The organism is Streptomyces cavernicola (genome assembly GCF_029968035.1).
Classification (GTDB): domain Bacteria; phylum Actinomycetota; class Actinomycetes; order Streptomycetales; family Streptomycetaceae; genus Streptomyces; species Streptomyces cavernicola.
On record NZ_JASCIQ010000029.1, the window covers coordinates 57,017 to 113,502 of the forward strand.

General features: G+C 72.1%; 53 protein-coding genes and 1 pseudogene (2 of these 54 running past the window's edge). 37 read left to right on the forward strand and 17 right to left on the reverse strand.

Going from position 1 to position 56,486, the window contains the following annotated elements; all coding sequences use genetic code 11:
• The 10 genes from infC to QIS96_RS25290 form a co-directional block, all read left to right on the forward strand.
• Positions 1–61 carry the end of a translation initiation factor IF-3 gene (gene infC / locus QIS96_RS25245; RefSeq protein ID WP_282545082.1) on the forward strand. Its footprint begins 599 nt before the window's first position, so the window shows 61 of its 660 coding nt (coding positions 600–660); its start codon lies beyond the left edge, outside the window; the stop codon is at positions 59–61.
• Between the two features lie 117 nt (positions 62–178).
• Positions 179–373, forward strand: coding sequence for a 50S ribosomal protein L35 (gene rpmI, locus QIS96_RS25250; protein ID WP_004933563.1), 195 nt, complete (start codon positions 179–181; stop codon positions 371–373).
• Between the two features lie 109 nt (positions 374–482).
• The gene (rplT, locus tag QIS96_RS25255) at positions 483–866 is read left to right on the forward strand and encodes a 50S ribosomal protein L20 (protein ID WP_282545030.1); all 384 of its coding nucleotides are present in this window, start codon (positions 483–485) and stop codon (positions 864–866) included.
• Positions 867–1,043: 177 nt separating this feature from the next.
• Entirely contained in the window at positions 1,044–1,883 is an 840-nt protein-coding gene (locus QIS96_RS25260; RefSeq protein WP_282545031.1) for a TrmH family RNA methyltransferase, read from the forward strand.
• Between the two features lie 112 nt (positions 1,884–1,995).
• Entirely contained in the window at positions 1,996–3,135 is a 1,140-nt protein-coding gene (locus QIS96_RS25265) for a sensor histidine kinase (protein ID WP_282545032.1), read from the forward strand.
• Positions 3,136–3,284: 149 nt separating this feature from the next.
• On the forward strand, positions 3,285–4,412 hold the full coding sequence (gene pheS / locus QIS96_RS25270) for a phenylalanine--tRNA ligase subunit alpha (protein WP_282545033.1): 1,128 nt from the start codon (positions 3,285–3,287) through the stop codon (positions 4,410–4,412).
• Entirely contained in the window at positions 4,412–6,961 is a 2,550-nt protein-coding gene (gene pheT, locus QIS96_RS25275; protein ID WP_282545034.1) for a phenylalanine--tRNA ligase subunit beta, read from the forward strand. The genes pheS and pheT overlap by 1 nt, the downstream gene beginning before the upstream one ends.
• 236 nt (positions 6,962–7,197) lie before the next feature.
• Complete coding sequence (locus QIS96_RS25280; protein ID WP_282545035.1) at positions 7,198–8,220, forward strand: PP2C family protein-serine/threonine phosphatase; 1,023 nt, start codon at positions 7,198–7,200, stop codon at positions 8,218–8,220.
• A gap of 316 nt (positions 8,221–8,536) precedes the next feature.
• On the forward strand, positions 8,537–9,883 hold the full coding sequence (locus QIS96_RS25285) for a transcriptional regulator (RefSeq protein ID WP_282545036.1): 1,347 nt from the start codon (positions 8,537–8,539) through the stop codon (positions 9,881–9,883).
• Positions 9,884–9,944: 61 nt separating this feature from the next.
• A complete protein-coding gene (locus QIS96_RS25290) occupies positions 9,945–10,475 on the forward strand; it encodes an NUDIX hydrolase (RefSeq protein WP_282545037.1) in 531 nt (176 codons plus the stop codon).
• A gap of 518 nt (positions 10,476–10,993) precedes the next feature.
• Here the strand turns inward: QIS96_RS25290 and QIS96_RS25295 are convergent.
• The gene (locus QIS96_RS25295) at positions 10,994–11,251 is read right to left on the reverse strand and encodes a hypothetical protein (protein WP_282545038.1); all 258 of its coding nucleotides are present in this window, start codon (positions 11,249–11,251) and stop codon (positions 10,994–10,996) included.
• A gap of 293 nt (positions 11,252–11,544) precedes the next feature.
• On the reverse strand, positions 11,545–12,402 hold the full coding sequence (locus QIS96_RS25300; protein WP_282545039.1) for a 3-hydroxybutyryl-CoA dehydrogenase: 858 nt from the start codon (positions 12,400–12,402) through the stop codon (positions 11,545–11,547).
• 137 nt (positions 12,403–12,539) lie between these two features.
• Here QIS96_RS25300 and QIS96_RS25305 point away from each other — a divergent pair, with 137 nt between their 5' ends.
• The gene (locus tag QIS96_RS25305; protein WP_282545040.1) at positions 12,540–13,826 is read left to right on the forward strand and encodes a glycoside hydrolase family 10 protein; all 1,287 of its coding nucleotides are present in this window, start codon (positions 12,540–12,542) and stop codon (positions 13,824–13,826) included.
• Positions 13,827–13,906: 80 nt separating this feature from the next.
• Here the strand turns inward: QIS96_RS25305 and QIS96_RS25310 are convergent, their stop codons facing one another.
• Positions 13,907–14,098 (reverse strand): DUF1918 domain-containing protein, encoded by a 192-nt coding sequence (locus QIS96_RS25310; RefSeq protein WP_282545041.1) that lies wholly within the window; start codon positions 14,096–14,098, stop codon positions 13,907–13,909.
• A 153-nt stretch (positions 14,099–14,251) separates the two neighbouring features.
• Positions 14,252–15,247, reverse strand: a complete 996-nt coding sequence (locus QIS96_RS25315) for a DMT family transporter (protein WP_282545042.1) — start codon at positions 15,245–15,247, stop codon at positions 14,252–14,254.
• Between QIS96_RS25315 and QIS96_RS25320 the strand changes: the two genes are divergently transcribed.
• The 3 genes from QIS96_RS25320 to QIS96_RS25330 all read left to right on the forward strand — a co-directional run bounded on the left by QIS96_RS25320 (position 15,246) and on the right by QIS96_RS25330 (position 17,924).
• Positions 15,246–16,682 carry an aminotransferase-like domain-containing protein gene (locus QIS96_RS25320; protein WP_282545043.1) on the forward strand — a complete coding sequence of 479 codons (1,437 nt, stop codon included), beginning with the start codon at positions 15,246–15,248 and terminating at the stop codon, positions 16,680–16,682. The genes QIS96_RS25315 and QIS96_RS25320 overlap by 2 nt on opposite strands.
• A 96-nt stretch (positions 16,683–16,778) precedes the next feature.
• Positions 16,779–17,246 carry a GNAT family N-acetyltransferase gene (locus tag QIS96_RS25325; RefSeq protein ID WP_282545083.1) on the forward strand — a complete coding sequence of 156 codons (468 nt, stop codon included), beginning with the start codon at positions 16,779–16,781 and terminating at the stop codon, positions 17,244–17,246.
• A gap of 105 nt (positions 17,247–17,351) precedes the next feature.
• Positions 17,352–17,924 carry a histidine phosphatase family protein gene (locus QIS96_RS25330; protein ID WP_282545044.1) on the forward strand — a complete coding sequence of 191 codons (573 nt, stop codon included), beginning with the start codon at positions 17,352–17,354 and terminating at the stop codon, positions 17,922–17,924.
• Between the two features lie 22 nt (positions 17,925–17,946).
• On the opposite strand, the gene QIS96_RS25335 is transcribed toward QIS96_RS25330, so the two are convergent.
• Both QIS96_RS25335 and QIS96_RS25340 read right to left on the reverse strand, forming a co-directional pair.
• Positions 17,947–19,362: an RNA polymerase sigma factor gene (locus QIS96_RS25335; RefSeq protein WP_282545045.1), complete on the reverse strand. Its 1,416-nt coding sequence runs from the start codon at positions 19,360–19,362 to the stop codon at positions 17,947–17,949.
• Entirely contained in the window at positions 19,359–19,712 is a 354-nt protein-coding gene (locus QIS96_RS25340) for a YciI family protein (RefSeq protein ID WP_282545046.1), read from the reverse strand. The genes QIS96_RS25335 and QIS96_RS25340 overlap by 4 nt, the downstream gene beginning before the upstream one ends.
• Positions 19,713–19,943: 231 nt before the next feature.
• Between QIS96_RS25340 and QIS96_RS25345 the strand changes: the two genes are divergently transcribed.
• Positions 19,944–22,163, forward strand: coding sequence for an NADP-dependent isocitrate dehydrogenase (locus tag QIS96_RS25345; RefSeq protein WP_282545047.1), 2,220 nt, complete (start codon positions 19,944–19,946; stop codon positions 22,161–22,163).
• A 106-nt stretch (positions 22,164–22,269) separates the two neighbouring features.
• Here the strand turns inward: QIS96_RS25345 and QIS96_RS25350 are convergent, their stop codons facing one another.
• From QIS96_RS25350 to QIS96_RS25365, 4 genes are all read right to left on the reverse strand, one after another.
• The gene (locus QIS96_RS25350) at positions 22,270–22,455 is read right to left on the reverse strand and encodes a hypothetical protein (protein WP_282545048.1); all 186 of its coding nucleotides are present in this window, start codon (positions 22,453–22,455) and stop codon (positions 22,270–22,272) included.
• Positions 22,456–22,578: 123 nt separating this feature from the next.
• Positions 22,579–23,178, reverse strand: a complete 600-nt coding sequence (locus QIS96_RS25355) for a tellurite resistance TerB family protein (RefSeq protein ID WP_282545084.1) — start codon at positions 23,176–23,178, stop codon at positions 22,579–22,581.
• A gap of 116 nt (positions 23,179–23,294) precedes the next feature.
• Positions 23,295–24,701 carry an SMI1/KNR4 family protein gene (locus tag QIS96_RS25360; protein ID WP_282545049.1) on the reverse strand — a complete coding sequence of 469 codons (1,407 nt, stop codon included), beginning with the start codon at positions 24,699–24,701 and terminating at the stop codon, positions 23,295–23,297.
• Between the two features lie 92 nt (positions 24,702–24,793).
• Positions 24,794–26,299 carry an FAD-dependent monooxygenase gene (locus QIS96_RS25365; protein WP_282545050.1) on the reverse strand — a complete coding sequence of 502 codons (1,506 nt, stop codon included), beginning with the start codon at positions 26,297–26,299 and terminating at the stop codon, positions 24,794–24,796.
• A gap of 612 nt (positions 26,300–26,911) precedes the next feature.
• Between QIS96_RS25365 and argC the strand changes: the two genes are divergently transcribed.
• The 5 genes from argC (at position 26,912) to QIS96_RS25390 (ending at position 31,836) form a co-directional block, all read left to right on the forward strand.
• Positions 26,912–27,940, forward strand: a complete 1,029-nt coding sequence (argC, locus tag QIS96_RS25370; RefSeq protein ID WP_282545051.1) for an N-acetyl-gamma-glutamyl-phosphate reductase — start codon at positions 26,912–26,914, stop codon at positions 27,938–27,940.
• On the forward strand, positions 27,937–29,094 hold the full coding sequence (argJ, locus tag QIS96_RS25375) for a bifunctional glutamate N-acetyltransferase/amino-acid acetyltransferase ArgJ (RefSeq protein WP_282545052.1): 1,158 nt from the start codon (positions 27,937–27,939) through the stop codon (positions 29,092–29,094). Before argC ends, argJ begins: the two co-directional genes overlap by 4 nt.
• Before the next feature lie 69 nt (positions 29,095–29,163).
• Positions 29,164–30,069: an acetylglutamate kinase gene (gene argB / locus QIS96_RS25380; protein ID WP_282545053.1), complete on the forward strand. Its 906-nt coding sequence runs from the start codon at positions 29,164–29,166 to the stop codon at positions 30,067–30,069.
• The gene (locus tag QIS96_RS25385) at positions 30,066–31,283 is read left to right on the forward strand and encodes an acetylornithine transaminase (protein WP_282545054.1); all 1,218 of its coding nucleotides are present in this window, start codon (positions 30,066–30,068) and stop codon (positions 31,281–31,283) included. Before argB ends, QIS96_RS25385 begins: the two co-directional genes overlap by 4 nt.
• A gap of 7 nt (positions 31,284–31,290) precedes the next feature.
• Complete coding sequence (locus QIS96_RS25390; RefSeq protein ID WP_282513080.1) at positions 31,291–31,836, forward strand: arginine repressor; 546 nt, start codon at positions 31,291–31,293, stop codon at positions 31,834–31,836.
• Between the two features lie 73 nt (positions 31,837–31,909).
• Here QIS96_RS25390 and QIS96_RS25395 read toward each other — a convergent pair whose 3' ends face one another.
• Together QIS96_RS25395 and QIS96_RS25400 are read right to left on the reverse strand one after the other, a co-directional pair.
• Entirely contained in the window at positions 31,910–32,872 is a 963-nt protein-coding gene (locus QIS96_RS25395) for a bile acid:sodium symporter family protein (protein ID WP_282545055.1), read from the reverse strand.
• Positions 32,873–32,970: 98 nt separating this feature from the next.
• Positions 32,971–33,552, reverse strand: a complete 582-nt coding sequence (locus QIS96_RS25400; RefSeq protein WP_282545056.1) for a pyridoxamine 5'-phosphate oxidase family protein — start codon at positions 33,550–33,552, stop codon at positions 32,971–32,973.
• Between the two features lie 185 nt (positions 33,553–33,737).
• Between QIS96_RS25400 and argH the strand changes: the two genes are divergently transcribed.
• Entirely contained in the window at positions 33,738–35,165 is a 1,428-nt protein-coding gene (gene argH, locus QIS96_RS25405) for an argininosuccinate lyase (protein WP_282545057.1), read from the forward strand.
• A 42-nt stretch (positions 35,166–35,207) separates the two neighbouring features.
• On the opposite strand, the gene QIS96_RS25410 is transcribed toward argH, so the two are convergent.
• Positions 35,208–35,615: a hypothetical protein gene (locus QIS96_RS25410; protein ID WP_282545058.1), complete on the reverse strand. Its 408-nt coding sequence runs from the start codon at positions 35,613–35,615 to the stop codon at positions 35,208–35,210.
• A gap of 85 nt (positions 35,616–35,700) precedes the next feature.
• Between QIS96_RS25410 and QIS96_RS25415 the strand changes: the two genes are divergently transcribed.
• On the forward strand, positions 35,701–36,252 hold the full coding sequence (locus tag QIS96_RS25415; RefSeq protein WP_282545059.1) for a TetR/AcrR family transcriptional regulator: 552 nt from the start codon (positions 35,701–35,703) through the stop codon (positions 36,250–36,252).
• Positions 36,249–37,778 carry an MFS transporter gene (locus QIS96_RS25420; RefSeq protein WP_282545060.1) on the forward strand — a complete coding sequence of 510 codons (1,530 nt, stop codon included), beginning with the start codon at positions 36,249–36,251 and terminating at the stop codon, positions 37,776–37,778. Before QIS96_RS25415 ends, QIS96_RS25420 begins: the two co-directional genes overlap by 4 nt.
• 21 nt (positions 37,779–37,799) lie before the next feature.
• Here QIS96_RS25420 and QIS96_RS25425 read toward each other — a convergent pair whose 3' ends face one another.
• A complete protein-coding gene (locus QIS96_RS25425; RefSeq protein ID WP_282545085.1) occupies positions 37,800–38,429 on the reverse strand; it encodes a lysophospholipid acyltransferase family protein in 630 nt (209 codons plus the stop codon).
• Positions 38,430–38,749: 320 nt separating this feature from the next.
• On the opposite strand from QIS96_RS25425, the gene QIS96_RS25430 reads away from it, so the two are divergent.
• The 4 genes and pseudogenes from QIS96_RS25430 (at position 38,750) to QIS96_RS25445 (ending at position 41,498) form a co-directional block, all read left to right on the forward strand.
• Positions 38,750–39,985, forward strand: coding sequence for a glycerophosphodiester phosphodiesterase (locus QIS96_RS25430; protein ID WP_282545061.1), 1,236 nt, complete (start codon positions 38,750–38,752; stop codon positions 39,983–39,985).
• 75 nt (positions 39,986–40,060) lie between these two features.
• On the forward strand, positions 40,061–40,576 hold the full coding sequence (locus tag QIS96_RS25435; protein WP_282545062.1) for a sigma-70 family RNA polymerase sigma factor: 516 nt from the start codon (positions 40,061–40,063) through the stop codon (positions 40,574–40,576).
• A gap of 230 nt (positions 40,577–40,806) precedes the next feature.
• Positions 40,807–40,974: pseudogene (locus QIS96_RS25440) on the forward strand (sigma-70 family RNA polymerase sigma factor); the annotation flags it as partial.
• A gap of 17 nt (positions 40,975–40,991) precedes the next feature.
• Positions 40,992–41,498 (forward strand): GNAT family N-acetyltransferase, encoded by a 507-nt coding sequence (locus QIS96_RS25445; protein WP_282545063.1) that lies wholly within the window; start codon positions 40,992–40,994, stop codon positions 41,496–41,498.
• Between the two features lie 46 nt (positions 41,499–41,544).
• On the opposite strand, the gene QIS96_RS25450 is transcribed toward QIS96_RS25445, so the two are convergent.
• Both QIS96_RS25450 and QIS96_RS25455 read right to left on the reverse strand, forming a co-directional pair.
• Positions 41,545–41,961, reverse strand: a complete 417-nt coding sequence (locus tag QIS96_RS25450; protein ID WP_282545086.1) for a hypothetical protein — start codon at positions 41,959–41,961, stop codon at positions 41,545–41,547.
• A 1-nt stretch (position 41,962) separates the two neighbouring features.
• The gene (locus tag QIS96_RS25455) at positions 41,963–42,322 is read right to left on the reverse strand and encodes a hypothetical protein (RefSeq protein WP_282545064.1); all 360 of its coding nucleotides are present in this window, start codon (positions 42,320–42,322) and stop codon (positions 41,963–41,965) included.
• A 198-nt stretch (positions 42,323–42,520) separates the two neighbouring features.
• Between QIS96_RS25455 and QIS96_RS25460 the strand changes: the two genes are divergently transcribed.
• The 10 genes from QIS96_RS25460 to QIS96_RS25505 all read left to right on the forward strand — a co-directional run bounded on the left by QIS96_RS25460 (position 42,521) and on the right by QIS96_RS25505 (position 55,954).
• A complete protein-coding gene (locus QIS96_RS25460; RefSeq protein ID WP_282545065.1) occupies positions 42,521–43,168 on the forward strand; it encodes an HAD-IA family hydrolase in 648 nt (215 codons plus the stop codon).
• 389 nt (positions 43,169–43,557) lie between these two features.
• Complete coding sequence (locus QIS96_RS25465; protein ID WP_282545066.1) at positions 43,558–44,613, forward strand: methionine ABC transporter ATP-binding protein; 1,056 nt, start codon at positions 43,558–43,560, stop codon at positions 44,611–44,613.
• Positions 44,610–45,365: a methionine ABC transporter permease gene (locus QIS96_RS25470; RefSeq protein ID WP_282545067.1), complete on the forward strand. Its 756-nt coding sequence runs from the start codon at positions 44,610–44,612 to the stop codon at positions 45,363–45,365. The genes QIS96_RS25465 and QIS96_RS25470 overlap by 4 nt, the downstream gene beginning before the upstream one ends.
• A 65-nt stretch (positions 45,366–45,430) precedes the next feature.
• Positions 45,431–46,258: a MetQ/NlpA family ABC transporter substrate-binding protein gene (locus tag QIS96_RS25475; RefSeq protein WP_282545068.1), complete on the forward strand. Its 828-nt coding sequence runs from the start codon at positions 45,431–45,433 to the stop codon at positions 46,256–46,258.
• 21 nt (positions 46,259–46,279) lie between these two features.
• Positions 46,280–47,146 carry a MetQ/NlpA family ABC transporter substrate-binding protein gene (locus QIS96_RS25480; protein WP_282545069.1) on the forward strand — a complete coding sequence of 289 codons (867 nt, stop codon included), beginning with the start codon at positions 46,280–46,282 and terminating at the stop codon, positions 47,144–47,146.
• A gap of 177 nt (positions 47,147–47,323) precedes the next feature.
• Positions 47,324–47,971 (forward strand): GNAT family N-acetyltransferase, encoded by a 648-nt coding sequence (locus tag QIS96_RS25485; protein ID WP_282545070.1) that lies wholly within the window; start codon positions 47,324–47,326, stop codon positions 47,969–47,971.
• A gap of 178 nt (positions 47,972–48,149) precedes the next feature.
• The gene (gene cbiE, locus QIS96_RS25490; RefSeq protein ID WP_282545071.1) at positions 48,150–49,367 is read left to right on the forward strand and encodes a precorrin-6y C5,15-methyltransferase (decarboxylating) subunit CbiE; all 1,218 of its coding nucleotides are present in this window, start codon (positions 48,150–48,152) and stop codon (positions 49,365–49,367) included.
• A 377-nt stretch (positions 49,368–49,744) separates the two neighbouring features.
• The gene (gene cobT, locus QIS96_RS25495) at positions 49,745–53,590 is read left to right on the forward strand and encodes a nicotinate-nucleotide--dimethylbenzimidazole phosphoribosyltransferase (protein ID WP_282545072.1); all 3,846 of its coding nucleotides are present in this window, start codon (positions 49,745–49,747) and stop codon (positions 53,588–53,590) included.
• A gap of 220 nt (positions 53,591–53,810) precedes the next feature.
• A complete protein-coding gene (cobA, locus tag QIS96_RS25500; protein ID WP_282545073.1) occupies positions 53,811–55,049 on the forward strand; it encodes a uroporphyrinogen-III C-methyltransferase in 1,239 nt (412 codons plus the stop codon).
• A gap of 86 nt (positions 55,050–55,135) precedes the next feature.
• Complete coding sequence (locus QIS96_RS25505; protein WP_282545074.1) at positions 55,136–55,954, forward strand: TrmH family RNA methyltransferase; 819 nt, start codon at positions 55,136–55,138, stop codon at positions 55,952–55,954.
• Positions 55,955–55,997: 43 nt separating this feature from the next.
• Here QIS96_RS25505 and QIS96_RS25510 read toward each other — a convergent pair whose 3' ends face one another.
• On the reverse strand, positions 55,998–56,486 hold the end of the coding sequence (locus QIS96_RS25510; protein ID WP_282545087.1) for a serine/threonine-protein kinase. It continues 834 nt past the right edge of the window; 489 of the gene's 1,323 nt are visible here — the last part of the coding sequence; the start codon falls outside the window, past its right edge — the gene reads right to left on this strand; its stop codon occupies positions 55,998–56,000.

Here is a 56,486-nt window from a genome sequence, read left to right on the forward strand (position 1 = left end):
GGACGAGCAGGCGGGCGAGCAGCCCGTCGAGGACTCCGCCGAGGAACCCGCCGAGGCCTGATCCGAGACCTTGGGGCGCACGCCCCAGGACCGTCCCGGATGCAACCGATACAACTGACGCTCCCGCCGGCCTGACCGGGTTCGGTGGGAGCGCCACTGACGAGGAGAGAACGGCGCTATGCCGAAGAACAAGTCGCACAGCGGTGCCAGCAAGCGCTTCAAGGTCACCGGCTCCGGCAAGGTGCTCCGTGAGCGCGCCGGCAAGCGCCACCTGCTCGAGCACAAGTCGTCCCGTGTGACGCGTCGCCTCACCGGCAACGCCGAGATGGCCCCGGGCGACGCCGCGAAGATCAAGAAGCTTCTCGGCAAGTGACGTCGCGGCCCCCGGCACCGGGGGCCGGACGCCAGGACCGGGACCCATTCGACACCGGGCTGGGTGGACAACTCCCATGAACACCAGCCCCGCTACAAGGAGTTAACAAGTGGCACGCGTCAAGCGCGCAGTCAACGCGCACAAGAAGCGTCGGGCGATCCTCGAGCAGGCCAGCGGCTACCGCGGCCAGCGGTCGCGTCTGTACCGCAAGGCCAAGGAGCAGGTCACCCACTCCCTGGTCTACAACTACAACGACCGCAAGAAGCGCAAGGGCGACTTCCGTCAGCTGTGGATCCAGCGCATCAACGCCGCTGCCCGCGCCAACGGCATCACCTACAACCGCTTCATCCAGGGTCTGAAGGCCGCCAACATCGAGGTGGACCGCAAGATGCTGGCCGAGCTCGCGGTCAACGACATCAACGCGTTCGCCGCGCTGGTCGAGGTTGCGCAGAAGGCTCTGCCGAGCGACGTCAACGCGCCGAAGGCTGCGTGAACGCTGCGCTAGCAAGCGTGTGATTCGGACCCGTAGGCCTTCTGGCCTGCGGGTCCGAGTGCGTCCGGAGTCTCGTCTGCCATCGACTGTCGTCTGCCGTCCGCGGGCCGTCGTGGGTTGCTCGCGCAGTTCCCCGCGCCCCTGACGGGGCCCGACCCCCATCCCCAAGGTGAATGCATGGGTGCCGTACCCGAGTTGATCTCTCCCCGTTCTCCGCGCGTGAGTGCCACGCGGCGGCTTGCCAAGCGGAACTTTCGTGGCAAGGAGCGGCTGTTCCTCGCCGAAGGGCCACAGGCCGTGCGGGAGGCCGCCGGGCACCGCACCGACTCCGGGGCGACGCTCGTCGAGTTGTTCACCACCGTCGAGGCCGCCGAGCGGTACGCCGACATCGTCGGGGCCGCGCGCGAGAGCGGCGCCCGGGTGCACCTCGCCGACGAGGCCGTGATCGCCGACATCTCCACCACCGTCACGCCCCAGGGCCTGGTCGGCGTCTGCCGGTTCCTCGACAAGCCGTTCGCCGAGATCCTCGCCGCCCGGCCGCGGCTCGTCGCCGTACTCGCCCACGTACGCGACCCCGGGAACGCCGGCACCGTGCTGCGCTGCGCGGACGCCGCGGGCGCCGACGCCGTGGTGTTCACCGACGCCTCCGTCGACCTCTACAACCCCAAGGCCGTACGCGCCTCCGTCGGGTCGCACTTCCATCTGCCCGTCGCCGTCGGCGTACCGGTCGAAGAGGCCGTAACCGGCTTGCGGGAAGCGGGAGTTCGGGTGCTCGCCGCCGACGGGGCCGGGGACCGGGACCTGGACGACGAGCTCGACCACGGCCGTATGGGCACCCCCACCGCCTGGGTCTTCGGCAACGAGGCCTGGGGGCTGCCGGAGGAGACCCGCGCACTCGCCGACGAGGTGGTGCGCGTGCCCATCCACGGGCGCGCCGAGAGCCTCAACCTCGCCACGGCCGCCGCCGTGTGCCTCTACGCCTCCGCCCGCGCCCAGCGCTCCGGGAACACCCGTTGAAGGGGTCCGCTCATTTACCCCGAACTAGTAGGGTGACGGGCTCCGGGGCCCCACGTGTCAGGCATCGCCCGCACCGGGGGACCCCAGCCCAATCGAGAGGTGGGGTACGGGGATGAGCGTCGGGACCAGCAGGCCCAGGGGAGCGCGTGGCTCCGCCGTGCGTCCCCCCGTGTCCCGCGCCGGCCACAGCGGCTCCGGCGAACCGCACGACCTCGGCCTCGACCCCGACGAGCTGCCGGACGGCCTGGTCGTCGCCGACGAGGCGGGCCGCGTCGTCTGCTTCAACGCCGCCGCCGTACGCATCACCGCGGTCAGCGCCGCCGACGCCATCGGGGCGCCCATCGAGCGCGCCCTGCCCCTGGAGGACCTCGAAGGCCGGCGCTGGTGGCAGCTGACCGATCCGTACGGCGGACTCGCCACCCGCACCGGGCAGCCCGAGCGGAACCTGCTGCTGCCCGGCGGCCGCGAAGTGCTCGTCACCGCGCGGTACGTACGGACCAGGCCCACCGGACCCGTGCGTCGCCTGGTCGTCTCGCTGCGCGACACCGAGGCGCGGCGGCGCACCGAGCGCAGTCACGCCGAGCTGATCGCGACCGTCGCGCACGAGCTGCGCTCGCCGCTGACCTCGGTGAAGGGCTTCACGGCGACGCTGCTCGCCAAGTGGGAGCGGTTCACCGACGACCAGAAGAAGCTGATGCTGGAGACCGTCGACGCCGACGCGAACCGGGTCACCCGGCTCATCGCCGAGCTGCTCGACATCTCCCGGATCGACTCGGGTCGGCTCGAAGTGCGCCGCCAGCCCGTCGACATAGGCGCGGCCGTCGGACGCCATGTGCAGGCGCACGTCGCCGCCGGCCGGCCCGCCGAGCGCTTCCTCGTCCGGGTCCGGCATCCGCTGCCCGACCTGTGGGCCGACCCCGACAAGATCGACCAGGTGCTCAGCAACCTCCTGGAAAACGCGGTGCGCCACGGCGAGGGAACCGTCACCATTGACGTAGAGCCCGCCGACCCGGCCGGCACGACCGTCACGGTCGGCGACGAGGGCCCAGGCATCCCGGAGGAGTCCATGAACCGCGTCTTCACCCGCTTCTGGCGGGGCAGCAAGCGCGGTGGCACGGGCCTCGGGCTCTACATCGTGAAGGGCATCGTCGAGGCGCACGGCGGCTCGATCACCGTCGGACGCGGGCCCTCGGGCGGCGCCGAGTTCCGATTTACGTTGCCCGTGGCGGCGCCCGCTTATCTCACCAGCTGAGCCAGGGCCCCCACGGGCGTCTTCGCACACCTCACCCCCGTTAGACTCGAGCTTTGGCACATTGCGTCTTCACGTCCGAGCCGGTTCGTCGGTCAGCGATCGAGTCGTGGACGGGGCCATCCGCCAGCCAATCGGAAGCACGGGAAGAGATGTCGGCACCGAACAAGTCGTACGACCCTGTCGAGGTCGAGGCACTGAAACCGGAAGAGATCGAGCGCATCCGGGACGAGGCGCTCGCCGCCTTCGCCGCCGCGGACTCGCTCGAAGCGCTTCAGGCGGCCAAGGTCGCGCACGCCGGCGGCACCTCGCCGCTGTCGCTCGCCAACCGCGAGATCGGCGCGCTGCCGCCGCAGGCCAAGGCCGCGGCCGGAAAGCTCGTCGGCCAGGCGCGCGCCGCCGTCGGCCGGGGCCTCGCCGCCCGCCAGACCGAGCTGGAGGCCGAGCGGGACGCGCGGGTCCTGGTCGAGGAGGCCGTGGACGTCACGCTGCCTTACGACCGCACGCCCGCGGGCGCCCGGCACCCGCTGACCACGATCATGGAGCGCGTCGCGGACGTCTTCGTGTCCATGGGATACGAGGTCGCGGAGGGCCCCGAGGCCGAGGCCGAGTGGTTCAACTTCGACGCCCTCAACTTCGTGCCGGACCACCCGGCGCGGCAGATGCAGGACACCTTCTTCGTCCAGGGCCCCGAGGGCACCAAGGGCGACGAGTCCGGTGTGGTGCTGCGTACGCACACCTCGCCGGTGCAGGCCCGCGCGCTGCTCGACCGCGAGCCGCCCGTCTACATCGTCTGCCCCGGCCGCGTGTACCGCACGGACGAGCTCGACGCCACGCACACCCCGGTCTTCCACCAGATCGAGCTGCTCGCCGTCGACGAGGGCCTCACCATGGCCGACCTCAAGGGCACCCTCGACCACATGGTCAAGGCGCTCTTCGGGCCGGACATGAAGACTCGGCTCCGCCCCAACTACTTCCCGTTCACCGAGCCGTCCGCCGAGATGGACATGGTGTGCTACGTGTGCCGGGGCGAGTCCGTGGGCAACCCGGACCGGCCCTGCCGCACCTGCGGCAGCGAGGGCTGGATCGAGCTGGGTGGCTGCGGCATGGTCAACCCGCGCGTGCTGACCGCGTGCGGCGTCGACCCCGAGAAGTACAGCGGATTCGCCTTCGGGTTCGGCATCGAGCGGATGCTGATGTTCCGCCACAACGTCGAAGACATGCGAGACATGGTCGAGGGTGACGTCCGGTTCACCCGGCCGTTCGGGATGGAGATCTGATGCGGGTCCCGCTTTCTTGGCTGCGGGAGTACGTCGACCTGCCGGCCGGCGAGTCCGGTCGCGACGTACAGGAGAAGCTCGTCGGAGTCGGCCTGGAGGTCGAGACCGTCGAGCAGTTGGGCGCCGACCTCAAGGGTCCGCTCGTCGTCGGCCAGGTCCTCACCATCGAGGAGCTGACGGAGTTCAAGAAGCCCATCCGCTTCTGCACCGTCGACGTCGGCCAGGCCAACGGCACCGGTGAGCCGCAGGAGATCGTCTGCGGCGCCCGGAACTTCGCCGTCGGCGACAAGGTCGTCGTGGTCCTGCCCGGCGCCGTCCTGCCCGGCGGCTTCGCGATCTCCGCGCGCAAGACGTACGGCAAGAAGTCGCACGGCATGATCTGCTCCGGCGACGAGCTGGGCATGGGCGACTGGGGGTCCCCCCGGACGGAGTCTGGGGGAGGCTCCGGCGGCATCATCGTGCTGCCGCCCGAGCACGAGGTCGGCACCGACGCGATCGAGCTCCTCGAACTCGTCGACGAGGTCCTGGACATCGCCGTCACGCCCGACCGCGGCTACTGCCTGTCGATGCGCGGCGTCGCCCGCGAGACCGCCACCGCGTACGGCCTGCCGCTGCGCGACCCGGCGCTGATCGACGTGCCCGCGCCCAACGCGCACGGGTACGAGGTCAAGGTCGCCGACCCGGCCGGCTGCGACCGGTTCACGGCCCGCACGGTCACCGGCCTCAACCCGGAGGCGCACTCGCCGATCTGGCTGAAGCGCCGCCTGCAGAAGGCTGGCATGCGCCCGATCTCGCTCGCCGTCGACATCACCAACTACGTGATGCTGGAGCTCGGTCAGCCGCTGCACGCCTACGACCGGTCCCTCGTGGAGGGCACGATCGGCGTGCGCCGCGCCGAGCAGGGCGAGAAGATCACCACGCTCGACGGCGCCAAGCGCGTCCTCGACGCCGCCGACCTGGTCATCACCGACGAGCGCGGCCCGATCGGCCTCGCCGGCGTCATGGGCGGCGCGCACACCGAGATCGCCGACGCCGAGCCGGACCCGGAGACGGGCGAGGTCAAGGGCACCACGGACGTCGTGATCGAGGCCGCGCACTTCGACCAGCTGTCGATCGCGCGCACGGCCCGCCGCCACAAGCTGTCCTCCGAGGCGTCCAAGCGCTTCGAGCGCGGCGTCGACCCGCAGGCCACGTCGGCGGCCGCCCAGCGCACCGTCGACCTGCTCGTGCTGCTCGCGGGCGGCACCGCGGAGGCGGGCGTCACCGAGGTCGTCGCGCCGAGCGCCCCGCGCACGATCACGATCCCGGCCGACCACCCGGACAAGGTCGCCGGCGTGGCCTACGGCCGGGAGACCGTCGTACGGCGTCTGCAGGAGGTCGGCTGCGATGTGTACGGGCAGGACACCCTGACCGTCACCGTGCCGTCCTGGCGGCCTGACCTCACCGACCCGAACGACCTGGCCGAAGAGGTCATCCGCCTGGAGGGGTACGAGAACCTGCCCTCCACGCTGCCCTCGCCGCCCGCCGGTCTCGGCCTGACCGAGCGGCAGCGCACGCACCGCCGCGTCGGCCGCGCCCTCGCCGGCGCCGGGTACGTGGAGGCGCTGAGCTACCCGTTCATCGGCGAGCAGGTCTTCGACGAGCTGCTCCTGGAGGCGGACGACCCGAACCGTCGCGTCGTGAAGCTGGTCAACCCGCTCTCCGACGAGGAGCCCGCGCTCCGTACGACGCTGCTTCCGGGGCTGCTCGCCGCGCTGCGCCGGAACGACTCGCGGGGCAGCCACGACCTGGCGCTCTTCGAGACCGGCACGGTCTTCCATCCCCGCGAGGAGCAGCGCACCGCGGTGCGGCTCGGGGTGGACCGGCGTCCGACCGCCGAGGAGCTGGCGGGCCTGGACGAGGCGCTGCCGTACCAGTGGCGGAACGTCGCGGTCGTCCTCACCGGCGCCCGTGAGCAGGCCGGCTGGTGGGGCAAGGGCCGCCCGGCCGACTGGGCGGACGCCGTCGAGGCGGCCCGCGTGGTCGCCCGCGAGACCGGCGTCGAACTCACCGTCAGGGGCGGCCAGTACGGGCCGTGGCACCCGGGCCGCTGCGCCGAGCTGGTCGTCGAGAAGGACGGTGCGGAGAAGGTCGTCGGGTACGCCGGCGAGCTGCACCCGCGCGTCATCAAGGCGCTCGGCCTGCCCGCGCGCACCTGCGCGATGGAGCTGGAGCTGGACGCGCTCGTCGCCGACGAGGTCCTTCAGGCGCCGCGGATCTCCACGTTCCCGGTGGCCACGCAGGACGTCGCCCTGGTCGTCGACGCGGACGTGCCGGCCGTGGCGGTCGAGGCGGCGCTGCGCGAGGGTGCGGGCGAACTGCTCGAATCCCTGCGCCTGTTCGACGTGTTCACGGGTGAGCAGCTCGGCGAGGGCAAGAAGTCCCTCGCGTACGCGCTGCGCTTCCGGGCCGCCGACCGGACGCTGACGGTCGACGAGGCCAGTGCCGCCCGGGACGCCGCCGCGGCGCTCGCGGGCGAGCGCACGGGCGCGGTCGTGCGCGGCGCGTAGCGATCTCGACGGAGCGTTCGCAAGAGCGCAAAGTCCCTGCTGAGGGGCGCACTTGGGAGACCAAGCGCGCCCCTCACTCGTTCGGGTGGGAATGCCGGGGATCCGTTCCCGACGGTGCGGCTATGTCGACAAAATCAACGCGGCCGTCAGGGCCGGCTCGCGTGTGGATCCGAACGACAGGTCCTGGGCCCTGGGGAGCCGCTGCATCGTCCAGGGGTTCCTCAGGAGGCGACGGCATGATCCGTATCGAGGCCAGAGCCCGGGTGGTCGCCCTCGCCCTACCCGCGATATGGGGCGCTGTCGCCGTGGCGTACGAGCTGACCTGCCCGCTCGCGCAGGAAGACGGCCTCGGTGCGCGGATGACCTCCAGCGCCGTGTTCTTCGCGGTCGGCACGGGGCTCACCGCGGGTGTACGGCGGGTCCTGCTGCGGGAGTTGGCGCAGCTGAGCGAGGTCGCGAAGGCCGCGCAGCGGGTGCTGCTGAGACCGCTGCCGCCCCGCCTCGACGGTCTCGCCGTGGCCGCCGGGCAGCTCTCCGCGCACCGGGGTGCGGACGTGGGCGGCGACCTGTACGAGGCGGTGGTCACCGAGCGCGGGGTGCGGGTGGTGATGGGCGACGTACGCGGGCACGGGCTAGCGCCGATCGGCACGGTGGCCGCGGTGCTCGGCTCGTTCCGGGAGGCCGCGCACGACGAGCGTGAACTGGCGGGTGTACTGCGGCGGTTGGAGCGTGCGCTCGGGCGGCATGTCGACGGGGTGGAGGGAGGGGCGGAGGGCGCGGACGGGGAGGAGTTCGTGACCGTACTGCTCCTGGAGATCCGCCCGGACGGCTCGGTGTTCGCGCTCAACTGCGGGCATCCGTGGCCCTATCGGCTCGGCCGGGGAGTGGGGCGGATCGTGGGCGGGGAGCCGCTGCCGCCGCTCGGGCCCTTTCCGCTGCCGGACGCGCTGCCCGCGCGGTATTGCGGGCGGATCCTGCCCGGCGAGGTGCTGCTCCTGCACACCGACGGCGTGGAGGACGCGCGGGACGCGGCCGGACGGTTCTTCCCGCTGCACCGTGCCCTCGTCGAGGCCGCCGCCGCGCCCGCGTCGCCGGAGCCGGACGAGCTGGTCGGGTCCCTGCGGGGCGCGCTCCTTCGGCACACGGGCGGGCGGTCCGGCGACGACATGGCGCTCCTCGCGCTGCGCAACGACCGGCCTCGGGTGCCGCGACAGGGCTGCGCTCAGACTGCCAACCTCCGGTCATCGACGCGGAGTTGAGAGGTGTACGACGCGTCGTCCGCCGGACCGCGGACGTACCTGGCAGACGGTCCGACGGGCGACGCGTGGGTGGGCCGCCGCTGTGTCGAGGGGGGAGCCGACGGCCCGGCCACTCCGGCTCGGCCTTCCGGTTCGGCCGGAGACCCGGCTCAGGGGAGCCGGACGCAGCACAGTCAACCGAGGCTCGGCCGCCGGTGGCAGCGCACGTACCGCACCGATCCGGGCACTTGCTTCACACCCCGTGTGAACCGGGGCCAACTACCCTGAACGCACGGACGATTGAGCCGTGACGCTGCCCCGGAGGGCGAGAGGCGACATGCAGCCCAACACTCTGCTCGACGCGATCCTCGACGAGGCCGGAGTCTCCCACGCGGGACTGGCCGCGCACGTCAACCAGGCAGGCCGGGCGCGAGGGCTCGCCCTGCGCTACGAACACACGGCCGTCGCACGGTGGTTGAAGGGCCAGCGGCCGCGCGGCCAGGTGCCCGACCTGATCTGCGAGGTGCTCGCCGCCCGCCTGCACCGCAGCGTCACCCTCGACGACATCGGCCTCGGCGTGCCCGGACAGCCCGCCGACCTGCACGGCGCGGGCGGCACGCTCGTCGGCTTCGTGGAGCGGGCCACCGCGCTGTGGCGCTCCGACGAGCAGCAGCGCCCGCACATACTCGGCGCCCCCGCCGTCACCGGAACCCCCGCCGTGATGCCCGTATGGGAGTGGGAGAACCCGCCGGAGGACGTGGACGTGTCCCGGGGCGGGCGGCACCGGGTCGGCAGGACCGACATCGAGATGCTGCGCTCCGCGCGCGCCCACTACGAGCAGATGTACCGCAAGACCGGCGGCATCGCGACGCGCGCCCGCATCGTCGGCTTCCTCAACGCCGAGGCGGCCCCGCTGCTCCGCGGCTGCTACACCGACGCCACCGGACGCCAACTGCACCGCGCCACCGGCGGGTTGGTGGCCGTCGCCGGGATCTGCGCGTACGACTCGGACGCGCACGGGCTCGCGCAGCGCTACTTCCACCAGGCGCTGCGGCTCGCCAAGGCCAGCGGGGACCGGGGGCTCGGCGCGTACGTGATAGCGCTGCTCGTCAACCAGTCGCTGTACATGCGGGAGTTCCGGCAGGCGGTGGCGTTCGCGGAGGCCGCCCTGCGCGCGGCCGGCCCGCACATCACTCCGGCGCTCGCGGCCGACCTGTACGCGATGCAGGCCAAGGCGTACGCGCACCTCGGCGACGGCGGCAGCGCGCTCGCCTGCATCCGGCGGGCCGAGTCGGCGGCCGAGCGCATCCGCCGTGGACACGAACCCGACGAGACGGGGTACGTGCAGCCGGGGCTCGTCAACGTACAGGTGGCGGAAGCCCTGTTGAGCCTCGGGGATCTGACCGCGGCGCGGGAGCACTCCACCGCCGCCGTGGACACCCCGGCCCACGACCGGGGCCGTGTGCACCGGCTCGCCGTGCTCACCCAGATCGAGCTGCGCCGCGGCGAGGCCGACAAGGCGGTGGCCACGGCCGTCGAGATGGCGGAGCAGGCGCGGGGCATGGAGTCGCAGCGGCTGCGGGACCGGCTGCGCGCGGTGCGCGAACACCTCGTACGGAACGGCTGCTCGGGCACGGCCGAGGCGGCGGAGCTGATCGACGGGGCGCTGCGCGTGCCGCTGTAACTCCCGTACGGCCGCCCGCTGCTGCGATATTGCCACTACTTCGGCGGAAGGTGGCAGAAACGTGCAGTGGACGAACCTGAAAGAACAGACTGTGTACGAGAACCGCTGGTTCCAGGTCAACCTGGCGGATGTCGCGCTGCCGGACGGCCGGCATCTCGACCACTTCCTCATCCGGATGCGGCCGGTCGCCGTGGCCACGGTCGTCAACGAGGCGAACGAGGTCCTGCTGCTGTGGCGGCACCGCTTCATCACGGACAGCTGGGGCTGGGAACTGCCCGCGGGCGTGGTCGAGGACGGGGAGGACATCGCCGTCGCGGCCGCGCGGGAACTGGAGGAGGAGACGGGGTGGCGGCCCGGTCCGATGCGGCACCTGATGAGCGTCGAGCCGTCCAACGGGCTCACGGATGCGGTGCATCACGTGTACTGGGCGGAGGACGCGGTGTACATCGGGCCTCCGCAGGACGCGTTCGAGTCCTCGCGGCGGGAGTGGGTGCACTTGAAGTTGGTGCCGGACCTGATCGCTCGGGGGGAGGTGCCGGGGGCGAACATGGTGGCGGCGCTGTTGCTGCTGCGTCAGCTTCGGTTGGGGTAGGGGGTTTCTCCCCACCCCACCCCTTCCCGAAAGACTGCCGTCGGCCCGAGGGCTGCCGCCCCCCCCGGGCCCCCGTTCCCCGGGGCTGCCGCCCCTGGACCCCGCTTGGGGGCTGCGCCCCCGGGCCCCGGTCGTCTTTTCGGTTGCCGCTTCGTCGTGGCTGGTCGCGCAGTTCCCCGCGCCCCTGTCGGGGGCTGCGCCCCGTCCCCGGTTGCCTTTTGGCTGCCCGCTTCGTTGTGGCTGGTCGCGCTTCCCCGCGCCCCTGAAAGATCAGCCCCTGCCGGGGCAAATTCAGCCTCTCCGGCGTTTGAGATGGGGGTCCCCCCTGCTCGAGCGCAGCCGAGAGCTTGGGGGAGGGGGTCCGGGGGCCGGCCCCCCGGGATGGGGTCCGGGGCGGAGCCCCGTGGTGGGGTTCAGGGGCGGCAGCCCCGAGGCGGGGGTCGGGGGCGCAGCCCCCCCCGTAGCTGTCCGTCAGGACTTTCGGGAAGGGGCGGGGAGGGGAGAGGGAAACGCCGGGGTCAGTGCCCCACCGCCTGCCAGATCGCAACGATCAGCGCACCGAGCGCCGCAAGCACGGCAAGCGCGGGGAGAGGCCAGCGCGTGCGCTCAAGCGCGGCGACCCGCGCGCTCAGGTCGTCCAGATCCTTGCTGCTCTGCTCGTCGCGCTGGCTCAACAGGGCGAGTTTTCCGTCCACTTGGGCGAGACCCACGTCGATCGAGCGTCGTAACTCCGCGTGTTCCTCCGGCACCACGCTCTGCTCGGGGTCGCTGGTCACGACTGCGCTCCTTTCCGGCCGGAATCCGGCATGGACCGGCATCGATCCGGCATCGATCCGCCTCGGTTCACATCCCCCTGGCGTCCCCCTGACGCGCACGCACAGTCAATACCGCTGGTCGTCGTGGAGGAAGCGGGTGCGCACGGCATATGCGGGCCCGGGGCGCACACCCTGTGTGAAGCGCGAGGGCCCGGCACGCGTCAAGCGGTGCCGGGCCCCTCTGTGACGGCCGTTTCTGGCCGGATCGATACGCAGCGTGGCTGGAACAGGTGTTCCCGGCCGCGCGGGAGCGCTCAGTACGTGTAGAAACCCGAGCTCGTCTTCCGGCCGAGCCGACCCGCGTCCACCATGCGCTGCAGCAGCGGGGGAGCGGCGTACAGCGGCTCCTTGTACTCGGCGTACATCGAGTCGGCGACCGAGGCGACCGTGTCCAGGCCGATCAGGTCGGCCAGCTTCAGCGGGCCCATCGGGTGGGCGCAGCCCAGCTCCATGCCGTTGTCGATGTCCTCGCGCGAGGCGATGCCCGACTCGAACATCCGGATCGCGGAGAGCAGATACGGGATGAGCAGGGCGTTGACGACGAAGCCCGAGCGGTCCTGCGCGCGGATGGCGTGCTTGCCGAGGATCTTCTCCACGACGGCCTCGGCCCGGCTGATGGTCCCCTCGGACGTGGTGAGCGCGGGGATCAGCTCGACCAGCTGCTGCACCGGGGCCGGGTTGAAGAAGTGGATGCCGATGACCTGGTCCGGGCGGGACGTCGCGACGGCCAGCTTGACCAGCGGGATCGAGGAGGTGTTGGAGGCGAGGATCGCGTCCTGCCGGGTCACCACCTGGTCGAGCACCTGGAAGATCTCGGTCTTGATCGCCTCGTTCTCGACCACGGCCTCGATCACGAGGTCACGGTCGGCGAACTCGCCGAGGTCGGTGGTGAAGGTGAGCCGCGCAAGCGTCTCGTCCCGCTCCTCCTCCGTGATCTTCCCGCGCTCCGCCGCCTTCGCCAGAGAGTTGTACAGCCGCGTGCGGCCGATCTCGAGGGCTTCGCCGGTGGTCTCCGCGACCTTGACGTCCAGGCCCGAGCGGGCGCAGACCTCCGCAATGCCCGCGCCCATCTGGCCACAGCCCACAACTCCGACGCGTGCGATATCGCCCATAAGGTCGGTCACCTTGTGCCTTTCACTGATCTTCGGCCCGGCCACGACGCCGTTGTACAGCGTCGGCCTCGGCCACGACGTTACTCCGCGCCTCCTGGTGTCCTATGGGCCGGGGCGGGCATCCTGTCCGTTCACACATGGACATCGGTCGCAAGCGGAGGCATTCGGTGCGAATCTCTCGCAGGGCGTTCGGAGTGGCGGCGGCGGGGCTGTTCAGCGGTCTCGCAGTGGATTCGGAAGCGGTGGCGCAGGGGCGGAGCGGGCCCCCGGAACCCGCAGCGGCGGGCGATCGGCGGGGCGGGGACGGCGGGCCGAGCGAGCTGCGCGGCATGTGGCTGGCCAGCGTCGACAACCGGGACTGGCCGTCGCAGCCGGGGCTGAGTGCGGCTCAGCAGCGGGCCGAGCTGATCGCGTATCTGGACGTGGCCGTGCAGCGGCGGCTGAACACGGTGTTCTTCCAGGTCCGCCCGTCGGCCGACGCGCTGTGGCCGTCGCCGTACGAGCCCTGGTCGGTGTTCCTCACCGGGGTGCAGGGCCAGGATCCGGGCTGGGACCCGCTCGGCGCCGCCGTCGAGGAGGCCCACCGCAGGGGCCTCGAACTGCACGCCTGGTTCAACCCGTACCGGGTGGCGATCCACACGGACCTCGCGCAGCTCGCCCCGACGCACCCGGCACGCCTGCACCCCGAATGGGTCGTGCCGTACGGCGGGAAGCTCTACTACAACCCCGGGATTCCCGAGGTCAGAAGGTTCGTGCAGGACGCGATGCTGGACGCGGTGCGCCGCTATCGCATCGACGCGGTGCACTGGGACGACTACTTCTACCCGTACCCAGTCGCGGGCGAGGTCTTCGACGACGACGAGGCGTACGCGCGCTACGGCGCCGGCTTCCCGGACCGGGCGAGCTGGCGGCGGCACAACATCGACCTGCTCGTGCACGAGATGGCCGCGCGGGTCCGGTGGGCGCGGCCGGGCGTGCGGTTCGGGATCAGCCCCTTCGGGGTGTGGCGCAACAGCAGCACCGACCCGCTCGGCTCGGACACGTCGGCGGGCGTGCAGACCTACGACCACCTGTTCGCCGACACCCGCAGCTGGGTGCGTGAGGGCTGGATCGACTACGTCGTACCGCAGCTGTACTGGAACATCGGCTTCCCGGCCGCCGACTACGCGAAGCTGCTGCCCTGGTGGGCGGAGGTCGCGCGCGGCACGCGCGTGCAGCTGTATCTCGGCGAGGCGCTCTACAAGGCGGGTGATCCGGCGCAGCCCGCCCCCTGGCAGGACCCGGGGGAGCTGTCCCGCCATCTGACGCTGGCGAGCGAGGTGCCCGAGGTGCGCGGCCACTCGTTCTTCTCGGCCAAGGAGGTGGCCACCGATCCGTTCGGCGCGATGGCCCGCGTCGTGGCCGATCACTACGAGCAGGGCTGAGGTGCCGCGGCGGGCGGGGCTCACCGACCGGCGTCCACCGACTGGTGGTCACCGATCGGCGCCGCCCGCCGCGCGCTCTCCTACGCCTGTTTCTTGTGCTGCACGACAGTGTCGGGGCCCGGCGACAGGACCGCCTCGTGACCGTCGTCGAACTTGACGCGGTACGGGGGCTCGCCTGCGGTGCCGAGCACTTCGACGACCTTTGCCACGTGATCGTGCTGGCCGACGGTCCTGCCGTGCACCAGGAGCGTGTCGCCCACACTTGCCTGCATCGGTGGTGACCTCCCTGTCCCCTCGGAGGGCGCCCACCGCCCTGAAATCCGGTGAGCGATCCGTCGGCGCCAGTCTACGGCGAGGGGTGCTGTTCGGGCTCCTCGAGAATCCGACGGCAGGCACTCCCGTACGGAAGGTGGGGGCGTCGGCGGTCAGCTTCGGGAGCGCTGGGTGACCGCGATGCAGACGAGCACGGCCACGGCGGTGAGCGGGGCGGCCCAGGTCAGGTCCTCGCCGAGCAGCAGCACCGACCACACGAGCGTCAACAGCGGCTGGGCGAGCTGGAGTTGGCTGGCCTTGGGGATGCCGATCGCGGCCATGCCCCGGTACCAGACGATCAGCCCGACCCACTGCGAGCCGACCACGAGCCAGGCCATGCCGGCGACGCTGCGGGCGGTCAGGTGCACCGGTTCGAGGTCGACGGCCGCCCAGGTCGCGACGGCCGCGATCGGCAGGCACAGCACCAGGGCCCAGCCGAGGACGTGCCAGCCGGGCATCACCCGGGAGAGGCGGCCGCCCTCGGTGTAGCCGGCCGCGCAGATCAGCAGCGCGGCGAAGAGATACAGGTCGGCGGCGGTGAGGTCGCCGCCGCTCTGCGCCACGGTGAAGGCGATGACGGCGGCGGCCCCGGCGAGGGCCGCGACCCAGAACGTGCGCGAGGGCCGCGCGCCGGTGCGCAGCGCCGAGAACAGGGCGGTGGTCAGCGGCAGCAGGCCCACGACGACGGCGGCGTGCGCGGTCGTCGAGGTCTCCAGGGCCAGCGTCGTGAGCAGCGGGAACCCGAGGACCACGCCGGCGGCGACGACGGCGATCCCGGCCCTGTGCCGGCGCTCGGGCAGCCGTACGCGCAGCGCGAGCAGGCAGGCGCCCGCGAGGAGCCCGGCGAGGAGGCTGCGCACGGCGACCAGGGACCAGGGGCCGAAGCCGTCGAGGGCCCAGACGGTGGCGGGGAAGGTCAGCGAGAACGCGGTGACGCCGAGCGCGGCCTGCAGCGTGCCGGACGCGCTGCGTCGCTCGCCGGGCCCGGGTTCCGGGAGGCGCCGCTGGGCGGGGTCCGCGGGGCTCGGCGCTCCGGTCGTCGCTCCGTCGCGTGTGGCCGAGTCGACCGCTATCCGGTTCGTGGGAGTAGCGCTATCCTGTGCTGTCATGCAAGAGCGTAGCAGCGTAGGTGATCTGGCAAAACTGCTCCGGACCGAAGTGAAGCGCTACTCTCCGGGTGGGAAGCTGCCGTCGAGTCGAGCCCTTGTCGAGCGCTACCGGGTCAGCCCGGTCACCGTCTCGCGCGCCCTCGCCCAGCTCGCCGCCGAGGGCCTGGTCGTCACCCGCCCCGGCGCCGGGGCCTTCCGCGCCGAGCCGCGCACCGCCGCCCGGCCTGCGGGGGACACCTCCTGGCAGCAGCTCGCGCTGAGCGCGGACGCGGCGGCCGAGCTGGTGCCGCGCGCGGTGGACGCGAGCGGGGTCCTGGCCAGCCTGGCGGAGCCGCCCGCCGGGGTCATCGAGTTCAACTGCGGCTATCTGCACCCCTCGTTGCAGCCGGAGCAGGCCATGGCCGCGGCGCTCGCGCGGGCCGGCCGCCGCCCGGGGGCGTGGGGGCGGCCGCCGATGGAGGGCCTGCTCGAACTGCGCGAGTGGTTCGCCCGCGGCTGCGGCGGTGCGGTCACGGCCGCCGAGGTGCTGATCACCGCGGGTGGCCAGTCCGCGCTCACGACCGCGCTGCGCGCCCTCGCGCCGCCCGGTGCGCCGGTCCTGGTCGAATCGCCCACGTATCCCGGCATGTTGGCGATCGCGCGGGCCGCGGGGCTGCGCCCGGTGCCGGTGCCGGTGGACACCGACGGGGTGCGTCCCGAGCTGCTCGCCGCCGCCTTCGAGGCGACCGGCGCGCGGGTCTTCGTGTGCCAGCCGCTCTTCCAGAACCCGACGGGCGCGGTGCTCGCCCCGCAGCGGCGCGGCGAGGTGCTGCGGATCGCGCGCGAGGCCGGTGCGTTCGTCGTCGAGGACGACTTCGTACGCCGGCTCGTGCACGCGGACGCCGGGCCGCTGCCCGACCCGCTCATCGCCGACGACCCGGACGGCGTGGTCGTACACGTCTGCTCGCTCACCAAGGCGACCTCGCCCAGCTTCCGGGTCTGCGCGCTGGTGGCCCGCGGGCCGGTACTGGAGCGGCTGCGCGCCATCCAGATCGTCGACAACTTCTTCGTGCCGCGGCCGCTGCAGGAGGCCGCGCTCGAACTGGTCGGCTCGCCCGCCTGGAGCCGTCATCTACGCGGTGTGGCCACGCAGTTGAAGGACCGCAGGGACGCGATGACGTCCGCGCTGCTGCGCGAGGTGCCCGAACTCGACCTGCCGCACATCCCGGTCGGCGGCTACCACCTGTGGCTGCGCCTGCCCGACGGCACGGACGAAGCGGCCCTCGTCAGCGCCGCCCTGCGCGCCGGGGTCGCGGTGACCACGGGGCGTCCGTACTTCTGCGCCGAACCGCCCGCCGGGCACGTCAGGCTGAGCTTCGCCGGGCTCGCCGGGGACGCGGAGATCGCCGAAGGCGTACGGCGGTTGCGGCGGGCCTGCGACGCGGTGCTGGGGTAGCGGGGGCTGCCGGGGCAGGCCCTGACGGCGGCGGAAACTCACTGGCTCCGCCCGCGCCCCACCTGCGACTCTGCCGCCATGACGACGCCTGAACCCATGACCGCGACCACGACCACAGGCACGACCACGACCACGACCACGACCGCCGTGCCCGGATACGAGATCTCCTCCGACCCCGCCCGGATCGACGCGGACCGCGTCTACGAGTGGCTCTCCACCGACGCGTACTGGGCCGTCGGCCGCAGCCGCGCCAAGCAGGACCGGGCGATCTCCGAATCGGTCAACTTCGGGGCGTACGAGGAGAGTTCGGGGGAGCAGGTGGCGTACGCCCGAGTCGTCACGGACCATTCCGACTTCGCCTGGCTCTGCGATGTGTACGTGGCCCCGAACGCGCGCGGCAAGGGCCTCGGCACCGCCCTCGTCGCCGCCGTACGCGCGGACCTCGAGCCGTACGGCCTGCGCCGCATCCTGCTCGCGACGGCCGATGCGCACGGTGTGTACGAGAAGGTCGGCTTCCGGCGGGTGGACAACCCGGAGGCGTGGATGGTGCACGGCAAGGGGTGAACGGGGGAGAGGGCGGCCGGTCGGGCGCCTCGTGTGCCTCATGAGCGGGTCTCTTCACGTCTCCGTCACTTGACCTCTGCAGCCCCTCCCAGCACGATCGCGGGCATGCATGTTCGGGTCACCTTCGTAGCCGCCGCCCGCAGCTCGTCCCTGCTCGCCGAGCGCTTCGACGACGACCGGCCGCTCGACCAGGCGGGCTGGCACGAGGTGCAGGCGGCCGCCCACGGCCTGGTGCCGCTGGCCGCGGCCGAGCTGCGCTACTGCTCGCCGACCGCGCGCAGCCGCGCCACCGGCGACGCCCTCGGCTACGCGCCGCTCGCCCAACTCGCCCTGCGCGACTGCGACATGGGCCGCTGGCGCGGGCACACCCTCGCGGAGGTCACGGCCCGCGAGCCGGCCGCGGTCGACGCCTGGCTCGCCGACCCGCGCGCGACCCCGCACGGCGGGGAGTCCCTGCTCGCCTTCATCGCGCGCGTCGGCCAGTGGCTCGACACCCGCCCCGCGGAGGACGGCGGCAGCATCGTCACGGTGGCGGAGCCGTCGGTGGTACGGGCCGCGCTCGTGTACGCCCTGAAGGCGCCCCCGGCGACGTACTGGAACATCGACGTCCGCCCCCTGTCGACGATGGCCCTGACCGGGCGGGCCGGGCGGTGGAGCTTGCGGGTGCAGGGGGTGTGACCTGTGACCGTGGGTGCGGCGGTCACGCTTCCCCTGGTCCCGCTCCAGGCCTCAACTCGGTTCGCTTGCGGGCCAGTACGGAACGCTCCGCCGCGTTCTCCGTGTGCGCCATCGCCGCCCCGTACTCCCGTGCCGCCTCCGCGTGTCGCCCGAGTCTGCGCAGCAGGTCCGCGCGGACCGCGTGGAAGACGTGGTATCCGGTCAGGTCGAGCGCGTCGACGAGGTCCAGGGCCGGTCGCGGGCCGCGGAGTTCGGCCACCGCCACCGCGCGGTTGAGGGCCGCGACCGGGTTCGGGGTCAGGGCGAGCAGCTGGTCGTAGAGCTGGACGATCTGGCCCCAGTCCGTGGCCGCCGTCGACGGGGCGTCGCTGTGCACGGCCTGGATCGCGGCCTGGATCTGGTACGGGCCCGGAGCGTTCCTGCGCAGGCAGCGGCGGACCAACTCCTGCCCCTCCGCGACCAGTTCACGGTCCCACCGCGTGCGGTCCTGCTCGGCGAGGAGGACGAGGGAGCCGTCGGCCGCCGTACGGGCCGGGCGGCGGGACTCGCCGAGCAGCATCAGCGCGAGCAGCCCGAGCGCCTCCGGCTCGTCCGGCATCAGCTCCACGAGCAGCCGCCCGAGCCGTACCGCCTCCGCCGTCAGGTCCTCGCGGACCGGGGCCTCGCCCGAGCCGGCGGTGTGGCCCTCGTTGTAGATCAGGTAGACCACGGCGAGCACCGCCCGCAGCCGGTCCGGAAGGTCCGCCTCCGACGGCACCCGATACGGAATGCGCGCGTCCCGGATCTTCCCCTTGGCGCGCACCAGGCGCTGCGCCATCGTCGGCTCCGGCACCAGGAAGGCGCGCGCGATCTCGGCCGTGGTGAGGCCGCCGATCAGACGCAGCGTGAGCGCGACGCGGGCGGCGGGGGAGAGGGCCGGGTGACAGCACGTGAAGATCAGGCGGAGCCGGTCGTCGCGCACGGGTCCCTCCTCGTCGTCCTCCGCGGGCTGATCGTCGCGGGCGTGCAGCAGGGCGGCCTGCGCGTACTTGTCGGCGCGGGCCGCCTCGCGGCGCAGCCGGTCCACGGCCCGGTTGCGGGCCGTCGTGATGATCCAGCCGACCGGACTCGGCGGCGCCCCCGCCGAGGGCCAGCGCCGCACCGCTTCCGCGAAGGCGTCCTGCACGGCCTCCTCGGCGATGTCCAGATCCCCGAACGTCCGCGTCAGCACGGCCACGGCCCGCCCGTACTCCTCCCGGAAGACCCGGGCGATGTGCTCTTGCGCGGGGCGGCCGGGGGTGTCGGGCGGACCGGGTGTGCCGGGGTTGTCGGCGAGACCGGGGCTGTCGGCGGGGCCGGGGGTGCCGGGGGCGTCGGCGGGACCAGGGCCTCCGCCTGCCGCCTCTGCCTCCCCGCCCCCGGCAGGCCCAGGCTCGCCCGGCCCTTCCGGTCCCCTCATCCGCAGGACCCGTACTGCAGTGGCCGTACCTCGATCGGCAGGGTGGTCGCGGCGGCGAGCTTGCGGCCCCACTCCAGGGCGGCGTCCAGGTCCTCGGCGCGGATCACGGTGAAGCCGCCGAGGTGCTCCTTGCCCTCCACGTACGGGCCGTCCGTGGCGAGGATCTCCTCGCCCTTGCCGCGCAGCACCGTCGCGGTGCTCGGCGGGTGCAGTCCGCCGGCGAACACCCAGGCGCCCGCCTCCCGCAGTTCGGCGTTGACGGCTTCCACGTTCCGCATGATCGGGTCGAGGACCTCGGGCGCGGGCGGTGCGCCGTCGGGCTGGTAGATGCTGAGCAGGTACTGCTGCATGGTGCTCACTCCTCGCTGAGAATCGTGGCGAGGGCCGCTCTCGTACGGGCCCTCTCAACCTCTATACGAACGAGCCCGGCCCGGATCGACACGTCGACACGTGGTCGGAAGGGCGAATTCACGCAGTCTTCGCCGACAGCGAAGAGGGCCCTGTCCGCAGGGCACCCGACACGAGATATCTTGATGTCGAGCAATTCCGACCGATGCAGTAGACGTGGAGCGGAGCACCCGGTGACTGACTCGACCATCATCTACACCCACACTGACGAGGCCCCGGCCCTGGCGACGCATTCGTTCCTGCCGGTGGTCCAGGCGTACGCCTCGACGGCCGGTGTCGCCGTGGAGACCCGCGACATCTCCCTCGCGGGCCGGATCATCTCCGGCTTCCCCGAGTACCTGGAGGAGGGCCAGCGCATCGACGACGCCCTCGCGGAGCTCGGCGAGCTGGCCAAGACCCCCGGCGCGAACATCATCAAGCTGCCCAACATCTCGGCCTCGATCCCGCAGCTGAAGGCCGCGATCGCCGAGCTGCAGGGCCAGGGCTACGCGCTCCCCGCCTACCCGGACGACCCGAAGACCGACGAGGAGCGGGACATCCGCGCCCGTTACGACAAGGTCAAGGGCTCCGCCGTCAACCCGGTCCTGCGCGAGGGCAACTCCGACCGCCGCGCCCCCGCCTCGGTGAAGAACTACGCCAAGGCCCACCCGCACCGCATGGGCGCCTGGACCCCCGAGTCCAAGACCAACGTCGCCACCATGGGTGAGAACGACTTCGCCTCCACCGAGAAGTCCGCCGTCATCGCCGAGGACGGCTCGCTCCGCATCGAGCTGGTCGCCGAGGACGGCACCACCACCGTGCTGCGCGAGTCCGTACCGGTCCTCAAGGACGAGGTCGTCGACGCCTCCGTGATGCGCGTCGCCGAGCTGCGCTCCTTCCTGGCCGAGCAGGTCGCCCGCGCCAAGGCCGAGGGCGTGCTGTTCTCCGTGCACCTCAAGGCCACGATGATGAAGGTCTCCGACCCGATCGTCTTCGGCCACGTCGTCCGCGCCTTCTTCCCGAAGACCTTCGAGCAGTACGGCGAGACCCTCGCCGCCGCCGGCCTGTCCCCGAACGACGGCCTCGGCACCATCCTCAAGGGCCTGGACGCCCTGCCGAACGGCGCCGAGATCAAGGCGTCCTTCGAGGCCGAGATCGCCGCGGGCCCCGAGCTCGCGATGGTCGACTCCGACAAGGGCATCACCAACCTGCACGTGCCGTCCGACGTCATCGTCGACGCCTCGATGCCGGCCATGATCCGCACCTCCGGCCACATGTGGGGCCCGGACGGCCAGGAGGCCGACACCCTCGCCGTCCTGCCGGACTCCAGCTACTCCGGCGTCTACCAGGTCGTCATCGACGACTGCCGCGCCAACGGCGCCTTCGACCCGTCGACCATGGGCTCCGTCCCGAACGTCGGCCTCATGGCGCAGAAGGCCGAGGAGTACGGCTCGCACGACAAGACCTTCGAGGTCCCCGCCGCGGGCACCGTCCGCCTCGTCGACACCGCGGGCAACGTCGTCCTGGAGCAGCCCGTCTCCGCCGGCGACATCTTCCGCGCCTGCCAGACCAAGGACGCCCCGATCCAGGACTGGGTCAAGCTCGCCGTCACCCGCGCCCGCGCCACCGGCGACCCGGCCGTGTTCTGGCTGGACGCGAACCGTGCGCACGACGCGGTCCTGATCGAGAAGGTCACCAAGTACCTGGCCGACCACGACACTTCGGGTCTGCAGATCGAGATCAAGTCCCCGGTCGAGGCCACCGCCTTCTCCCTGGAGCGCATCCGCCGCGGCGAGAACACCATCTCCGTCACCGGCAACGTGCTCCGCGACTACCTCACGGACCTGTTCCCGATCCTGGAGCTGGGCACCAGCGCCAAGATGCTCTCCGTGGTCCCGCTGATGAACGGCGGCGGCCTCTTCGAGACGGGCGCCGGCGGCTCCGCCCCGAAGCACGTCCAGCAGCTGGTCAAGGAGAACTACCTGCGCTGGGACAGCCTCGGCGAGTTCCTCGCGCTCGCGGTCTCCTTCGAGCACCTCGCGCAGAGCACGGGCAACGCCCGCGCGCAGATCCTGGCCGACACCCTGGACCGCGCCACGGCCACGTTCCTGAACGAGGACAAGTCCCCGGCCCGCAAGCTCGGCAGCATCGACAACCGCGGCAGCCACTTCTACCTGTCCCTGTACTGGGCGCAGGAGCTGGCCAAGCAGACCGAGGACGCCGCGCTCGCCGAGGCGTTCGCGCAGCTCGCCAAGACGCTCACCGAGCAGGAGCAGACGATCGTCGACGAGCTCCTCGCCGTGCAGGGCTCCCCGGCGGACATCGGCGGCTACTACCAGCCCGACGCGAAGAAGGCCTCGGCGGTCATGCGCCCCTCGGCCACCTTCAACCAGGCACTGGCCACGCTCGCCTGAGCATCCCGCCGCTGCAGTACGGGTATGCCCCGGCCGACTCGCTGTCGGCCGGGGCATACCCGTTTTCGCGTACGGTCACTTCGCTGAGGTGCCGGCGGCGGCGTGGTCAGGCGGAGAACCACGCGACGAGCGAGTTGCGGATGCCGAAGAGGCAGGCGAGGGCGTCGTAGGCGTTGCCGACGTTGAGCAGCCACAGGTCGATGGCGGCCTGCCACAACGAGTGCTCGTCATCGGGGCCCCAGAGGCGGGCACCCGGGCGGCACTCGATCGTCCCGCTCAGTTCGGTGGACATACGCAGAGCTTGCCTGCCGGAGCGCGGGGAGAGCACCCGAATTCAGCACCGCCGAACTGCCGTACCGCTATGCCTCGGTGGGGCCCGCGCGCCGGGCGCGGGCCCCGGCTCCCTTGACCGGGCTCAGAGGCCGAACTCCTGCGGGGAGACGTTGAGCGTCGCGCAGGCCTCGCGCAGGACCTGCTGCTCGGCCGGTGCGACATAGCCGTCCGCGCCCGCGACGACGAAGCCGGTCTGGACGACCGCACGGGCCTCGGTCGGCTTCTTCGCCGCCTTGGCGATCTCCTGCATCACCTCGGCCTTGCCCTGCTGGAAGTTGTACGTCAGCTGGTCGACGTGCTTGTTGAAGCGCTGCCGCAGCTGCTCCGGCGGGAAGTTCTGCAACACGTCGTTCTGCAGGATCAGGGACTCGATCTGCTGCCGCTCGGCCGGGTCCACCGATCCGTCGGCGGCCGCGACCAGGGCGCACATCGCCATGCTCGCGTCCCGGTACGCACCGCTCTTCAGCTCCGTCTTCAGGGACGTCAGCTGGGTCTTGAGCATTCCCACGAGCTGAGCCTTCGAGCCCCCGCCACTCGACCCCGACCCCGACCCGGACCCCGGCTGTCCGAACCCGTGCCCCGGCCCATGCCCCTGGCCGTGCCCGCCGGAGCCGCCGCGTGCCCCCTGCGCCTGCTGCTGCAGACCCTTGGCCTGGTCCTTGATCCGGTCCCACATCGCCATGCGTGCCACCTCGGCTAGCCGTTCATCGGTACGTGCGCTCACACGCAACACTTTGCCAACGCCTTACCTTTCCTTGAAGTTCCGCCCGGGGCAAAGACGTTGCGCATGTCCACCGTCTAGCCGAGCGCCCCGAGGTCTCCCTCCAGCGCCGTCCGGACGATCTGCGGCCGGTCCCACAGCGCCAGGATCTCGTTGGCGAGCGCCACCGTGGCCAGCACCTCCTGATTGCCGTGCACGACGATGCCGGCCGCCGACAGACTGCGCGGGACCGCCTCCGCGTCGAGCAGCACACGCCAGTCCTGCGGGGAGAGTTCCAGGTACTCCAGGCCCTTGAGCCCGGATATCTCCAACGGGTCGGCGAGCGTGCCCGGATACGCGACCAGGGTGCGCAGGCGGGGCAGCCCGAGCACCGGGGCGAGGCTCAGGGGCTCCGCCTCCCAGGCGCCGATGGACAGCACCTCCAGGCCGGGGTGGGCGGCGGCCTCGACGCCGGGCAGGCTCCGCCGGTTCACATGCGCCACCACCGGCGGCCCCTCGGGGCCCGGACCGCCGCCCGGCCCGCTCTCGCGGCCGAGGACCAGGTGGGTGAGCGAGTCGGCGACCAGCTCGGCACCGATGTTGAACTCGTGGCTGAGCAGCACGATCTGGCCGACGTGCCCGCGCGGGCCGGGCGTGAGGTCCACCGCGAGCCGGTCCCCGCCGCCGGTGTCGCCGAAGACGATCCAGCCCGGCGAGCCGACCAGGCCCTGCACCGCGTCGTCGTCGCGGGTGACGACCGCCTCCTTCGCCGCGAACCGCCAACTGGTGCTCCGCGTCGACGCGTTCGCGACATACACCTCGTCGGGCGGGAAGAGCTCGCAGCCGATCGCCATGTACGCGCGCTGTGCCGCCTCGTCGTCCTCGCCCCAGTCCTGCCACCGCCCGCGCGTCACGCCGTAGAGCGCCTTCAGCTCCTCGGGCAGCGGGAGGCCGAGCCGGTCCTGAGCCGCCGTGAGCTCCGCGTCCGTGGCGCCGACGGCACCCGGCGGCATCCGCTCACGGAGTGTCCGGGCGAGCAGCGCCGGGTCCGCGGAGGGCGCGGGCCCCAACCCCCGTACGGGCGCGGGCAGTCGGCGCCACGGCTCCGGAACCGCGCCCTCGACCAGCAGGAGCGCTCCCGGATGCGGATGGCCGATGGCCGGCTCGACGGCGGGGCTCGGCCCGAGCACCCGGACGGTGGCAGGCCCGGCCGCCGACAGCTCCGCCGTGAACGTGACGTCCTCGACTCCGGCACCCGCCAGCGCCTGCTGCACCACCGCGACCGCCGCAGCCTCGGCCCGCATGCCCACTCTGCGAGCGGCCCGGTCGGAGCGGGGGTGGAACTCACGCGTCGGCAGACTCCAACTGCTTCTGCCGATGCGCCCCGACGCCTGCAGGACCGGCCCGGCCTGCCTCGGCGTGCGCCGCTCCCACAGGTGGCGCAGCAGCGGCTCCCACGTCGAGAAGGCGTGCAGCGAGGGCGAGTTGGCGATCGGATCCGTCATGCCCCCGACCGTACGTGCCGCCACTGACAACGAGCCGGCAGGCCGCCCACGGCCCGGCATGCCCCGGTATCAGGCTCCAGGCGCCGACCCGGTCACGCCCCGGCCGCCCCCGCCCCGAACCACCGCTCCAGCGCCCCCGACAGCCCCTCCTGGTTCTCGCCCGCCCACGCCACGTGCCCGTCCGGCCGCAACAGCACGGCGGGGGCGGGCAGCTCCTCGCTGACGTCGACGACGTGGTCGACCCGGTTCTCCCAGCCCGCGGCCGAGAGGCGACCCGTCTGGTCGAGGAGGAGGCCGCGGCCGTCGTGCAGGAGTGCGTACAGGCGGCCGCGCTTCAGCTGGACGTCGCGCATGCGGCGGCCGAGGAGGTCGTGGCCGGTGCCGAAGTCGTAGCGCACGCCGACCGCGGTGATCAGCTCCGTCACGTACCGGTTGACCTCCTCGAAGTCCATCAGCTTCGAGAACAGGGCGCGCAGCGCGGTCGGGCCGGGCTCCGCGCCGAGCAGCGTCATCTGGGCGCGGGTGTGGTCGAGCACGGCGGCGGCCACCGGGTGCCGTTCGCTCTCATAGGTGTCGAGCAGCCCCTCCGGGGCCCAGCCGTTCACCTCCGCGGCCAGCTTCCAGCCGAGGTTGAACGCGTCCTGCACGCCGAGGTTGAGCCCCTGGCCGCCGGTCGGCGGGTGGATGTGGGCCGCGTCGCCCGCGAGCAGCACGCGCCCGGCGCGGTAGTGCTCGGCCTGCCGCGTGGCGTCGCCGAAGCGGGACAGCCAGCGCGGCGAGTGCACGCCGAAGTCGGTGCCCGCGAACGCCCGCAACTGCCGCTTGAAGTCGTCGAGGGTCGGCTCGGCGGCGCGGTCCTCGGCCACGCCGTCGGCGGGCACGATGACGCGGTACATGCCGTTCTCGCCGGGCTGCAGGCCGAACCGCAGCTGCGTCTTGTGGACCTCCGCGGTGGCGGCGGCGATCGTCTCCGGGTCCGCCGTCGCCGCCATCTCGCCGAGCAGCGTCTCCACCGTGGCGGGCTCGCCGGGGAAGCCGATGCCGAGCAGCTTGCGCACCGTGCTGCGGCCGCCGTCGCAGCCGACGAGATAGCGCGAGCGCAGCCGGGTGCCGTCCGCGAGCTCGACCTCCACACCGCCCGCGTCCGCGCCCCTGCCTTCTTCCGTGCCCCTGCCTGCTCCTGCGCCCCGGCTCTCGTCCGCGCCCCCGCCCTCGTACTGGCGAAGCCCCACCACCTCGCAGCCGCGTCGGATCTCCGCGCCCAGTTCGCGGGCCCGCTCGTCGAGGATCTTCTCGGTGAGGGGCTGCGGGATGGCGACGCCGTACGGGTGCGCCGTGTCCAGGCGCTCCGGCCACGGCTTCACGATGCCGCCGAAGAGCCCGCCGGCCGAGAACGTCTCGCTCACCGCGAGGAACCGGTCGAGCAGCCCCCGCTGGTCCATCACCTCGACGCTGCGCGTGTGCAGGCCCTGCCCCCGGGACTGCGGGGTCGGCTCGGCCAGCTTCTCCAGGACGACCACCTCCACGCCGTGCAGCCGCAGCTCGCTCGCGAGCATCAGACCGGTCGGGCCGCCGCCGGCCACCAGCACGTCGATCATTGAAACCCCCGTCGTTTTCGCAGGTCATGGCGTTGAGGCGACGATTGTGCGGCACCACGGGGGCCTTGCCGCAAGACCCCCTGTGCGCTATACGTTGAGAGTGGCAAGGAGAGGCGAGTCCCCTCCTTGCCTTTGTGTTTGCACGTGGCGGTGGCGGTCGGCGCCTCCTCACTCCTCGGCTGACTCCTCCGACGCCCGCGTACGGGGTACTGCTTCCGGGGCCCGGCGCTGGAGCTCCACCCGGTCGAGCAGCGCCCAGCCGTCGACCTCCACCGTCTGTCGGTCCCCACCGCACCGGAAGGCATGAACCCGTCGGGGACCAGCCGGCCGGGGCCCTCGCGGAAGGCGATGCGCAGCCGGCCGCTCCGGCCGGACAGGCGGATGTCCAGGACCTCGCAGCAGTCCTCGTAGCGGCCGTCCCCCAGCGCGGGCGGTGGCTGTGACCGACAGACCAGAAGAACGTTTCCCCGAGGCCGCCGGGCCGAGCACCGCGCTCAGCCACCGCGCTCAAGCACCGCACTCAGTCACAGCCCCGCTTCCCGCCCCCCCCGCAATCCCTTTGCATAAAACTTCGAAGCTACGTATAGTCATGCCATCACCGAGGAGGATCCGATGGCAGTACGTGCGGCAGTCGCAGGGGCGAGTGGATACGCGGGCGGGGAGCTGCTGCGTCTGCTGATCGGCCACCCGGAGGTGGAGATCGGCGCCCTCACCGGGCACTCCAACGCCGGACAGCGCCTCGGTGCGCTCCAGCCGCATCTGCTGCCGCTCGCCGACCGCCTCCTCGAGCCGACCACCGCCGAGGTGCTCTCCGGCCACGATGTCGTGTTTCTCGCGCTTCCGCACGGCCAGTCCGCCGCCGTCGCCGAGCAGCTCGGCCCGGACGTCCTGGTCGTCGACATGGGCGCCGATTTCCGGTTGCAGAACTCCGCGGACTGGGAGCGGTTCTACGGCTCCGAGCACGCCGGCACCTGGCCCTACGGACTGCCCGAGCTGCCCGGCGCCCGCGCCGCGCTCGACGGCACGAAGCGGATCGCCGTGCCCGGCTGCTACCCGACGGCCGTCTCGCTCGCTCTCGTCCCCGCGTACGCCGCGGGCCTGGTGGAGGACGAAGCGGTGATCGTCGCCGCGACCGGCACCTCCGGCGCGGGCAAGGCGCTCAAGCCGCACCTGCTCGGCTCCGAGGTCATGGGCTCCATGTCGCCGTACGGCGTGGGCGGCGGGCACCGGCACACGCCCGAGATGAGCCAGAACCTCAGCGCGGCCGCCGGGCGGAACGTCTCCGTGTCCTTCACGCCGACGCTCGCCCCGATGGCCCGCGGCATCCTCGCCACCTGCAGCGCCAAGGCCGCGCCCGGCGTGAGCGCGGACGCGGTCCGCGAGGCGTACGAGAAGGCGTACGCGGACGAGCCGTTCGTGCACGTGCTGCCCGAGGGGCAGTGGCCCGCGACCGCTTCCGTGTACGGCTCCAACGCCGTGCAGCTGCAGGTCGCGTACGACGAGAGCGCCGGCCGGGTCATCGTGATCAGCGCCATCGACAACCTGACCAAGGGCACCGCGGGCGGCGCGGTGCAGAGCATGAACATCGCCCTCGGACTCGACGAGAGCACCGGACTTTCCACGATCGGAGTCGCACCGTGAGCGTCACGGCAGCAAAGGGATTCACGGCCGCGGGCATCGCCGCCGGAATCAAGGAGAACGGGAACCCCGACCTGGCCCTCGTGGTCAACAACGGGCCCCGACTGGCCGCCGCGGGCGTCTTCACCTCCAACCGCGTGAAGGCCGCGCCCGTCCTGTGGTCCGAGCAGGTCGTCAAGGGCGGCCAGGTCCAGGCCGTCGTCCTCAACTCCGGTGGCGCCAACGCCTGTACGGGCCCGAAGGGCTTCCAGGACACGCACGCCACCGCCGAGAAGGTCGCCGAGGTCCTGAACCTCAACGCGGGCGAAGTGGCCGTCGCGTCCACCGGGCTCATCGGCGTGACGCTGCCGATGGACAAGCTGCTTCCCGGCGTGGAGAGCGCCGCCGCCCAGCTCTCCGAGCACGGCGGCGAGAAGGCCGCCATCGCCATCAAGACCACCGACACCGTGCACAAGACCGCGGTCGTCGCGAGCGAGGCCGGCTGGACCGTCGGCGGCATGGCGAAGGGCGCGGGCATGCTCGCCCCCGGCCTCGCCACCATGCTCGTCGTGCTCACCACCGACGCCGACGTGGCCGCCGCCGACCTGGACGAGGCGCTGCGCTCCGCGACCCGTACGACCTTCGACCGGGTCGACTCCGACGGCTGCATGTCGACCAACGACACCGTGCTCCTGCTCGCCTCCGGTGCCTCCGAAGTCGCCCCGGACCAGGGCGAGTTCGCCGAGGCCGTGCGCGCCGTCTGCGCCGACCTCGCGCGGCAGCTGATCGGCGACGCCGAGGGCGCGAGCAAGGACATCCGCATCGAGGTGGTCAACGCGGCGAGCGAGGACGACGCCGTCGAGGTGGGCCGCTCCATCGCCCGCAACAACCTCCTCAAGTGCGCCATCCATGGCGAGGACCCCAACTGGGGCCGGGTGCTCTCCGCCATCGGCACCACCTCCGCCGCCTTCGACCCGAACCAGCTGAACGTCGCCATCAACGGCGTCTGGGTCTGCAAGAACGGCTCCGTCGGCGAGGACCGCGACAAGGTCGACATGCGCTACCGCGAGGTCGCGATCACCGCCGACCTGGCCGCGGGCAGCGCCGAGCCGGTGGTGATCTGGGCCAACGACCTGACCGCCGAGTACGTGCACGAGAACAGCGCCTACTCCTCCTGACACCTACTCCTGCTGACGTCCACTTCTCCTGACGCCCATTCCTCCTGACCTCCGGGGACGCAGAAGCCGATGAGCACCCGTAAACACACCGCACTGCCGAAGGCGCAGATCCTCGTCGAGGCGCTGCCCTGGCTGACTCGGCACCACGGCAAGACCGTCGTCATCAAGTTCGGCGGAAACGCCATGGTCGACGAGGAGTTGAAGGCCGCCTTCGCGCAGGACGTGGTGTTCCTGCACCACGCCGGGCTCAAGCCGGTCGTGGTGCACGGCGGCGGCCCGCAGATCAGCAAGGCCCTCGACCGGCACGGCATCGTCAGCGAGTTCAAGGCCGGCCTGCGCGTCACCACCGAGGACGCCATGGACGTCGTACGCATGGTGCTCGCCGGGCAGGTGCAGCGCGAGCTGGTCGGGCTGCTCAACCAGCACGGCCCGCTCGCCGTCGGCCTCACCGGCGAGGACGCGCACACCATCACCGCGACCAAGCACCAGCCGCGCATCGAGGGCGAGTTGGTGGACATCGGCCGGGTCGGCGAGATCACCGAGATCGACACCGGGGCCATCGAGGCGCTGCTCGCGGACGGCCGCATCCCGGTCGTCTCCTCCATCGCGCGTTCCGCGGACGACCACCACGTCTACAACGTCAACGCCGACACCGCGGCCGCCGCACTCGCCGCCGCGCTGAACGCCGAGACCCTGATGGTCCTCACCGACGTCGAGGGCCTCTACGAGGACTGGCCCAACAGCGACGAGGTGATCAGCCGCCTCTCCGCCGCCCAACTGGAGAAGCTGCTCCCGGAGTTGAGCTCCGGCATGGTGCCGAAGATGGAGGGCTGCCTGCACGCGGTGCGCAACGGCGTGCACACGGCCCGCGTGATCGACGGGAGGGTCCAGCACGCGATCCTCCTGGAGATCTTCACGGATGAAGGAATCGGCACGATGGTCGTGCCCGACGAGCCCGAAGGGGGAGCGCAGTGACCGGCGGCAGCAACCAGGAGTACGTCCAGCGCTGGCAGGGCGCCCTGATGGACAACTACGGCACCCCGCGGATGCCGCTGGTGCGCGGCGAGGGCCTGAAGGTCTGGGACGCCGACGGCAACGAGTACGTCGACTTCGTCGGCGGCATCGCCGTCAACGCCCTCGGGCACGCGCACCCCGCCGTGGTCCGCGCGGTCAGCGACCAGGTCGCGACGCTCGGCCAGATCTCCAACTTCTTCATCGCCGAGCCGACCGTCGCCCTCGCCGAGAAGCTGCTCCAGCACTTCGGGCGCGCGGGCCGGGTCCTGTTCTGCAACTCGGGCGCCGAGGCCATCGAGGCGGCCTTCAAGATCGGCCGCCTGACCGGGCGTTCGCACATGGTGGCCACCGAGGGCGGCTTCCACGGCCGCACCATGGGCGCGCTCGCGCTCACCGGCCAGCCGGCCAAGCAGAAGCCGTTCGCCCCGCTGCCCGGCGACGTCACGCACGTCCCGTACGGCGACGTCGAGGCGCTGCGGGCGGCCGTCACCGAGGAGACCGCGCTCGTCGTGATCGAGCCCATCCAGGGCGAGAACGGCGTCGTCGTGCCCCCGGCCGGCTATCTGAAGGCGGCCCGCGAGATCACCTCCGCGACCGGCACCCTGCTCGTCCTCGACGAGGTGCAGACCGGTATCGGCAGGACCGGCCACTGGTTCGAGCACCAGGCCCACGAGGGCGTGCAGCCCGACATCGTGACGCTCGCCAAGGGCCTCGGTGGCGGCCTGCCCATCGGTGCGACCGTCGCGTTCGGCGCCGCGGCCGAGCTGCTCAAGCCCGGCCACCACGGCACGACGTTCGGCGGCAACCCGGTGTCGTGTGCGGCCGGAGTCGCCGTACTCGACACCATCGCGGCCGACGGACTGCTCGACAACGTCAAGCGGCAGGGGGAGCGGCTGCGGGACGGGATCGAGGGTCTCGGTCATGGACTTGTCAGCCATGTCCGGGGTGCGGGACTGCTCCTGGGTATCGTGCTCACCGAGCCGCTCGCACCCCAGGTGCAGCAGGCCGCCCAGGACTCCGGTTACCTGGTGAACGCCCCCGCGCCCGACGTGGTCCGCCTGATGCCCGCGCTGACCCTCACGGACGCCGAGACGGACGCGTTCCTCCAGGCCCTGCCCGGCATCCTCGACGAGGCGGCGGGCGCGGCCGACGGGGACGGACGATCCGGAGAATGAGACGACGATGAGCCTGCGCGACAACGAGCCCGGTCAGGACCAGGGCGGACCCGCGGTACCGCAGACCCGCACCGCACGGCACCGCCGGATCGTGGACATCCTCAACCGTCAACCGGTGCGCTCCCAGAGCCAGTTGGCGAAGCTGCTCGCGGACGACGGACTGTCTGTCACGCAGGCCACGCTCTCCCGCGACCTCGACGAGCTCAACGCCGTCAAGATCCGCAACAACGAGGGCGACCTGATCTACGCGGTGCCCAGCGAGGGTGGCTTCCGCACCCCGCGCGCCCCGCTCGGGGAGTCCGCGAAGGAGGAGCGGATGCGCCGCCTCTCCGGGGAGCTGCTGATCTCCGCGGAGGCCTCGGCCAACCTCGTCGTGCTCCGCACCCCGCCGGGGGCCGCGCAGTTCCTCGCCTCGGCGATCGACCAGGCCGAACTGCAGGACATCCTCGGCACGATCGCGGGCGACGACACGCTCATGCTGATCAGCCGCGAACCCGACGGCGGCCAGGCCCTCGCGGACCACTTGCTGTCGCTCGCGCAGAACGCCCGCTGAAGCAGCGGCAGTTGCGGTAGTACGGAGAAGGCCCCCGGCAGTGCGCCGGGGGCCTTCGTCATACGTACACGGCTCAGGCCTGGCGCGAGCGGCGGGCCATCCAGGCGGCGACCACGGCCCCGGACACGTTGTGCCAGACCGAGAAGACCGCGGCCGGCAGCGCCGCGAGCGGGCTGAAGTGCGCCGTGGCGAGGGACGCGGCGAGGCCGGAGTTCTGCAGGCCCACCTCGAAGGCGAGCGCGCGGCTCGCGGGCTGCCCGAGCCGTGCGGCCTTGCCGACCGCGTAACCGAGCGTCAGACCAAGGCCGTTGTGCAGCACGACGGCGAGGAGGACCACGGCGGCGGCCGACTTGATGGCGGTGGCGCTGCCCGCCACGACCACGGCGACGATCACCGAGATGGTCACCGCGGACAGCCATGGCAGCGCGCCGAGGACCCGGTCCACGTACCGGCCCGCGAGGAGGCGCAGGGCGAGGCCCGCGAGGACCGGGAGCAGCACCGTCTTGAGGATGTCGGTGGTCATGGTGGCCGCGTCGATGGGCAGGAACGCGCCCGCGAGCAGCAGCGTCAACGCCGGGGTGAGCAGCGGGGAGAGCAGGGTCGAGATGCTGGTGACGGAGACCGAGAGCGCCACGTCGCCGCGCGCCAGGTACGTCACGACGTTGGACGAGGTGCCGCCGGGCGCGCAGCCCACGAGGATGACGCCGGCGGCGAGTTGGGGCGGCAGCGAGAGCGCCTGCGCGATCAGCCAGCCGAGGCTCGGCATCACGATGTACTGGGCGGCGAGCCCGAGCAGCACCACCCACGGCCGCTTCGCCACGCCCTTGAAGTCCACAGGGGTCATCGTCAGGCCCATGCAGAACATGACGATGCCGAGCAGGTACGGCACCGACGCCTTCCAGTCCGTGAAGGTCCCGGGGGTCAGCAGGCCGAGCGCGCCGGCGGCGAGCACGAGCACGGGGAAGACGGTGACGGCGCGGCGGGCCGTCCGGTCCTCCGACGCGGTCGTGCTGGGGGTCGTCTGTTCGGTTTCCACGCGAGGATGCAACGCGCTGCCGCCCGGACCCCGCAATCCCGTCTCGATATGTGGTCGCTACACCGGTCTTGGCGGGAGGGCTGGGCGTCGGTCGGGGATCAGACGCTCGGCGGCAGCGGGAGCGGCACCCCGGGCAGGCCGTCGATGCTCTTCGCGATGTCCCGCTTCGCGAAGTACGCGCTCAGCGAGTCGTCGTCCTCGCGCGCGAACCGCCGGCCGTGCAGATCGCGGTCCTCGTCGTACGTCATGTACGGCACCGCGTATCCGCAGCTGTCGCGGACGAGTTCGGCGGTGACCACGATGATCGCGCGCAGTCCGTGCAGGCTCGGGTCGATGTCGGGGAAGCGGGCGAGGAGCTCCGGGAAGCGGGGGTCGTCGCGGAAGACGGGCTCGCCGCTGCCGTGCACGCGGACGATGTTGGGGGGACCCTGGAAGGCGCACCACATCAGGGTGATGCGGCCGTTCTCCCGCAGATGCGCGACGGTCTCGGCGTTGCTCCCGGCGAAGTCCAGGTAGGCGACGCGGTGTTCGTCGAGGACCACGAAGGAACCGGTGAGGCCCTTGGGGGAGAGGTTGACCGTGCCGTTCTCGTCGAGCGGGGCGGTGGCGGTGAAGAACATCTGCTGCGCCTCGATGAACTCGCGCAGGCGGCCGTCTATGCGTTCGTAGCTCTTTCCCATGCCGGGATTATCGATCAAGGATCCTTCGCCTGTCTAACTACTTTCGGGTTGCGAGGCGGCGGATCGGGGGTGGGGGTGGCGACAGATTGACGAATCATGCAGACCACTGCATACTCATGCATACGCATCCTGCCGCAGAGCAGTAGCGTGAGCCGCCCATTCACCCACCCCCGAGGAGCAGAGCAGTGAGCAGCAACAGCGGTGACGTACGGCTGTGGGGCGGTCGTTTCGCCGACGGGCCCGCCGAGGCCCTCGCGAAACTCTCCGCTTCCGTCCACTTCGACTGGCGCCTCGCCCCGTACGACATCGCGGGCTCCCGGGCGCACGCGCGCGTGCTCCACAAGGCGGGCCTGCTCACGGCCGACGAGCTGGAGCGCATGATCGCCGGGCTCGACCGGCTCGAACAGGACGTCGCGAGCGGCGAGTTCACCGGCACCATCGCCGACGAGGACGTGCACACCGCCCTGGAGCGGGGCCTCCTGGAGCGGCTCGGCCCGGACCTGGGCGGCAAGCTGCGCGCCGGCCGGTCCCGCAACGACCAGGTCGCCACGCTCTTCCGGATGTACCTGCGGGACCACGCCCGGATCATCGGCGGTCTGATCGCCGAGCTGCAGGGGGCCCTGGTCGGCCTGGCCGAGGCCCACCCGGACGTCGCCATGCCGGGTCGTACGCACCTTCAGCACGCCCAGCCGGTGCTCTTCGCCCACCACGTCCTCGCGCACGTGCAGTCCCTGTCCCGGGATGCCGAGCGGCTGCGCCAGTGGGACGACCGCACGGCCGTATCGCCTTACGGGTCCGGCGCGTTGGCCGGCTCCTCGCTCGGCCTCGACCCGGAGGCCGTCGCGCAGGACCTGGGCTTCGAGCACGGCAGCGCGGGCAACTCCATCGACGGCACGGCCTCGCGCGACTTCGTCGCCGAGTTCGCCTTCATCACCGCGATGATCGGCGTGAACCTCTCCCGGATCGCCGAGGAGATCATCATCTGGAACACGAAGGAGTTCTCCTTCGTCACCCTCCACGACGCCTTCTCCACCGGCTCGTCGATCATGCCGCAGAAGAAGAACCCGGACATCGCGGAGCTGGCGCGCGGCAAGTCCGGCCGCCTCATCGGCAACCTGACCGGTCTGATGGCGACGCTCAAGGCGCTGCCGCTCGCGTACAACCGCGACCTGCAGGAGGACAAGGAGCCGGTCTTCGACTCCTGCGACCAGCTGGAGGTCCTGCTCCCGGCGTTCACCGGCATGATGGCCACGCTCACGGTCAACCGGGAGCGCATGGCGGAGCTCGCCCCGGCCGGCTTCTCGCTCGCCACCGACATCGCCGAGTGGCTGGTCAAGCAGGGCGTGCCGTTCCGCGTCGCGCACGAGGTCGCGGGCGAGTGCGTCAAGGTCGCCGAGGCCGAGGGCAAGGAGCTCGACGAGCTCACCGACGAGCAGTTCGTGAAGATCTCCGAGCACCTCACCCCCGAGGTGCGCACGGTCCTGAACGTGCCGGGCGCCCTCGCCTCGCGCAGCGGCCGCGGCGGCACGGCCCCCTCGGCGGTCGCCGTCCAGCTCGCCGAGGTCAAGGCCGACCTGGCGGTCCAGCAGGCCTGGGCCACCGCCAAGCAGTAACGGCCGGGGCCCTCCCCGTACAACCGCATACCGCAGCAGTGCCTACAGCGCCGCCGCCCAGTCAGCGAGCGCGTCGAAGTCCGCCCGGACCAGCCCGGTCCCGGGGTCGACGTGCAGCAACAGGGCGGCGGCGAGGTGGTTCTCGCGCACGTACGCGCGGTCGTGCGCCGTGATGTCGTCGTCGACCCAGGCGAACGGGCCGCCCGCGGCATACTCCAGGACGTACTGGGTCTTCCAGAAGGTGTCGCCCGGCGCTCCTTCCTGCATCGCGGGGCAGTCGATGAACGGCAGCTCGGGCAGGCCGAGTTCAGGCCCGATCAGCCCGTTCGCCTCGCCCTTCCCCGTCGTCGCCCACGCCAACTCGAACCGCTCGGCCAGGATGAGCAACTCGCCGCCGTGCTCGGGGCTCAGCGGGAGGTCGACGTCGATGAGCAGTAAGGGTCTCGTCACGCCTCCAAGCTTCCCTGCTCCCAGCCGGCGAGGCACTCATTTATCGCGTGAGACATTCGTGTCTCATTAGAGGTATGGTCGTCTCATGTCAGTCGACCGCACCCAGGTGCTCCGTACCGCCGCCGCCCTGCTCACGCGGAAGTCGACGGCGACCATGGACGAGGTCGCCCGCGCCGCCGGCATCGGCCGCGCCACCCTGCACCGGCACTTCGCCGGGCGGGAAGCGCTGGTCAGGGCGCTGGAGGAGATGTGCCTCCAGGAGCTGGACGCCGCCCTCGACACGGCGGCCCTGGAGGACGGGCCCGCCGACGAAGCCGTCCGACGGCTCATCGCCGCCGTGGAGCCCGCCGCCCCGCTGCTCGCCTTCCTCGTCAGCGAGAACCAGCTCTTCGAGGGCGACGAGCAGAACGAGGGCTGGTCCCGGAGCGACGCCCGCATCTCGCGCCTCTTCCGGCGCGGCCAGGAGCAGGGTGTCTTCCGGATCGACCTGACCCCGTCCTGGCTCACCGAGGCGCTCTACGGGCTCGTGGGCGCGGGCGCCTGGGCCGTCCAGGACGGACGGGTCGCGGCCAAGGACTTCCAGTACATGATCGTCGAGTTGCTGCTCGGCGGCGCCAGGCGGAGCGTGGAGCGATGACCAGCACAGCGCAGCAGGTGACGCGGGAACACGAGGAGCGGCACCCGGGGCGCTGGCTCGCCCTCGCCGTGCTCGTCCTCGCCGTTCTGCTCGTGGCGGTGGACGCGACCGTGCTCGGCCTCGCGACCCCGTTCCTCAGCGAGGACCTCAAGCCGTCCGGCACCCAACTGCTCTGGATCGGCGACGTCTACTCGTTCGTGATCGCCGGACTGCTCGTCTCCATGGGCAGCCTCGGCGACCGCATCGGCCGCAAGAAGCTGCTGCTCACGGGCGCCGTCGCGTTCGGCGCGGTCTCGGTCCTCAACGCGTACGCCGGCACGCCCGAGTTGATGATCCTGGCCCGCGCGCTGCTCGGTGTCGCGGGCGCGACGCTGATGCCGTCGACGCTGGCGCTGATCCGGAACATCTTCCACGACCCGAAGGAGCGCAGCGTCGCCGTCGGCATCTGGGGCGCCGCGGCCTCGGCCGGCGCGGCGGTCGGCCCGCTCGTCGGCGGCGCCCTGCTCAACCACTTCTGGTGGGGCTCGGTCTTCCTGATCAACCTGCCGGTGATGGCGGTCCTGGTGCTCGTCGGCGTCAAGCTGCTCCCCGAGTCGCGCGACCCGAACCCGGGCCCGTGGGACCTGCTCAGCGTCGCGCTCTCCCTGGTGGGCATGGTCGCGGTGGTGTACGCCGTGAAGGAGGCGGCCGTGCACGGATTCCGCTGGGACATCGCGGTCGCCGCGCTGGTGGGCGTCGTCGGCCTGATCTGGTTCGCCAGGCGGCAGTTGACCCTTCAGTCGCCGCTGCTCGACATGCGGCTCTTCCAGCACCGGGGCTTCTCCGGCGCGGTCCTCGCCGACCTGCTGACCATCCTGGGCCTGGCAGGCCTGGTCTTCTTCCTCTCGCAGTTCCTGCAACTGGTGCAGATGCGCTCGCCGTTGGGCGCAGGCCTCATCGAACTGCCCGCAGCCCTGGGCGCGGTGGGCACCGGGCTCGTCGCAGGCGTCGTGGCCCGGCGGACCTCGGTGCGGATCGCCGTGTCGGGCGGCCTCGCCGCGGTCGGCCTCGCGCTCGCCGCGTGCACGGCGCTCGACGCGGACACCTCGGTGGTCCTGATGTGCGTCGCGCTGCTCCTCGGCGGCGCGGGCGCGGGCCTCGCCTTCACGGTGACCGCCGACGTCATCCTCTCCAGCGTCCCCAAGGAACAGGCAGGCGCGGCATCGGCGGTCTCCGAGACGGCGTACGAACTGGGCTCGGCCCTCGGCATCGCCCTGCTCGGCTCGGTCGTCACCGGCATCTACCGCGGCTTCACGGTCCCCGACGGCGTGCCCGCGGATGCGGTCACCGCGGCGCAGGACTCACTCGGCGGTGCGGTCGAGGCGGTGCGCCAACTGCCCGCGGAACAGGGCGCGCAGCTGCTGCAGTCGGCTCAGGCGTCCTTCACACACGGCTTCGAGACGGCGGCGGGCGTCGCGGCGGCGGTGCTTTTCGGTACGGCGGTGGCGGCGTGGTTCATGCTGAAGGGGCAGCGGCTCGAGAACTAGCCACTGCCCCGGCCCCGGAGGTCAGGCCGCCTTCGCCTTCGTGGCGTACATGTCCACGTACTCCTGGCCCGACAGGGCCATGACCTCGGCCATCACGGAATCCGTCACCGCGCGGAGCACATAGCGGTCGCGGTCCATGCCGTCGTAGCGGGAGAACTCCATCGGCTCGCCGAAGCGGACCGTGACCCGGCCCGGACGCGGCAAGCCCGCGCCGCCCGGCTGCAGCTTGTCCGTGCCGATCATCGCGAACGGCACCACCGGGGCGCCGGTCATCAGGGTCAGGCGGGCGATGCCGGTGCGGCCCCGGTAGAGGCGGCCGTCGGGGGAGCGGGTGCCCTCCGGGTAGATGCCGAAGATGTTGCCCTCGTCCAGGACGCGGCGGCCGGTCATCAGGGCGGCGACACCGCCCCGGCCGCCGTCCCGGTCCACCGGGATCATGCCGGTGCCGGTGAAGAACCACGCCATCAGGCGGCCCTTGAGGCTCTTGCCCGTGACGTACTCGTCCTTGCCGATGAAGAACACCTGCCGGTCGCACACCAGCGGCAGGATCATCGAGTCGATGAACGTCAGGTGGTTGCCCGCGAGGATCACCGGGCCGTCGCCCGGAATGTTCTCCGCGCCCTCGACCTGTGGGCGGAACATCAGGCGCATGACCGGTCCGAGCACTGCCTTGATGAACGCGAAGCGGGACAACGGTTCCTCCGGTGTCGAGGGTTCGCCAGGGCCGACGTCAGACCTGGCGGGGGTCTGTCAAGAGTCTGTCAAGGGGGGAGTGTGCAGGTGAGGACGATACTCGCGGACACGTCCGGATTGCACACCGGGGTTCACCGACTGGATACACAGTGTTGATCCTTGTTGGCGCTCCGTTGGTGCTTCCTTGGCTCCAAGGGCTCCCTTCCGTCATCTGACGGGCCCTAACATTCGGCCGTCAGTCCGAAGGTGCGTGCACACGACGAGCGCGAGGAGCGCATATGAGCCACGGCAAGCAGGACCGGCAGGCGCGGCGGGGGCGGCAGGACGAGGCGGAACGGCAGCAGGGCACGGGCCCCGGCCGCCGTTCCCTGCTCGGCGCGGCGGTCCTCGGCGCGGGCGGAGCGGCCATAGGCCTGTCCGGCACGGCGAGAGCCGACACCCGTACGAGCGGATCGACCGGATCGAGCGGATCAAGCGGATCGGGCGGCTCCGGGATCGCCTCGCTGCCGGTCCCGACGGTCGTCGCGCACCGCGGCGCCAGCGGCTACCGGCCCGAGCACACCCTCGGCTCGTACCAACTCGCGCTCGACATGGGCGCGCACGTCGTCGAGCAGGACGTGGTGCCCACCAAGGACGGCCATCTCGTATGCCGTCACGAGAACGACATCACCGGGACTACCGACGTCGCGAACCACCCCGAGTTCGCCGACCGCAAGACCACCAAGTCCGTCGACGGCGCCTCCCTCACCGGCTGGTTCACCGAGGACTTCACGCTCGCCGAGCTGAAGACGCTGCGCGCCAAGGAGCGCATCCCGAAGAACCGCGAGGAGAACTCCCTCTACGACGGCCGCTGGGAGGTCCCCACCCTCGAAGAGGTGCTGCGCTGGGCCGAGTCGGAGGGGCGCAAGCGCGGCCGCCCGGTCTGGCTGCACATCGAGACCAAGCACCCCACCTACTTCCGCAAGCTGGGTCTGGGCCTCGAGGAGCCGCTCGCGAAGCTGCTCCGCAAGTACGGGCGGCACGAGAAGAACTCCCCGAACTTCCTGCAGTCCTTCGAGCCCAGCAGCATCGAGCGGCTGAGCAAGCTGGTGGAGGCGCCGCGCGTGGTGCTCCTCTCCAGCGCGTCCAGCCGCCCCTGGGACTTCGTCGAGGCGGGCGACCCGCGTACCGTCGCCGACCTGATCAAGCCCGAGGGCCTGAAGTGGATCGCCTCGTACGCGCAGGGCATCGGCCCCACGCTCGACCTGGTCATCCCGCGCGACACGGAGGGCCGCCTCACCGAGCCGACGACCCTGGTCCGCGACGCCCACGCCGAGGACCTGGTCCTGCACCCGTACACGATGCGCAACGAGAACACCTTCCTGCCGCTGGACTTCCGCAAGGGCACGGATCCCAACGCGTACGGCAACGCCTTCGGCGCGTTCAAGGCGTACTTCGCGACCGGCATCGACGGCATCTTCTCCGACAACCCGGACACGGCCCTGCTCGCGGCGGCGGACTTCGTCAACGGCTAGGCGGACCAGGCCCGTTGAGGGTGAGCGCGCACCGCCCCGGCAACCCGCGGCCGGGGCGGCGGCGTCGCCAGGGGCATGGTGCGCAACCCAGTGGAACACCTCGTGACAGCCCTGCGGCCGTTGCTCGTCGCGGAGGCCGCGGCCATCGGCCCGGGGCTCGGGATCGACCCCGCAGATCTCGAACAGGCCGTGTGGTTACGCCTGTTGGAGCGGGTCGACCGACTCGGTCCGCCGCCCGACCCCGAGCGCTGGCTGCGGGCGAGCCTCGACGCGGAGGCCCGTCGGGCAGCCGGGGCCGAGGCGCGGGAGCGGGCGTACAGGGGCGAGGCGGTCGCCGCGGAGAGCCGACCGGAGCACGAACTGCTGCTGACCGAGCACCGCAGGCTCGTCCAGGACGCCGTGCGCCGGCTGCCCCGCAGCTGCGTCCGCCTGGTCACCGCCTTCCTCTCCCCGAGGGACCCCACGTACCGGGAAGTCGCCCGGTGGCTGGGCATCGCGCAGGGCAGCGTCGGCCCGGAGCGCGCCCGCTGCCTGGAGTGCCTGCGCCGCCTCCTCACGGCGGAGGACTTCGCCGTCCGCCGCGCACCCTAGGCCCTGTCTTCAATCTCCCGCCTGCCCCGCGACGCCCGGCACGCACGCTCGCCGTGTTGCGGAAATGCCCTAGTAGCTCCGCTACGAGACCATTCCCGCGCCTTGCGATCGCACGTACCGGACGCCGCGGGGCCCGCCCTCCGGGCGGGCGACGGGAGATTGAAGACAGGGCCTAGCTCGGGAGGCGGTACGTAGCCGGAGGCGCCCGGCGGTTGCGTTTGTCGGTGTCGAGGGGGCTCGGCTACCGGGAAATCGCAGGGGAGTTGGGTATCTCACAAGGCAGTTTGAGGTCGGAGCGTTCCCGTCGCCTGGGATGCCTGCGCAGAATGCTCGCGGCGGAGGTTGCGGCACCCGGACCGTGGGGAAAGGTGTGCACAAAGCAACCGGCGGACAGGTGAGCGGGAGGCGTGCGCACATGGGCATGAGCGTGACCATCTCGGCGGCGGAGACAGCTGACGCCGAGCAGATTCTGAAATTGCAGTACCTCTGTTACCAGAGCGAGGCGGAGCTCTACGGCGACTACTCCATCGAGCCGCTCACCCAGACGCTCGACTCGCTGCGGGCCGAACTCGACGCGGGCTGCGTCCTCGTGGCCCGGCTCGGCGCGGAGGTCGTCGCCTCGGTCCGCGGCGGCGTCGACGCCGACGGCACGGCCCGGATCGACAAGCTGATCGTGCACCCGCGGATGCAGCGCCACGGCCTCGGCGGCCGGCTGCTGCTCGCCATCGAGGAGCGGCTCGCGGTCGCGGGCGCCGTCAAGAGCTTCCAGCTGTTCAGCGGCCACCGCAGCGAGAACCAGATGCAGCTCTACCGCAAGCACGGCTACGCCCCCGTCGGCACCCGGCAGGTCAACGACCGCCTCACCCTGGTGACCCTCGCCAAGGACGCCACCGACCCGGCCGCGTACGCCACGAGCGCCTGACGCCCGCGGAACGCCTGAGCTGTCGGGGCCCCGCGCCTTCGGCGGCTCAGGCCGCGGCCTTCGCCTCCGTACGGGACCGGCGCAGCCAGAACAGGGCCGTCACCGGCAGCAGCACCGGGATGAACAGATAGCCCATCCCGAAGTCCGACCACACCGTGGCGTCCGGGAAAGCCGAGGTGTCGACAAGCGTCCAGGCCCCCACGACGAGCACCCCCACCAGCTCCGCCGCACAGCACGCGAGCGCCGCCCGCCGGGCCGTCTCGCCGCCGCGCACCAGCGTGTACGTGATGAACGCGTAGACGAGCGCCGCGAGCAGCGACAGGGAGTACGCGAGCGGGGCCCGGTCGAACTCCGTGGACATCTGGTAGACCGAGCGCGACAGCGCGCCCACCACCATCACCCCGTACAGCCAGACGAGCAGCAGCCCCGGGCCCTTGATCAGCCGTGTGCGTTCGCCGGCCATCTCAGCCACCCCAGATGTCGTAGAGCCGTACCTGAAGCACCGCGAGGACCACGCCGGCCGCCGCCACCGTGATGGAGCCCCAGCGGGTGCGCTCGGCGAGCGAGAGGAAACCCGCCGCCGGGATGCACGCGGCCGAGCCGAGCAGATAGGCCACGAAGATCACCGTGCCCTGCTCCGGCTCCTCACCGCGCGCCAACTGCACGACGCCCACGACGAGTTGGACCACGGCGAGCAGGGTCACCACGGCCATGCCGATGAAGTGCCAGTCCTTGGTGGGCTGGTCGCGAAAGGCCGCGAAACCGCACCATGCGGCGAGCAGGAGGGCGGCCACGGCGGTCGCGACCGTCAGGGCGATGAGCATGCGGAGACCCTAATACGGGGCGAAAGTCCCGCCGCGCGTGGGTCGGGAGTGCCCCTGTGGGGGCGCGGGGAACTGCGCGGGCAACCACGACGGCGCGGAAGCCGAAGGACAACCCTCGGGGCCGGAGGCCGGAGGCCGGAGGCCGGAGGCCGGGGGCGAGGGGGTGCGGACGAACCCCCTCCGCTTAGAGTCGGCCGCATGAAGATCCAAGCCGAGGCCCTCCTCTTCGACAACGACGGAACGCTGATCTCCTCCATGGAGTCGGTCCACCGCTGCTGGCGCCGCTGGGCCGAGGAGTACGGGATCGCCGCCGACGTCTTCGAGCGGGTCGAGCTGCACGGCCGCCCCGCCGTCGAGATCATCGCCGAACTGCTGCCCGCGGAGCGGATCCCCGGCGCCCTGAAGCGGATCGAGCAGCTGGAGGTGGAGGACGTCGCGGGCGGCGTGGTCCTGCTGCCCGGCGCCAAGGAGCTGCTCGCCGCACTGCCCCGCGACCGCTGGGCCGTCGTCACCTCCGCCACCCGCCCCCTCGCCGAGGCCCGCCTGCACGAGGTCGGCGTCGACTTCCCCGCGATGGTCGCCGCCGACGACATCACCCGCGGCAAGCCCGACCCCGAGCCCTTCCTGCTGGCCGCCGCGAAACTGGGCGTCGACCCGGCCCGCTGTGTCGTCTTCGAGGACGCGCCCGCGGGACTGCGGTCGGGCCGCGCGGCCGGCATGACGACCGTGGCGTTGACCACAACCCACACCGCGGCGGAACTCTCCGCGGACGCCGTGGTGGCCGACCTCACGGCGGTGTCCGCGCAGGCCATCGACGGTGGCGTGGAGATCGTCACCGCCGACTGAACCTGCTCGGAGCCGTTCGGACAGCGGTCTCACACGTTCCGCTATTCGGACAGCGCTGATCGGCTCGTAGGCCTGTCTGCTTTACTGGTCCGCATGACCACGACGAGCTACCGCACCCCTGCGACCGAGGCGAACACGACGCCCGGTGCTCGTTGTATGTGTCGAATGTGCGCCTTCTGAGGGCCCCCGCACCCCCGCCTCGCGCCCCGAAGCGAGCCCGTGAGCCGTGTCCGCGCATCATCCCCGAGCGGAACGAGCCCCGCCCCCGCGCACGCGTTACTCCCCGGTTCCCCCGTGCCCCGTACGAGAACCGTGCCCGGCTTCCGAAGAAGAATGCCCCGTGCCCGGCGTGCACCCCGCGCCCGCACTCGACAGTGACGGAAACCCCAGTGATCACCACTTCCGGCCTGACCAAGGTCTACCGCTCACGCGGTCGTGAAGTAACAGCCCTCGACGGCGTCGATCTGCACGTGCGCGAGGGGGAGGTGTACGGCGTCATCGGCCAGTCCGGCGCCGGCAAGTCCTCGCTGATCCGCTGCGTCAACCTCCTTGAGCGCCCCACCTCCGGCACCGTGACGGTCGACGGCGTCGACCTCACCGCGCTCGCCGGCCGCGGCACCCGCGCCGGCAAGGAGCTGCGCCAGGCCCGCAGCCGCATCGGCATGGTCTTCCAGCACTTCAACCTGCTGTCCTCGCGGACCGTCCAGGACAACGTCGAACTGCCCCTGGAGATCCTCGGCATCAGCGGCCGCGAGCGGTCCCGCAAGGCCCTCGAACTCCTCGACCTCGTCGGCCTCTCCGACAAGGCCAAGAGCTACCCCGCGCAGCTCTCCGGCGGCCAGAAGCAGCGCGTCGGCATCGCCCGCGCCCTGGCCGGCGACCCGAAGGTGCTGCTCTCCGACGAGGCCACCAGCGCCCTCGACCCCGAGACCACCCGCTCGATCCTGCAGCTGCTGCGCGACCTCAACCAGCAGCTCGGCCTGACCGTCCTGCTCATCACGCACGAGATGGACGTCGTCAAGACCGTCTGCGACTCGGCCGCCCTGATGGAGCGCGGACAGATCGTCGAGGCCGGCACGGTCGGCGAACTGCTCGCCACCCCGGGCTCCGAACTCGCCGCCGCGCTCTTCCCGGTCAGCGGCGAGGCCTCCGGCGACGACCGCACCGTCGTCGACCTGACCTTCCACGGCGAGACCGCCACCGAACCGGTCATCTCGCAGCTCTCCCGTACGTACAACATCGACATCTCGATCCTGGGCGCCGCGATGGACACCGTCGGCGGCAAGCAGGTCGGCCGGATGCGCATCGAACTGCCCGGCCGCTTCGAGGAGAACGTCGTCCCCATCGGCTTCCTGCGCGAGCAGGGGCTCCAGGTCGACGTGGCAGGACGCGCGGACCTCACCTCGGGTGAGCCGCAGCTCGTGAAGGAAGGTGTCGCCAAGTGACCTGGTCGGAGATGCAGCCCCTGCTGGAGCAGGCCTGTCTTGACACCCTCTACATGGTGGGCTGGTCCACGCTCATCGCCGTGGTCGGCGGACTGCCGCTCGGCGTGCTCCTCGTCCTCACGGACAAGGGCGGCCTGCTGCAGAACACCTTCGTGAACAAGGTCATCGGGCAGGTCGTGAACATCGCCCGCTCGATGCCCTTCATCATCCTGATGGTCGCCCTGATGGGCTTCACGCGCGCCGTCGTCGGCACCACCATCGGCGTGGAGGCCGCGATCGTCCCGCTCGCCGTCGGCGCCATCCCGTTCTTCGCGCGCCTGGTCGAGACGGCCGTGCGCGAGGTCGACCACGGGCTCGTCGAGGCCGTGCAGTCGATGGGCGGCAACACCTGGACCGTCGTACGCAAGGTCCTCGTGCCCGAGTCGCTGCCTTCGCTGATCTCGGCGACCACCACCACGATCGTCGCCCTCATCGGCTACTCGGCCATGGCCGGCACCGTCGGCGCGGGCGGCCTCGGCGACATCGCCATCCGCTACGGCTACCAGCGCTTCGAGTCCAGCCTGATGTGGATCACCGTCGCCGTCCTCGCCGTCGTCATCTCGCTCATCCAGTTCGCCGGCGACAGCGGCGCCAGGGTCCTGCACCGCCGTGCGGGCAAGGGCGGCGAACCGCTCCGCTTCCGCGCCTTCACCGGCCTGAAGCGGAGCGGCGCCCCGGTCACCGCCGAGGCCACGGCCACCAAGACCAGCTGAATCCTGCCCCCGTCCCAACCGGCGGGTCGCACCACCTGCACCACCCATGGAGAAAGGCACTTTTCGTGCGTAACACCACCAAGATCACCGCTGCTGTCCTCGCCACCGGCGCCCTCACCTTCGGCCTGACCGCCTGCGGCGGCGGCGAGGACGAGAAGGCCAAGGCCTCCGACCCGCTGATCGTCGCGGCGACCCCCGTCCCGCACGCCGAGATCCTGAACTACATCAAGGACGAGCTGGCGCCGAAGGAAGGCCTCAAGCTCGAGGTCAAGGAGTTCACGGACTACGTCCAGCCGAACCAGGCCACCGAGGACGGCTCCGTCGGCGCCAACTACTTCCAGACCCAGCCGTACCTCGAGGACTTCAACAAGAAGAACGGCACGCACCTCGAGTCCGTCGCCACGGTCCACCTCGAGCCGCTCGGCCTCTACTCCGAGAAGATCAAGAAGGCCGACGACCTGAAGAAGGGCGCCACCGTCGCCCTTCCCAACGACGCCGACAACGAGTCCCGCGCCCTGCGCTTCCTCGCCGCCAACGACCTCATCACCCTGAAGAAGGGCTCCGAGGCCACCGCGACCCCGCAGGACATCGCGAAGAACCCGAAGGGCCTGGAGTTCAAGGAGGTCGAGGCCGCCCAGACGCCGCGCTCCCTGAAGGACGTCGACGCCGCGGTCATCAACGGCAACTACGCCATCGGCGCCGACCTCAAGCCGGCCAAGGACGCGCTGCTCCTCGAGAGCGCCAAGGGCAACGACTACAACAACGTCCTCGCCGTCACCGAGGACAACGCGGACGACCCGCGCGTGAAGAAGCTCGCCAAGCTGCTCACGTCGCCCGAGGTGAAGAAGTTCATCGAGGACGAGTACGCCGGCTCCGTCCTGCCCTCGTTCTGAGTCCGAGAGCGCAGCACGGTCATGCGTAACCGCACCCTGCCCGCCCTGCCCGCCCTGTCCGCCCTGCCCGCAGCCGTCGTCGCCGCAGCCCTCGCGCTCGGCCTGACGGCCTGCGGGGCGGGCGGCGCGGGCTCGGGCTCCGGCTCCGACGACAAGAGCGGCCCGCTCGTCGTCGGAGCCACCCCGACCCCGGCCGGCGAAGTCCTCACGTACGTACAGCAGAAGCTGGCGAAGAAGGCCGGACTCGACCTGGAGATCAAGGAGTTCACGGACTACGTCCTGCCGAACACCGCGCTCCAGGACGGCACCCTCGGCGCCAACCTGTACCAGCACAAGCCCTACCTGGACGACTTCAACGAGTCCAAGGGCACCACGCTGACCTCGGTCGTCGAGGTGTACCTGCCGCCCATGGGCCTCTACTCCGAGCAGGTCGAGAGCCCCGGCGAGCTGAAGAAGGGCGCCACGGTCGCCCTGCCCAACGACACCACCAACGAGGGCCGGGCGCTCGAACTCCTCGCCTCAGAGGGGCTGATCGAGCTCAAGAAGGACGCGGGCGCGAACGCGAGCCCAGCGGACGTCGCGAAGAACCCGCGGGACCTCGCCTTCAAGGAGATCGAACCGGCCCAGCTGCCGCGCTCGTTGAAGGACGTCGACGCGGCGGTCATCAACAACAACTACGCGCTCGACGCCGGGCTCAGCCCCAAGAAGGACGCCATCCTCCTGGAGTCCGTCGAGGACAACCCGTACAACAACGTGCTCGCCGTCAAGAAGGGCGACGAGGACGACCCGAGGGTCAAGAAGCTCGCGGAGCTGCTGACTTCGCCCGAGGTGAAGAAGTTCATCGAGGACAAGTACCAGGGCTCGGTCCTGCCGGTCACCGGCAAGTGACCTGAGGTCGCTGGTACCTGACAAACCCTCGCGTAACCCGGGGCCCGCACCTGCCAAGGTGCGGGCCCCGTGGTGCAGTTCGGTGGGTGCATGCTGCATGCTGGGCACTTCGGCAGCAAGGATCGGCGGCAGACCAGCAGTGGTCCGGCGGCAGACCAGTAGTGACGGAGCGGCACGATGACGACGGCCCAATCGATGTTCCCGGACATCTCCATCAGCACGGAACGCCTCGTGCTGCGCCCGTTCGAGGAAGCGGACGTCGACGGCCTCACCGACATGATGAACGACGAGCACGTCGTCGCCTGGACCACCGCCCCCCAGCCGTACACCGACTCCGACGCCCGCGCCTGGGTCGCCGAACTCGCCCCCGCCGAGCGGACCGAGGGCCGCGGCATCGTCTTCGCCGTCACCGAGTTCCTCACCCAGCGCCTCGTCGGCATCGTGCACCTCCAGCACACCGACTGGCGCGTCCGCTCCGCCGAGATCGCGTACGTCATCGCCCCCTGGGCCCGCGGCGAGGGGTACGCCTCCGAGGCCGCGCTCGCCGTCGCCCAGTGGCTCTTCCGCGACCAGGCCTTCGAGCGCCTCGAACTGCGCACCGCCGCCGACAACGTGGCCTCCCAGCAGGTCGCCCAGAAGATCGGCTGCATCAGCGAGGGCATCCTGCGGGGCGCCTGCATAGCGCGTACGAGATCCGACGACGGCGCCTGGAGCGACACCCGCACCGACCTGATCGTGTGGAGCCTGCTCCCCGAGGACCTCGACGGCATCGCCGACCAGCTCGCCGAGGCCTCCGGCTACACCGCCTTCTCCGAGTGGAACTGAACCGCCCGCAGCCCCGGCAGGCCCCGCCCCGCCCGGACCGCTCCCGCCCGGACCGCTCCCGCCCGGATCGGTCCCTCCACACACCCACCGGGTACGCTCACGATGCCCGCCCACTCCCCTTCACGACCGGCGGCTGCCCCACTGACGACCTGAGAGAACCCCCAGGAGACTGACGACGATGGCCGACCGGGTCACGGTGATCGGCTGGGACGGCTCGCCCCTGACGGACGCGGCACGCTCCGCACTCGGCGCAGCGACCCTCGTGGCGGGCGCGGCCCACCACCTCTCCCTGCCCGAAGTGCCCGCCCGCGCCGAGCGCATCCGGCTCGGCAGCGTCTCCCTCGCCGCCCGCCGCATCGCCGCCCACCGCGGCACCGCCGTCGTCCTCGCCGACGGTGACCCCGGCTTCTTCGGCGTCGTACGCACCCTGCGCGCCCCCGAACACGGCCTCGAGGTCGAGGTCGTCCCCGCCGTCTCCGCCGTCGCCCAGGCCTTCGCCCGCGCGGGCATGCCTTGGGACGACGCCCAGGTCGTCGTCGCCCAACGCCGCACCCTGCGCCGCGCGGTGAACGTGTGCCGCGCCCACACCAAGGTCGCCGTGCTCACCTCGCCGGGCGCGGGGCCCGCCGAACTCGCCCTGCTCATGCAGGGGGTGCACCGCACCTTCGTGGTCTGCGAGGAGCTCGGCACCGACCGCGAACGCGTCTCCGTGCTCAGCTCCGACAAGGCCGCCGACCACACCTGGCGCGACCCCAACGTCGTCATCGTCATCGGCGGCCCCGTCGCCCAGGACCAGGTCTGGATCGCCGGCCGCGAGCCCGGCGCACGCCCCCGCGGCTGGGCCCTGCCCGCGAGCGCCCACGGCGAGGACCGGCTCGGCGAGGGCGAGAACGACCGCCTCCGCGCGGCCCAACTCGCCCGCCTGGGGCCGCGCGTGGGCGACCTCGTCTGGGACATCGGCTGCGGCAGCGGCGCCCTCGCCGTCGAGGCCGCGCGGTTCGGCGCCGCCGTCATCGCCGTCGACCGGGACCTCGACGCCTGCGCCCGCACCGACCGGGCCGCCCGCCGATTCGGCGTCCCGCTGCAGATCCTCCGCGGCGAGGCCCCGCACGTACTGGAGGACCTGCCCGAGCCCGACGTCGTACGGGTCGGGGGCGGCGGCGCGGCCGTGGTCTCCGCCGTCGCCGACCGCAGGCCCGAACGGATCGTCACCCACGCCGCCACGCGCGACGAGGCCGAGTTGATCGGCCGTGACCTCAGCGAGCACGGCTACGTCGTGGAGTGCGCGCTCCTTCAGACCGTCGAACTCGACACGCGTGCCTGGACGGAACGCGAACGTTCGGTCGCCTTCCTGATCTGCGGAGAACTGGAAGTCCGCGGCGAGTCGTCCCGCTGACGAGCGGCCCGGGTGGTATCGCGCCCCGTGACCATGCGACCCCGCTGCGCGCGGTAGGCTGGCCGATCGTTGTACTGCTCCCGGACGTTCGTCGGTTCGTACGTCAATGTCCGGTAAAGACGCCCGGTTTGAGGTGTGTGCGGTACGGCGGGGATCGGAGGACGCGCGACGTGGCGTAGTCCACAGCGGGCCGTGGCAGATCTTGGGCGACACGGCGGTGGTCCGACCGCGACAATGCCTCTGGCGTCAGCACGCCAAGGGTGGGTACGCGGCCGTTCCGTGCCGCGCGGCGCGCACGCTCGTTCTTGTCCATGGGCGGTTGTCGCCGCCAAGGGCGAGCCGGCCGAAGGAGAACGACCGATGGGCGAGGGGTACGCATGACCGACACCGGCCAGGTTCCGGGCGAGGGACTGCCTACGAGTACAGGCGCGGTGGACAAGCCGGGCGTTCCCGCACCCGGCCCGTACCCCTACGTGGACCCCGCGGCCGCCGCGGACGACGACGACCTGCTCTTCATGCCGGGTGCCCACAGCGCCTGGACCGAGGGCCAGCCGGGCTACGCGCCGGAGGCCGCCGGGTACGAGCAGGCGGCCCCCGGCTTCGACCGGACGGCGGGCCAGGAACAGGCCGCCGGTCAGGAACAGATTGCGGTCGTGCCCGAGGCGATCCCGTACGAGCAGGCTCCGCAGGTGATGGGTGTGCAGGACGCGCACCACGCCCAGTACCAGGCGGTGCCGCAGGAGTTCGCCCCGCAGCAGGCCGTGGTTCCCGAGGCTGTGGCCCCCGAGGCCGTCGCGCACGTGCCCGGCGCGCACGAGATGTCCGGCCGCGACAGCGGTTCCGTGAACCTCGCCGACGTACGACTGTCCGGCTCGCCCGCCGCGCAGCAGGGCGGCACGCACGGCGGACAGCAGCCCGCGATGGCGCAGGCGGCGCAGGCCGACGCCAACGGCGACGCGAACGGCCGTCGGCCGCTGCACATGGGCCCGCCCACGCCGGCCGCCGCGAGCCCGGTCCGCTCGCTCGCCGACCGTGGCCCGGCCACCGCCACGCCGCCGCACGCGATGCAGGTCCAGGTGCAGGCGCAGCCGCAGGACTCCGGGCAGACCCTGTCCGGCCCCGAGTACCTGGACGTGCCGCGTGCCGAGAACGGGCCCGAGCACGGGTCCGGAAACGGGGCCGGGAACGGTGTCCCGCAGGGGCCGCAGCTCGGTGAGATTCCGCTCCAGGGCGCGATGCCGTGGTCCTCGCAGCCGCCGCAGGAGCCGGCGTACGAGGGTGCGGGACCGGTGCCCGTCCCGGGTGCGGAGGCCCAGGACGGAACCGTTCCCGGTGCAGAAACGGTCGTCCCGGCCGCCTCAACCGGCCCTGGGGAACTGCCTGTTGAGGCTCAGCCCGTCGGCGAGTTCGTCCCGGTGGAGGGCTCGATCCCGTCCACCCCTCACCTCGCCCCGACTCCGCCCCAGCCGCTGCGCATCCCGCAGGAGGAGCCGGTCGGCGTCGAGCCGGCGGCCGAGGAGGCCGTGGTCGAGGAGCCGGTGACCGAAGTGCCGGTGACCGAGGAGCCCGTAGCCGAGGAGCCCGTGGCCGAGCCGGTGGCGGAAGCGCCGGTCCAGGAGGCCCCGCAGGCTCCTGAGGTCCCGCAGACTCTCCAAGCCCCGCAGACTCCTGAGGTCCCGCAGGTTCCTGAGGCCCAGGAGGCCGAGGCCGAGGCCGCCGTCCCCGCCCCCCGCGACAGCGAGAGCGCGGAGCCGGACGCCGCCGCAACCCCCCAGCACGTGCACGAAGCGGAAGCCGAGACAGAGATCAAGACCGAGCCCGCCACCGAGCCCGAGGCCGCGGCCGAGACGCCCGGCGAAGTCGCCCAGAACGCCGCGGAGCCCACCGAGCCCACGGAGACCACTGAGCCCGCAGCGGCACCCGAAGCCGAAGCCGGGGCTGAGGTCGCCGTCGAAGCCCAGCCCCAGACCGCCGAGCCCGACGCGACGGAGCCGGAAGCCGAGCCCGAGGCACAGCCCGTACTCGAAGCACAGCCCGCCCCCGAGGCGCAGCCCGCACCCGTGGCCGTCGAGCCGCAGGCCGAGGCCGTTCCCGAGGCGGCGCACGCGCCCGTCGAGCAGGCCGAGACCGCCGAGGTCACGGACATCAACGAGCTCGTCGAGGACACCGAGGCCGACGAGCCGACGGCGGCGCCTGAGCCCGTGGCCGTACCCGAGCAGGCCCCCGCGCCCGAAGCCGCCCAGGCGGGCCACGCGGACCAGGCCCAACAGGCCCAGCAGCCCGAAGAGATCGCCCAGCCCGCCCAGGCCGAGCAGGCAGGACAGGCCGTCCAGGTCGAGGAGCCCGCGACGCAGGCCGAACAGCCGCAGCCCGCCGAGGAGTCCGCAGCCGAACCGGACGCGACCACGCCGGTCGACGCGGGCGCCCCGGCCGAGCAAGCCCCCGCGCCCGAGGCCCCTGAAGCCCCCGAGGCGCCCGAAGCCCCCGTCAGCGCCCCGGCCCCCGCGTACGACGAGGCCGAGCGTGAGGCCGTCCTGCGCGTGATGCGTGAGCGCCGCGACATCCGCAACGGCTTCCGCAGCGACCCGATCCCGCACGAGGTCCTGCTCCGCGTCCTGGAGGCGGCGCACACCGCGCCGTCCGTCGGGCACTCGCAGCCCTGGGACTTCGTCGTCATCCGCTCCGCCGAGACCCGGCAGACGATGCACGAACTGGCCACCCGGCAGCGCGAGGCGTACGCCAAGTCCCTGCCCAAGGGCCGCGCCAAGCAGTTCAAGGAACTGAAGATCGAGGCCATCCTCGACACCCCGGTGAACATCGTCGTCACCGCCGACCCCACCCGCGGCGGCCGCCACACCCTCGGCCGGCACACCCAGCCGCAGATGGCCCCGTACTCCTCCGCGCTCGCCGTCGAGAACCTCTGGCTCGCCGCCCGCGCCGAGGGCCTCGGCGTCGGCTGGGTCAGCTTCTTCGACGAGCGCGAGATGGTCCGTACGCTCGGCCTGCCCGAACACCTCGAAGTCGTCGCGTACTTGTGCGTCGGCTACGTCGACGAGTTCCCGGACGAGCCCGAGCTGATGCAGGCCGGCTGGTCCAAGCGCCGCCCGCTGTCCTGGGTCGTGCACGAGGAGACGTACGGCCGCCGCGCCCTGCCCGGTGAGGAGCCGCACGACCTGCTCGCCGAGACCGTCGCCAACATCCGCCCGCTCGACGCCAAGGCGCTCGGCGAGGCGTGGGAGCGGCAGAAGCGGATGACGAAGCCCGCGGGCGCGCTCGGCATGCTGGAGATCATCTCCGCGCAGCTGTCCGGCCTCTCGCGGATGTGCCCGCCGCCCATCCCGGAGCCCGCCGCCGTGGCGATCTTCGCGGGCGACCACGGGGTGCACGCGCAGGGCGTCACGCCCTGGCCGCAGGAGGTCACCGGCCAGATGGTCGCCAACTTCCTTGGTGGCGGCGCCGTTTGCAACGCGTTCGCGAACCAGGTCGGCGCCGAGGTCTGCATCATCGACGTGGGCGTCGCCTCCGACCTGCCCGCCACCCCCGGCCTGCTGCCCCGCAAGGTCCGCGCCGGCACCGCCGACATGACCACCGGGCCCGCGCTCGCCCGCGAGGAGGTCAAGGAGGCCATCGAGGTCGGCATCGACACCGCCCGCGACCTCGTGGCAGCCGGCAACAAGGCGCTGCTCACCGGTGAGATGGGCATCGCCAACACCACCGCGTCGGCCGCTCTGATCTCGGTGTTCACGGGCGCCGACCCGGCCGAGGTGACCGGCCGCGGCACGGGCATCAACGACGAGACCCTCGCCCGCAAGACCGATGTCGTACGCCGCGCCCTGGAGCTGCACCAGCCCGACCCGGCCGACCCCATCGGCGTCCTCGCGGCCGTCGGCGGCCTCGAACACGCCGCCATGGTCGGCCTGTTGCTGGGCGGTGCCTCGCTGCGCACCCCGGTGATCCTCGACGGCGTCAGCGCCGGCGCGGCTGCCCTGGTCGCCCGCGCCATCGCCCCGGAGGTCCTCGCGGCCTGCATCGCCGGGCACCGCTCCGCCGAGCCCGGCCACGTGGCGGCGCTCAACAAGCTGGGCCTGCGCCCGCTCGTCGACCTCGACCTGCGCCTCGGCGAGGGCACGGGCGCGCTGCTCGCGCTCCCGGTCGTCCAGTCGGCGGCCCGCGCGATGCACGAGGTGGCGACGTTCGACTCGGCCGGGGTCACGGAGAAGTGAACTAGCCCGTCCGGCGTTTGAGGACAGAGGCCGAAGGCCGATTCGGGGGTCCGGGGGCGAAGCCCCCGAAGCCGTCCGCCAGGACTTCAGGGAAGGGGCGGGGTGGGGAAGAGCACCGCCCCGCCCCGTACCCTGTACCCGCACCACAAACCCCCACGTCAGACCCGTGCCGCTCCACCGCCGCAGCGGCGCACGCCCTCCGCACCAGGAGCAGCAGCACATGGCTGAACACCCCGCCTACCCCGTAGGACTCCGCCTCTCCGGCCGCCGCGTGGTCGTACTCGGCGGCGGTCAGGTCGCCCAGCGCCGCCTCCCGGCCCTGATCGCGGCGGGCGCCGACGTCCACCTCGTGTCGCCGTCCGCGACCCCGTCCGTCGAGGCGATGGCCGACTCCGGCGAGATCACCTGGCACCGCCGTCCGTACGCAGCCGGGGACCTCGCCGACACCTGGTACGCGCTCATCGCCACCAGCGACCACGCCGCCAACGAGGCAGCCTCCGCCGAGGGCGAGGCGAACCGCGTCTGGTGCGTGCGCTCCGACGACGCCGCCGCGGCCACCGCCTGGACCCCGGCGACCGGCCACTCCGACGGCGTCACCGTGGCCGTGCTCGGCGACCACCCCGACCCGCGCCGCACCGCCGCCATCCGCGACACGGTCGTCGAGGGCCTGCGCGACGGCACCCTCGTCGCCCCGCACCACCGCCCGCAGGCCCGGAGCGTCGCCCTCGTCGGCGGCGGCCCCGGCGACCCCGACCTGATCACGGTCCGCGGCCGCCGCCTCCTCGCCCAGGCCGACGTGGTGATCGCCGACCGGCTCGGCCCGCGCGACCTGCTCAACGAACTCCCGCCGCACGTCGAGGTGATCGACGCGGCGAAGATCCCGTACGGGCGGTTCATGGCGCAGGAGGCCATCAACAACGCGCTGATCGAGCACGCCAAGGCCGGCAAGGCCGTCGTACGTCTGAAGGGCGGCGACCCGTTCGTGTTCGGGCGCGGGATGGAGGAGGCGCAGGCGCTGGCCGAGGCGGGCATCGCCTGCACGGTCGTGCCGGGCATCTCCAGCTCCATCAGCGTGCCGAGCGCGGCGGGCATCCCCGTCACGCACCGCGGCGTCGCGCACGAGTTCACCGTCGTCAGCGGGCACGTCGCGCCCGACGACGAGCGCTCCCTGGTCGACTGGGCGGCCCTCGCCCGCCTGCGCGGCACCCTCGTCGTACTCATGGGCGTCGACAAGATCGGCAAGATCGCCGAGGCCCTGATCGCCCACGGCCGCGCCCCCGAGACCCCCGTCGCCCTAGTCCAGGAGGGCACGACCGCGACCCAGCGCCGCGTCGACGCCACCCTGGCCACGGTCGGCGAGACGGCGAAGGCCGAGGACGTGCGGCCGCCCGCTGTCATCGTGATCGGCGAGGTCGTGGGCGTCGGCGTCCCGTCCGTCCCGGCGAAGCCCGAGGCGTGACCCCGGCGACCCTCGCGCTGTAACCTCGGGTAACTCTCTTCTCTCGAGCCGTTGGCACCACCCCTTGGACAAGGCAGTATCACCCTGTGGCTGATCTCATCACCGTCGACGACCCCGACGACCCGCGCCTGAGCGACTACATCGGACTGACCGACGTCGAGCTGCGCCGCCGGCGCGAACCCGTCGAGGGCCTGTTCATCGCCGAGGGCGAGAAGGTCATCAGGCGCGCCCGGCACGCCGGTTACGAGATGCGCTCCATGCTGCTCTCGTCCAAGTGGGTCGACGTGATGCGCGACGTCATCGACGAGGTCCCGGCCCCGGTGTACGCGGTCAGCCCGGACCTCGCCGAGCGCGTCACCGGCTACCACGTGCACCGCGGCGCCCTCGCCTCGATGCAGCGCAAGCCGCTGCCCACCGCGGGCGAACTCCTCGCGGGCGCACGGCGCGTGGCCGTCATGGAGGCGGTCAACGACCACACCAACATCGGCGCGATCTTCCGCAGCGCCGCCGCCCTCGGCATCGACGCGGTCCTGCTCTCCCCGGACTGCGCCGACCCGCTGTACCGCCGCTCCGTCAAGGTCTCGATGGGCGCGGTCTTCTCGGTCCCGTACGCACGACTCGAAGCCTGGCCGAAGAGCCTGGAGTCGGTCCGCGAGGCGGGCTTCAAACTCCTCGCCCTCACCCCGGTCGAGAAGGCCTCGACGCTCGACGACCTGGCCCCGCACCGCATGGACCGGGTGGCCCTGATGCTCGGTGCGGAGGGCGACGGCCTCTCCCGGCAGGCCCTGATCGCGGCCGACGAATGGGTCCGCATCCCGATGGCCCACGACGTCGACTCCCTCAACGTCGGAGCGGCCGCGGCGGTCGCGTTCTACGCGGTGACGACGGGCCGCCCGCAGGCCTGATCCGCTACGGGGAGCGGGTACGGCGCCAACGCCCCGTACCCGCCTAGTAGTTGAAGCCGACCGGCGACGCGTCCGCGGTGGCGACGGCCACCGCGCCCTGCAGCGAGCTCCGCTCAAGGCCCCGCGCCGGCCCCTGGCAGCCCTGCGCGGCCGCGATGCCCAGGGCGACGAGCAGCGTGACGACCACGAACACGATCAGCCGCTGCCGCAGCAGCCGCGGGTTGGCGGGGCCGCGGCGACCGGTGCCGGTGGCGCGCGGCGCGCTCGCACGGCCGCCGTTGCTGCGCGGCGCGGGCCTGCTCCCGGACCGCGAACCCGTACGCGAGGACGCTGGACGCCCGCCCGTGCGCGAGCCGTTGGTCCGCGACGACGGCGGGGGAGTGGCGGGCGCCCGCCGGGTGCGCTGCGCGGTGTCGTCCGAGACCCGGGTGGGCCGCTGCTCGGCGAGCCGGCCGGAGGAACGCTCCGCCGCGCGCTCGCCGGGACGGTCCGCGGTGCGCCGCGGCGCGGGCGGGCGCGTGTCCGTGGCACC

Bases quoted from the DNA above. Each gene is read 5' to 3' on its own strand.
- cobA (WP_282545073.1), top strand. From the start codon at position 53,811: ATGGCTGAACACCCCGCCTACCCCGTAGGACTCCGCCTCTCCGGCCGC.
- QIS96_RS25485 (WP_282545070.1), top strand. From the start codon at position 47,324: ATGACGACGGCCCAATCGATGTTCCCGGACATCTCCATCAGCACGGAA.
- QIS96_RS25400 (WP_282545056.1), bottom strand. From the start codon at position 33,552: ATGGGAAAGAGCTACGAACGCATAGACGGCCGCCTGCGCGAGTTCATC.
- QIS96_RS25310 (WP_282545041.1), bottom strand. From the start codon at position 14,098: ATGCAGGCAAGTGTGGGCGACACGCTCCTGGTGCACGGCAGGACCGTC.
- QIS96_RS25335 (WP_282545045.1), bottom strand. From the start codon at position 19,362: ATGAGGGGACCGGAAGGGCCGGGCGAGCCTGGGCCTGCCGGGGGCGGG.
- argB (WP_282545053.1), top strand. From the start codon at position 29,164: ATGAGCACCCGTAAACACACCGCACTGCCGAAGGCGCAGATCCTCGTC.
- QIS96_RS25435 (WP_282545062.1), top strand. From the start codon at position 40,061: ATGGTGCGCAACCCAGTGGAACACCTCGTGACAGCCCTGCGGCCGTTG.
- cbiE (WP_282545071.1), top strand. From the start codon at position 48,150: ATGGCCGACCGGGTCACGGTGATCGGCTGGGACGGCTCGCCCCTGACG.
- QIS96_RS25325 (WP_282545083.1), top strand. From the start codon at position 16,779: ATGACCGCGACCACGACCACAGGCACGACCACGACCACGACCACGACC.
- QIS96_RS25420 (WP_282545060.1), top strand. From the start codon at position 36,249: ATGACCAGCACAGCGCAGCAGGTGACGCGGGAACACGAGGAGCGGCAC.
- QIS96_RS25390 (WP_282513080.1), top strand. From the start codon at position 31,291: ATGAGCCTGCGCGACAACGAGCCCGGTCAGGACCAGGGCGGACCCGCG.
- QIS96_RS25455 (WP_282545064.1), bottom strand. From the start codon at position 42,322: ATGCTCATCGCCCTGACGGTCGCGACCGCCGTGGCCGCCCTCCTGCTC.
- QIS96_RS25360 (WP_282545049.1), bottom strand. From the start codon at position 24,701: ATGACGGATCCGATCGCCAACTCGCCCTCGCTGCACGCCTTCTCGACG.
- QIS96_RS25285 (WP_282545036.1), top strand. From the start codon at position 8,537: ATGCAGCCCAACACTCTGCTCGACGCGATCCTCGACGAGGCCGGAGTC.
- QIS96_RS25415 (WP_282545059.1), top strand. From the start codon at position 35,701: ATGTCAGTCGACCGCACCCAGGTGCTCCGTACCGCCGCCGCCCTGCTC.
- QIS96_RS25260 (WP_282545031.1), top strand. From the start codon at position 1,044: ATGGGTGCCGTACCCGAGTTGATCTCTCCCCGTTCTCCGCGCGTGAGT.
- QIS96_RS25350 (WP_282545048.1), bottom strand. From the start codon at position 22,455: ATGTCCACCGAACTGAGCGGGACGATCGAGTGCCGCCCGGGTGCCCGC.
- QIS96_RS25355 (WP_282545084.1), bottom strand. From the start codon at position 23,178: ATGGCGATGTGGGACCGGATCAAGGACCAGGCCAAGGGTCTGCAGCAG.
- QIS96_RS25300 (WP_282545039.1), bottom strand. From the start codon at position 12,402: ATGGGCGATATCGCACGCGTCGGAGTTGTGGGCTGTGGCCAGATGGGC.
- QIS96_RS25480 (WP_282545069.1), top strand. From the start codon at position 46,280: ATGCGTAACCGCACCCTGCCCGCCCTGCCCGCCCTGTCCGCCCTGCCC.
- QIS96_RS25445 (WP_282545063.1), top strand. From the start codon at position 40,992: ATGGGCATGAGCGTGACCATCTCGGCGGCGGAGACAGCTGACGCCGAG.
- QIS96_RS25460 (WP_282545065.1), top strand. From the start codon at position 42,521: ATGAAGATCCAAGCCGAGGCCCTCCTCTTCGACAACGACGGAACGCTG.
- argC (WP_282545051.1), top strand. From the start codon at position 26,912: ATGGCAGTACGTGCGGCAGTCGCAGGGGCGAGTGGATACGCGGGCGGG.
- QIS96_RS25320 (WP_282545043.1), top strand. From the start codon at position 15,246: ATGCAAGAGCGTAGCAGCGTAGGTGATCTGGCAAAACTGCTCCGGACC.
- QIS96_RS25430 (WP_282545061.1), top strand. From the start codon at position 38,750: ATGAGCCACGGCAAGCAGGACCGGCAGGCGCGGCGGGGGCGGCAGGAC.
- pheS (WP_282545033.1), top strand. From the start codon at position 3,285: ATGTCGGCACCGAACAAGTCGTACGACCCTGTCGAGGTCGAGGCACTG.
- QIS96_RS25315 (WP_282545042.1), bottom strand. From the start codon at position 15,247: ATGACAGCACAGGATAGCGCTACTCCCACGAACCGGATAGCGGTCGAC.
- QIS96_RS25330 (WP_282545044.1), top strand. From the start codon at position 17,352: ATGCATGTTCGGGTCACCTTCGTAGCCGCCGCCCGCAGCTCGTCCCTG.
- QIS96_RS25365 (WP_282545050.1), bottom strand. From the start codon at position 26,299: ATGATCGACGTGCTGGTGGCCGGCGGCGGCCCGACCGGTCTGATGCTC.
- QIS96_RS25340 (WP_282545046.1), bottom strand. From the start codon at position 19,712: ATGCAGCAGTACCTGCTCAGCATCTACCAGCCCGACGGCGCACCGCCC.
- rpmI (WP_004933563.1), top strand. From the start codon at position 179: ATGCCGAAGAACAAGTCGCACAGCGGTGCCAGCAAGCGCTTCAAGGTC.
- pheT (WP_282545034.1), top strand. From the start codon at position 4,412: ATGCGGGTCCCGCTTTCTTGGCTGCGGGAGTACGTCGACCTGCCGGCC.
- QIS96_RS25450 (WP_282545086.1), bottom strand. From the start codon at position 41,961: ATGGCCGGCGAACGCACACGGCTGATCAAGGGCCCGGGGCTGCTGCTC.
- cobT (WP_282545072.1), top strand. From the start codon at position 49,745: ATGACCGACACCGGCCAGGTTCCGGGCGAGGGACTGCCTACGAGTACA.
- QIS96_RS25305 (WP_282545040.1), top strand. From the start codon at position 12,540: ATGGACATCGGTCGCAAGCGGAGGCATTCGGTGCGAATCTCTCGCAGG.
- QIS96_RS25280 (WP_282545035.1), top strand. From the start codon at position 7,198: ATGATCCGTATCGAGGCCAGAGCCCGGGTGGTCGCCCTCGCCCTACCC.
- QIS96_RS25425 (WP_282545085.1), bottom strand. From the start codon at position 38,429: ATGCGCCTGATGTTCCGCCCACAGGTCGAGGGCGCGGAGAACATTCCG.
- QIS96_RS25265 (WP_282545032.1), top strand. From the start codon at position 1,996: ATGAGCGTCGGGACCAGCAGGCCCAGGGGAGCGCGTGGCTCCGCCGTG.